The sequence below is a fragment of the Nonomuraea sp. NPDC005983 genome, from assembly GCF_040614375.1.
Classification (GTDB): domain Bacteria; phylum Actinomycetota; class Actinomycetes; order Streptosporangiales; family Streptosporangiaceae; genus Nonomuraea.
In genome coordinates this window covers 1-55736 of sequence record NZ_JBEXUP010000014.1, presented here as the reverse complement: position 1 = coordinate 55736, position 55736 = coordinate 1, and the positions used below count along the sequence as shown (strand labels likewise).

Annotated in this window: 61 protein-coding genes and 1 pseudogene (1 of these 62 running past the window's edge); 39 read left to right on the top strand and 23 right to left on the bottom strand. The window is 71.6% G+C overall.

From position 1 onward, the window contains the following. Together ABZ297_RS09655 and ABZ297_RS09650 are read right to left on the bottom strand one after the other, a co-directional pair. Positions 1-254 carry the 5' portion of a helix-turn-helix transcriptional regulator gene (locus ABZ297_RS09655; RefSeq protein WP_355342136.1) on the bottom strand. 46 nt of this gene lie to the left of the window's left edge, so 254 of the gene's 300 nt are visible here — the first part of the coding sequence; the start codon lies at positions 252-254; its stop codon lies off the left edge, out of view. Then, positions 251-607 carry a type II toxin-antitoxin system RelE/ParE family toxin gene (locus ABZ297_RS09650; RefSeq protein ID WP_355342133.1) on the bottom strand — a complete coding sequence of 119 codons (357 nt, stop codon included), beginning with the start codon at positions 605-607 and terminating at the stop codon, positions 251-253. The genes ABZ297_RS09655 and ABZ297_RS09650 overlap by 4 nt, the downstream gene beginning before the upstream one ends. A gap of 118 nt (positions 608-725) precedes the next feature. On the opposite strand from ABZ297_RS09650, the gene ABZ297_RS09645 reads away from it, so the two are divergent. Continuing rightward, entirely contained in the window at positions 726-1163 is a 438-nt protein-coding gene (locus tag ABZ297_RS09645; RefSeq protein WP_355342130.1) for a MarR family transcriptional regulator, read from the top strand. Here ABZ297_RS09645 and ABZ297_RS09640 read toward each other — a convergent pair. Next, a complete protein-coding gene (locus tag ABZ297_RS09640) occupies positions 1160-1792 on the bottom strand; it encodes a thymidine kinase (protein WP_355342127.1) in 633 nt (210 codons plus the stop codon). The genes ABZ297_RS09645 and ABZ297_RS09640 overlap by 4 nt on opposite strands. 76 nt (positions 1793-1868) lie before the next feature. On the opposite strand from ABZ297_RS09640, the gene ABZ297_RS09635 reads away from it, so the two are divergent. From ABZ297_RS09635 to ABZ297_RS09610, 6 genes are read left to right on the top strand one after another with little or no spacing between them, the layout of a single operon-like run. After that, on the top strand, positions 1869-2240 hold the full coding sequence (locus ABZ297_RS09635; protein WP_355342124.1) for a hypothetical protein: 372 nt from the start codon (positions 1869-1871) through the stop codon (positions 2238-2240). A 6-nt stretch (positions 2241-2246) separates the two neighbouring features. Next, positions 2247-4250 carry a hydantoinase/oxoprolinase family protein gene (locus ABZ297_RS09630; protein ID WP_355342121.1) on the top strand — a complete coding sequence of 668 codons (2004 nt, stop codon included), beginning with the start codon at positions 2247-2249 and terminating at the stop codon, positions 4248-4250. Further along, positions 4243-6051: a hydantoinase B/oxoprolinase family protein gene (locus ABZ297_RS09625; protein WP_355342118.1), complete on the top strand. Its 1809-nt coding sequence runs from the start codon at positions 4243-4245 to the stop codon at positions 6049-6051. Before ABZ297_RS09630 ends, ABZ297_RS09625 begins: the two co-directional genes overlap by 8 nt. Positions 6052-6108: 57 nt before the next feature. Next, positions 6109-7005, top strand: coding sequence for a Gfo/Idh/MocA family oxidoreductase (locus ABZ297_RS09620; RefSeq protein ID WP_355342115.1), 897 nt, complete (start codon positions 6109-6111; stop codon positions 7003-7005). A 57-nt stretch (positions 7006-7062) separates the two neighbouring features. Next, positions 7063-8070 (top strand): NAD-dependent epimerase/dehydratase family protein, encoded by a 1008-nt coding sequence (locus ABZ297_RS09615; protein ID WP_355342112.1) that lies wholly within the window; start codon positions 7063-7065, stop codon positions 8068-8070. 31 nt (positions 8071-8101) lie between these two features. Next, complete coding sequence (locus ABZ297_RS09610; protein ID WP_355342109.1) at positions 8102-9160, top strand: dihydrodipicolinate synthase family protein; 1059 nt, start codon at positions 8102-8104, stop codon at positions 9158-9160. 71 nt (positions 9161-9231) lie between these two features. On the opposite strand, the gene ABZ297_RS09605 is transcribed toward ABZ297_RS09610, so the two are convergent. Further along, the gene (locus tag ABZ297_RS09605) at positions 9232-10437 is read right to left on the bottom strand and encodes a hypothetical protein (RefSeq protein WP_355342106.1); all 1206 of its coding nucleotides are present in this window, start codon (positions 10435-10437) and stop codon (positions 9232-9234) included. Between the two features lie 58 nt (positions 10438-10495). Here ABZ297_RS09605 and ABZ297_RS09600 point away from each other — a divergent pair, with 58 nt between their 5' ends. From ABZ297_RS09600 to ABZ297_RS09580, 5 genes are all read left to right on the top strand, one after another. Next, complete coding sequence (locus ABZ297_RS09600; RefSeq protein ID WP_355342103.1) at positions 10496-11677, top strand: DegT/DnrJ/EryC1/StrS family aminotransferase; 1182 nt, start codon at positions 10496-10498, stop codon at positions 11675-11677. 86 nt (positions 11678-11763) lie between these two features. Then, positions 11764-13005, top strand: coding sequence for a sugar ABC transporter substrate-binding protein (locus tag ABZ297_RS09595; RefSeq protein WP_355342100.1), 1242 nt, complete (start codon positions 11764-11766; stop codon positions 13003-13005). 18 nt (positions 13006-13023) lie between these two features. Beyond that, entirely contained in the window at positions 13024-13890 is an 867-nt protein-coding gene (locus tag ABZ297_RS09590) for a sugar ABC transporter permease (protein ID WP_355342097.1), read from the top strand. A 278-nt stretch (positions 13891-14168) separates the two neighbouring features. Beyond that, positions 14169-15050 carry a carbohydrate ABC transporter permease gene (locus ABZ297_RS09585; RefSeq protein ID WP_355342094.1) on the top strand — a complete coding sequence of 294 codons (882 nt, stop codon included), beginning with the start codon at positions 14169-14171 and terminating at the stop codon, positions 15048-15050. Between the two features lie 10 nt (positions 15051-15060). After that, positions 15061-16059 (top strand): dihydrodipicolinate synthase family protein, encoded by a 999-nt coding sequence (locus tag ABZ297_RS09580; RefSeq protein ID WP_355342091.1) that lies wholly within the window; start codon positions 15061-15063, stop codon positions 16057-16059. A gap of 31 nt (positions 16060-16090) precedes the next feature. On the opposite strand, the gene ABZ297_RS09575 is transcribed toward ABZ297_RS09580, so the two are convergent. The 3 genes from ABZ297_RS09575 to ABZ297_RS09565 all read right to left on the bottom strand — a co-directional run bounded on the left by ABZ297_RS09575 (position 16091) and on the right by ABZ297_RS09565 (position 19590). Next, positions 16091-18037: a hypothetical protein gene (locus ABZ297_RS09575; protein WP_355342088.1), complete on the bottom strand. Its 1947-nt coding sequence runs from the start codon at positions 18035-18037 to the stop codon at positions 16091-16093. A 69-nt stretch (positions 18038-18106) separates the two neighbouring features. Continuing rightward, positions 18107-18823, bottom strand: a complete 717-nt coding sequence (locus tag ABZ297_RS09570; protein WP_355342085.1) for an amidohydrolase family protein — start codon at positions 18821-18823, stop codon at positions 18107-18109. Further along, the gene (locus tag ABZ297_RS09565) at positions 18820-19590 is read right to left on the bottom strand and encodes an amidohydrolase family protein (RefSeq protein ID WP_355342082.1); all 771 of its coding nucleotides are present in this window, start codon (positions 19588-19590) and stop codon (positions 18820-18822) included. The genes ABZ297_RS09570 and ABZ297_RS09565 overlap by 4 nt, the downstream gene beginning before the upstream one ends. Before the next feature lie 117 nt (positions 19591-19707). Here ABZ297_RS09565 and ABZ297_RS09560 point away from each other — a divergent pair, with 117 nt between their 5' ends. From ABZ297_RS09560 to ABZ297_RS09545, 4 genes are read left to right on the top strand one after another with little or no spacing between them, the layout of a single operon-like run. After that, positions 19708-20406 carry an amidohydrolase family protein gene (locus ABZ297_RS09560; protein WP_355342079.1) on the top strand — a complete coding sequence of 233 codons (699 nt, stop codon included), beginning with the start codon at positions 19708-19710 and terminating at the stop codon, positions 20404-20406. Beyond that, on the top strand, positions 20403-21125 hold the full coding sequence (locus ABZ297_RS09555) for an amidohydrolase family protein (RefSeq protein WP_355342076.1): 723 nt from the start codon (positions 20403-20405) through the stop codon (positions 21123-21125). Before ABZ297_RS09560 ends, ABZ297_RS09555 begins: the two co-directional genes overlap by 4 nt. After that, positions 21122-22285, top strand: a complete 1164-nt coding sequence (locus tag ABZ297_RS09550) for a DegT/DnrJ/EryC1/StrS family aminotransferase (protein WP_355342073.1) — start codon at positions 21122-21124, stop codon at positions 22283-22285. The genes ABZ297_RS09555 and ABZ297_RS09550 overlap by 4 nt, the downstream gene beginning before the upstream one ends. A 54-nt stretch (positions 22286-22339) precedes the next feature. Continuing rightward, positions 22340-22702, top strand: coding sequence for a histidine phosphatase family protein (locus ABZ297_RS09545; protein ID WP_355342070.1), 363 nt, complete (start codon positions 22340-22342; stop codon positions 22700-22702). Positions 22703-22746: 44 nt separating this feature from the next. Here the strand turns inward: ABZ297_RS09545 and ABZ297_RS09540 are convergent, their stop codons facing one another. After that, a complete protein-coding gene (locus ABZ297_RS09540; RefSeq protein WP_355342067.1) occupies positions 22747-23280 on the bottom strand; it encodes an AAA family ATPase in 534 nt (177 codons plus the stop codon). Between the two features lie 77 nt (positions 23281-23357). Here ABZ297_RS09540 and ABZ297_RS09535 point away from each other — a divergent pair, with 77 nt between their 5' ends. After that, on the top strand, positions 23358-24515 hold the full coding sequence (locus ABZ297_RS09535) for a CoA transferase (RefSeq protein WP_355342064.1): 1158 nt from the start codon (positions 23358-23360) through the stop codon (positions 24513-24515). A gap of 70 nt (positions 24516-24585) precedes the next feature. Continuing rightward, positions 24586-26076 (top strand): carboxyl transferase domain-containing protein, encoded by a 1491-nt coding sequence (locus ABZ297_RS09530; protein WP_355342061.1) that lies wholly within the window; start codon positions 24586-24588, stop codon positions 26074-26076. Positions 26077-26083: 7 nt separating this feature from the next. On the opposite strand, the gene ABZ297_RS09525 is transcribed toward ABZ297_RS09530, so the two are convergent. The 5 genes from ABZ297_RS09525 to ABZ297_RS09505 are packed head-to-tail and all read right to left on the bottom strand — an operon-like array spanning position 26084 to position 30375. Beyond that, positions 26084-26479 (bottom strand): hypothetical protein, encoded by a 396-nt coding sequence (locus ABZ297_RS09525; protein WP_355342058.1) that lies wholly within the window; start codon positions 26477-26479, stop codon positions 26084-26086. Next, positions 26479-26922 carry a hypothetical protein gene (locus ABZ297_RS09520; protein ID WP_355342055.1) on the bottom strand — a complete coding sequence of 148 codons (444 nt, stop codon included), beginning with the start codon at positions 26920-26922 and terminating at the stop codon, positions 26479-26481. Before ABZ297_RS09520 ends, ABZ297_RS09525 begins: the two co-directional genes overlap by 1 nt. 9 nt (positions 26923-26931) lie before the next feature. Next, positions 26932-27723: a carbon-nitrogen hydrolase family protein gene (locus ABZ297_RS09515; protein WP_355342052.1), complete on the bottom strand. Its 792-nt coding sequence runs from the start codon at positions 27721-27723 to the stop codon at positions 26932-26934. Next, complete coding sequence (locus ABZ297_RS09510) at positions 27683-28603, bottom strand: DUF418 domain-containing protein (protein WP_355342049.1); 921 nt, start codon at positions 28601-28603, stop codon at positions 27683-27685. Before ABZ297_RS09510 ends, ABZ297_RS09515 begins: the two co-directional genes overlap by 41 nt. Next, entirely contained in the window at positions 28600-30375 is a 1776-nt protein-coding gene (locus ABZ297_RS09505) for an alpha/beta fold hydrolase (protein WP_355342046.1), read from the bottom strand. Before ABZ297_RS09505 ends, ABZ297_RS09510 begins: the two co-directional genes overlap by 4 nt. A 26-nt stretch (positions 30376-30401) precedes the next feature. Here ABZ297_RS09505 and ABZ297_RS09500 point away from each other — a divergent pair, with 26 nt between their 5' ends. Continuing rightward, entirely contained in the window at positions 30402-31571 is a 1170-nt protein-coding gene (locus ABZ297_RS09500; RefSeq protein WP_355342043.1) for a pyridoxal phosphate-dependent aminotransferase, read from the top strand. On the opposite strand, the gene ABZ297_RS09495 is transcribed toward ABZ297_RS09500, so the two are convergent. Further along, positions 31549-32115, bottom strand: coding sequence for a helix-turn-helix domain-containing protein (locus ABZ297_RS09495; protein ID WP_355342040.1), 567 nt, complete (start codon positions 32113-32115; stop codon positions 31549-31551). The genes ABZ297_RS09500 and ABZ297_RS09495 overlap by 23 nt on opposite strands. A gap of 82 nt (positions 32116-32197) precedes the next feature. On the opposite strand from ABZ297_RS09495, the gene ABZ297_RS09490 reads away from it, so the two are divergent. After that, a complete protein-coding gene (locus tag ABZ297_RS09490; protein WP_355342037.1) occupies positions 32198-33235 on the top strand; it encodes an aldo/keto reductase in 1038 nt (345 codons plus the stop codon). Between the two features lie 56 nt (positions 33236-33291). Then, positions 33292-33420: a ribbon-helix-helix protein, CopG family gene (locus ABZ297_RS09485; RefSeq protein WP_355342034.1), complete on the top strand. Its 129-nt coding sequence runs from the start codon at positions 33292-33294 to the stop codon at positions 33418-33420. Between the two features lie 23 nt (positions 33421-33443). Here the strand turns inward: ABZ297_RS09485 and ABZ297_RS09480 are convergent, their stop codons facing one another. Next, positions 33444-34388, bottom strand: a complete 945-nt coding sequence (locus ABZ297_RS09480) for a LysR substrate-binding domain-containing protein (RefSeq protein WP_355342031.1) — start codon at positions 34386-34388, stop codon at positions 33444-33446. Between the two features lie 89 nt (positions 34389-34477). On the opposite strand from ABZ297_RS09480, the gene ABZ297_RS09475 reads away from it, so the two are divergent. Both ABZ297_RS09475 and ABZ297_RS09470 read left to right on the top strand, forming a co-directional pair. Continuing rightward, the gene (locus ABZ297_RS09475) at positions 34478-35029 is read left to right on the top strand and encodes a peroxiredoxin (protein WP_355342028.1); all 552 of its coding nucleotides are present in this window, start codon (positions 34478-34480) and stop codon (positions 35027-35029) included. Beyond that, positions 35026-35562, top strand: coding sequence for a carboxymuconolactone decarboxylase family protein (locus ABZ297_RS09470; protein WP_355342025.1), 537 nt, complete (start codon positions 35026-35028; stop codon positions 35560-35562). The genes ABZ297_RS09475 and ABZ297_RS09470 overlap by 4 nt, the downstream gene beginning before the upstream one ends. Positions 35563-35631: 69 nt before the next feature. On the opposite strand, the gene ABZ297_RS09465 is transcribed toward ABZ297_RS09470, so the two are convergent. Next, positions 35632-36729 carry an FUSC family protein gene (locus ABZ297_RS09465; RefSeq protein ID WP_355342022.1) on the bottom strand — a complete coding sequence of 366 codons (1098 nt, stop codon included), beginning with the start codon at positions 36727-36729 and terminating at the stop codon, positions 35632-35634. Between the two features lie 141 nt (positions 36730-36870). Further along, positions 36871-37536, bottom strand: coding sequence for an alpha/beta hydrolase (locus ABZ297_RS09460; RefSeq protein ID WP_355342019.1), 666 nt, complete (start codon positions 37534-37536; stop codon positions 36871-36873). 143 nt (positions 37537-37679) lie between these two features. Between ABZ297_RS09460 and ABZ297_RS09455 the strand changes: the two genes are divergently transcribed. Beyond that, complete coding sequence (locus ABZ297_RS09455; RefSeq protein ID WP_355342016.1) at positions 37680-38789, top strand: ring-opening amidohydrolase; 1110 nt, start codon at positions 37680-37682, stop codon at positions 38787-38789. A gap of 106 nt (positions 38790-38895) precedes the next feature. Here the strand turns inward: ABZ297_RS09455 and ABZ297_RS09450 are convergent, their stop codons facing one another. Continuing rightward, positions 38896-39588 (bottom strand): TetR/AcrR family transcriptional regulator, encoded by a 693-nt coding sequence (locus tag ABZ297_RS09450; RefSeq protein WP_355342013.1) that lies wholly within the window; start codon positions 39586-39588, stop codon positions 38896-38898. A gap of 122 nt (positions 39589-39710) precedes the next feature. On the opposite strand from ABZ297_RS09450, the gene ABZ297_RS09445 reads away from it, so the two are divergent. Next, positions 39711-40919 (top strand): cytochrome P450, encoded by a 1209-nt coding sequence (locus ABZ297_RS09445; protein ID WP_355342010.1) that lies wholly within the window; start codon positions 39711-39713, stop codon positions 40917-40919. Positions 40920-40984: 65 nt separating this feature from the next. Here the strand turns inward: ABZ297_RS09445 and ABZ297_RS09440 are convergent, their stop codons facing one another. From ABZ297_RS09440 to ABZ297_RS09430, 3 genes and pseudogenes are all read right to left on the bottom strand, one after another. Next, positions 40985-41935: an SDR family NAD(P)-dependent oxidoreductase gene (locus ABZ297_RS09440; RefSeq protein WP_355342246.1), complete on the bottom strand. Its 951-nt coding sequence runs from the start codon at positions 41933-41935 to the stop codon at positions 40985-40987. A gap of 26 nt (positions 41936-41961) precedes the next feature. Continuing rightward, complete coding sequence (locus tag ABZ297_RS09435; RefSeq protein ID WP_355342007.1) at positions 41962-42480, bottom strand: MFS transporter; 519 nt, start codon at positions 42478-42480, stop codon at positions 41962-41964. A gap of 100 nt (positions 42481-42580) precedes the next feature. Then, positions 42581-42829, bottom strand: a pseudogene (locus ABZ297_RS09430) (MFS transporter); the annotation flags it as partial. On the opposite strand from ABZ297_RS09430, the gene ABZ297_RS09425 reads away from it, so the two are divergent. The 9 genes from ABZ297_RS09425 to ABZ297_RS09385 all read left to right on the top strand — a co-directional run bounded on the left by ABZ297_RS09425 (position 42786) and on the right by ABZ297_RS09385 (position 49168). Further along, complete coding sequence (locus tag ABZ297_RS09425; RefSeq protein ID WP_355342004.1) at positions 42786-42953, top strand: hypothetical protein; 168 nt, start codon at positions 42786-42788, stop codon at positions 42951-42953. The pseudogene ABZ297_RS09430 and the gene ABZ297_RS09425 sit on opposite strands and share 44 nt — an antisense overlap. Before the next feature lie 65 nt (positions 42954-43018). Further along, positions 43019-43609: a TetR/AcrR family transcriptional regulator gene (locus ABZ297_RS09420; RefSeq protein WP_355342001.1), complete on the top strand. Its 591-nt coding sequence runs from the start codon at positions 43019-43021 to the stop codon at positions 43607-43609. Between the two features lie 284 nt (positions 43610-43893). Next, positions 43894-44421, top strand: coding sequence for an SseB family protein (locus ABZ297_RS09415; RefSeq protein ID WP_355341998.1), 528 nt, complete (start codon positions 43894-43896; stop codon positions 44419-44421). 100 nt (positions 44422-44521) lie between these two features. Next, the gene (locus ABZ297_RS09410; RefSeq protein ID WP_355341995.1) at positions 44522-45163 is read left to right on the top strand and encodes an A24 family peptidase; all 642 of its coding nucleotides are present in this window, start codon (positions 44522-44524) and stop codon (positions 45161-45163) included. A 43-nt stretch (positions 45164-45206) separates the two neighbouring features. Beyond that, complete coding sequence (gene aroC, locus ABZ297_RS09405; protein WP_355341992.1) at positions 45207-46388, top strand: chorismate synthase; 1182 nt, start codon at positions 45207-45209, stop codon at positions 46386-46388. Beyond that, on the top strand, positions 46385-46885 hold the full coding sequence (locus tag ABZ297_RS09400) for a shikimate kinase (RefSeq protein ID WP_355341989.1): 501 nt from the start codon (positions 46385-46387) through the stop codon (positions 46883-46885). Before aroC ends, ABZ297_RS09400 begins: the two co-directional genes overlap by 4 nt. After that, positions 46882-47958, top strand: coding sequence for a 3-dehydroquinate synthase (gene aroB / locus ABZ297_RS09395; RefSeq protein ID WP_355341986.1), 1077 nt, complete (start codon positions 46882-46884; stop codon positions 47956-47958). The genes ABZ297_RS09400 and aroB overlap by 4 nt, the downstream gene beginning before the upstream one ends. Next, positions 47955-48413 carry a type II 3-dehydroquinate dehydratase gene (aroQ, locus tag ABZ297_RS09390; protein WP_355341983.1) on the top strand — a complete coding sequence of 153 codons (459 nt, stop codon included), beginning with the start codon at positions 47955-47957 and terminating at the stop codon, positions 48411-48413. The genes aroB and aroQ overlap by 4 nt, the downstream gene beginning before the upstream one ends. Beyond that, entirely contained in the window at positions 48410-49168 is a 759-nt protein-coding gene (locus ABZ297_RS09385; protein ID WP_355341980.1) for an SGNH/GDSL hydrolase family protein, read from the top strand. Before aroQ ends, ABZ297_RS09385 begins: the two co-directional genes overlap by 4 nt. 3 nt (positions 49169-49171) lie before the next feature. Here the strand turns inward: ABZ297_RS09385 and ABZ297_RS09380 are convergent, their stop codons facing one another. Then, positions 49172-51142, bottom strand: a complete 1971-nt coding sequence (locus ABZ297_RS09380; RefSeq protein WP_355341977.1) for an ATP-dependent DNA helicase — start codon at positions 51140-51142, stop codon at positions 49172-49174. 238 nt (positions 51143-51380) lie between these two features. On the opposite strand from ABZ297_RS09380, the gene ABZ297_RS09375 reads away from it, so the two are divergent. Both ABZ297_RS09375 and ABZ297_RS09370 read left to right on the top strand, forming a co-directional pair. Beyond that, a complete protein-coding gene (locus tag ABZ297_RS09375; protein WP_355341974.1) occupies positions 51381-52727 on the top strand; it encodes a hypothetical protein in 1347 nt (448 codons plus the stop codon). Positions 52728-52907: 180 nt separating this feature from the next. After that, a complete protein-coding gene (locus ABZ297_RS09370) occupies positions 52908-54479 on the top strand; it encodes a Na+/H+ antiporter (protein WP_355341971.1) in 1572 nt (523 codons plus the stop codon). Here the strand turns inward: ABZ297_RS09370 and ABZ297_RS09365 are convergent. Then, complete coding sequence (locus ABZ297_RS09365) at positions 54476-54640, bottom strand: UBP-type zinc finger domain-containing protein (RefSeq protein ID WP_355341968.1); 165 nt, start codon at positions 54638-54640, stop codon at positions 54476-54478. The two genes, ABZ297_RS09370 and ABZ297_RS09365, sit on opposite strands and share 4 nt — an antisense overlap. 190 nt (positions 54641-54830) lie before the next feature. On the opposite strand from ABZ297_RS09365, the gene ABZ297_RS09360 reads away from it, so the two are divergent. From ABZ297_RS09360 to ABZ297_RS09350, 3 genes are all read left to right on the top strand, one after another. Then, the gene (locus tag ABZ297_RS09360; protein ID WP_355341965.1) at positions 54831-55211 is read left to right on the top strand and encodes a hypothetical protein; all 381 of its coding nucleotides are present in this window, start codon (positions 54831-54833) and stop codon (positions 55209-55211) included. A gap of 46 nt (positions 55212-55257) precedes the next feature. Beyond that, positions 55258-55587 (top strand): DUF202 domain-containing protein, encoded by a 330-nt coding sequence (locus ABZ297_RS09355; RefSeq protein ID WP_355341962.1) that lies wholly within the window; start codon positions 55258-55260, stop codon positions 55585-55587. Further along, positions 55529-55736 (top strand): DUF202 domain-containing protein (locus ABZ297_RS09350; protein WP_355341959.1); only part of this gene is annotated, 208 nt, incomplete at its 3' end. The genes ABZ297_RS09355 and ABZ297_RS09350, both read left to right, overlap by 59 nt.

Below are 55736 nucleotides of genomic sequence, written 5' to 3'. Positions count from 1 at the left end.
TCCAAGGCGCGAGCCAGACGCTCCAGAACGGGCAAGGTGGGGATGGTCCCGCCCCCTTCGAAGCGTGCCACCGCCGACTGCGTCATACCGGCTTTGGCCGCCAGATCGTTCTGGCTCCAGCCGTGTCCCTCACGCATGGCCCGGACCGTCTTACCCAGCTCGTAGGCGAGACGTGCGGCCTCGTATGCCTCGGCCGCCCCCGGCTCGCCCATGCGACGCTGTCTGAGCTCTCGCCAGCTCTCCTGCTCGCTCATACCGCTCCTTCTTCCCCGTCGACGGTGTGCGCCAGTTGAACACAGCGACGCATGGCCCGGCGAGCTCGCTCCACTTCACGATCATCACGTGGCCGCGTCTTGTGGAACACGGTCAACAGGACGATCCTGCGGTGAGATGCGATCCAGTAGGTGATGCGCACAGCGGACTCGTCAAGGTGGAGCCGCAGTTCGCGGAGCTTCCCGTCAAGCTGCTTGGTGTAAGGCTCCCCCAGTAGAGGGCCCTCCGCCGCCAGCAGATCGACGTAGAACGCCACCCTCGCGAACGCCGCCACAGGCAGATCTTCGAGCCACTTCCGGACCTCCGGTTCAAGCTCTACGGTACCCCAGCTCATAGCGTTGATGCTATAAGCGGAGGGCGGCGTCACGCTGTGCTTTCTCGTGAACGCCCAGGGTGGCGGCTCTGCTGATTGTCAGTATTGCTGACGATTAGGCTGGTGCGAGAATCGTGCTGTGTCGAGACGCCTTGGATACCTGCTCAAGCACGCCCAGCTGCGCCTGGCCGAGCTGACCGGTCCGGCGCTGGCGCCGTACGGCATCGACGGTCGCGAGCTGGCCGTGCTCGCCGTCCTCGAAACCGGGCCCGGCGCCGCGCTCGAAGCCGGGCCCGGCGCCGGCGGGCCGCTGTCGCAGCAGGAGGCCGCCCAGCGGCTGCGCATCGACAGGACCACCATGGTCGCCATGATCGACACGCTCGAGGCCAAGGGGCTGGTGTCACGCAGGCCGCACCCCGGCGACCGGCGCAAGAACGCCGTCGAGCTGACCCCGCGCGGGCGCGACACGCTGCGTGACGGCGGTGTGGCCGTCGACGGCGCCGAGCGCGCGTTCCTGTCCGGGCTGACGGACGACGACGCGTCGCTGCTCAGGGACGTCCTGAGCAGGCTCGTCTAGGTGCCCTCGCCGAGCAGGCCCGCGCGGTGGTGGCGGCGGCAGAGCACCTGGTAGCGGACGGGAGAGGCGTCGGTGTCGCCGATCATCACCTGCTCGCCGGTGCGGACCAGCTCGCCGCCGACGATCCTGGCGTTGAGCAGGCCCGGACGCCCGCACCAGCACAGCACCTCGACCTGCAGCCGGCACACCTCGTCCGCCAGCTCGAACAGCCGCTGCGCCGCCGGGAACATCACCGACCTGAAGTCCGAGGCCAGCCCGAACGCGTAGACGTCGATCCCGTGCTCGTCGACCAGGTCGGCGAGCTGCTCGATCTGCGGCACCGTGTAGAAGCACGCCTCGTCACAGATCAGGTAGTCGATCCGGTGCTGCGTGGTGACGAGGTCCACGAGGTCGAGGCCGTCGTGGACCTCGATGGCCTCCAGCCCGAGCCCTATCCTGCTGGTGAGCTTCGGCTGGCCCGACCGGTCGTGCTTGGTGAGCACCAGCCCGCGCCTGCCCTGGCGGCCGTGGTTGTAGTTCATCTGCAACGCGAGCGTGGACTTCCCGCAGTCCATGGGGCCGAAGTAGAACTTCAGCACGGCGTTGCGGACGCCGGAGGGCACGGCAGAGAGGGCAGACAGTTCGGTCACGGGGTGCCACCCTAGCGGTTTGGCTTGTTCCATGACCTCGTGGGAGATTTCTCTCCTGCAAGTCTCAGGAGGAACGGTGGTCACAGACAAGCCCCCCGCGCTCGACGCGCTGATGAAGCCCGACGATCTCACGGCGGCGCAGGCCGACGCCGCGAGATGGCGGTACGGCTTCTTCGTCGTCGTGACCGGGATCGTCGCGATTCTCGTCGCGTTCGCCGCCGCCGTCTTCGCCACCAGGGAGTTCGCGCCGATGTTCGCGGGCGTCGCCGGAGTGGTCGGCACCATCATCGGCGCCTATTTCGGCGTGCAGGCGGGCCAGTCGGGTAAGGCCAGAGTTGAGGCCGAGCTGTCGAAGGCCCAGGAGCTGGTGGTCCGGCTCGCGGCGTATGTCGGCACTGAGAACGCGCCCCGGGTCATCGACGAAGTCCTCGGCCGCCGCAGGAGCTGAGGAGCCATGAGCAGCGTCCGTATCGGAGTCGACACCGGGGGCACGTTCACCGACGTGGTGGCCGTGAACGAGGAGACCGGTGAGATCGTCACCACCAAAACGCCCTCGACGCCCGCGAACCCGGCCGACGGGTTCCTGACGGGCATCGGCAGGCTGGGCCCGCTCGACGTCAGCTCCGTCGTGCACGGCACCACCGTGGCCACCAACCAGCTCCTCGAAGACCGCATCGGGAACCTCGGCTTCATCACCACCGAGGGGTTCGAGTTCATCCTGGAGATCGCCAGGCAGAGCGTCCCCGACGGCTACGGCAACTCCTACTTCTGGGTGAAACCGCCCAGGATCGTGCCGGTCCACCTGGTCCGGACCGTCGGAGGGCGGCTCGACCACCTGGGCGAGGAGGTGCGCCCGTTCTCCGAGGAGCAGGCCGTGGAGACGGCCCGCTGGTTCCGGGCCAGGGGGATCACCGCGATCGGCGTCTGCTTCCTGCATGCGTACGCCAATCCGGAGCACGAGCGGCGGATGCGCGACGTGCTGGCGCGCGAGCACCCGGAGGCGGTCGTCTCGCTCTCCAGCGACGTGCTGCGCGAGTACCGCGAGTACGAGCGGTCGGTCACCACGCTGGTCGACGCCGCGGTCAAGCCCGCCATGCGCGGCTACATCGCGAACCTGTCGAGCCGCCTGGGCATGCCGTTCTCGGTGATGAAGTCCAACGGCGGCGTGCTGTCGGCCCGCGAGGTGGTGAACCAGCCGATCACCACCGTGCTGTCGGGTCCCGCCGCGGGCGCGCTGGGGGCCGCGTTGATCGCCTCCACGGCCGGGCACCCGTCCGTGATCACCCTGGACGGCGGGGGCACCTCCACCGACGTGGCCGTGGTGATCGACGGGGAGCCGTCCGTCACGACCGAGGGGTCCGTCGGCCGCTACCCGTGCAAGATCCCGATGATCGACATCGTCACGGTGGGCGCGGGCGGCGGCTCGATCGCCTGGATCTCGCCCGAGGGCACGCTCAAGGTCGGCCCCAGGTCGGCGGGCGCCGACCCGGGCCCGCTCTGCTACGGCCGGGGCGGCACCGAGGTGACGGTCACCGACGCGCACGTCTTCCTCGGCCGGATCCCGCCGCACCTGCTGGGCGGCGAGATCCCGCTCGACGCCGACGCCGCCCGCGCCGGCATCCAGGCCCTGGCCGGCAAGCTCGGCCTCACCCCCGAACGCACCGCGACGGGCATCCTGGAGATCAGCGCGTTCAACCAGAGCAACGCGATCCGCCAGCTCACCGTCAAGCGCGGCCTCGACGTGCGGGACTTCCCGCTGGTCACCTTCGGCGGCTCGGGCCCGCTGCTGGCCTGCCGGCTGATCGACATCCTCGGCCTGCCCGCCGTCGTCGTCCCGCCCGACCCGGGCAACGTGTCGGCCTTCGGCCTGCTCACCGTGGACGTCAAGAACGACTACGTGCGCACCCACGTCACCCGCGACCTGCGGCCCGACACCGCCGCCGCGATCCTCGGCGAGCTGGAGGGCGACGCGGCGGCGGCGCTCACCCACGAGGGCTTCGACGACCCGGTCTACGCGCGCAGCGCCGACCTGCGCTACTACGGCCAGGCGTACGAGGTGCGCGTCCCCGCGCCCGCCGGAGCCGTGGACGAGGCCTGGCGCGAGGAGGTGGTCTCCCGCTTCCACGACGCGCACGAGAAGCTGTACGGCTACGCCTACCGCGACGACCCGCGGCACACCGTCGAATGGGTCAACCTGCGCGTCTCCGGCATCGGGCCGATCAGCCGCCCGGCGATCAGGCGGCTGGCCCCCCGGGAGGGCGAGCCGGTCACGACGTCCAGGACGGTGCACTTCGACGAGCCGCACGACACGACGGTCATCCAGCGTGTGACGCTCGGCCCCGGTGCGGTCGTCGAGGGCCCCGCGGTGATCGAGGAGTACGGCTCGACGATCCCCATCCACCCGGGTTTCACCGCGAAGGTGGACGAGTACGGCAACGTGGAGGTGCGACATGGCTGACCCGATCCTCGTCGAGATCGTCGAAGGCACGCTCGCCTCCGTCGAGAGGGAGGTCGAGACCGCGATCGCGCGCACGGCCAGGTCCCCGATGATCCGCGACGCGCACGACTTCCGGGCCGGGATCCACGACGCGAGCCTGCGCAAGCTCACCGGACGCTCCTACAGCGCGCTCGTCCAGCCGGTGGTCCGCGACTTCCCGATCGACACCATGAAGCCCGGCGACGTCTACTTCCACAACGACGTCTACCTGTCGGAGGGCGGCATCGGCCACCTGCCCGACCTGTGCGTCACGGTCCCGGTCTTCCACGAGGGCGAGGTGGTGGCGTTCGTCCAGGCGTTCGGGCACCACGACGACATCGGCGGCTCCGTCCCAGGGTCGATGCCGTCGCACGCCAGGTCGGTCTTCGAGGAGGGGCTGATGGTCCCGCCGATCAGGCTGTGGGAGGAGGGCGTCCCCAACGAGGCCGCGCTGCGCATCATGACCCGCAACTCCCGCATGCCCGACTCGCTGGCCGGCGACCTGGACGCGGAGTGCTCCGCCTGCCTCATGGGCGCCCGCCGCCTGACCGAGCTGTTCGACCGGTACGGCAGGCAGGCCGTCCAGGAGTGCTTCGACGCGATCATCGACAAGACCACGGAGACGTTCCGCAGGGAGCTGCTCTCCAAGATCCCCGAGGGCACGTACGTCTGGGAGGACTACGCCGAGCACGACGGCGTCGACGCGCCGCGCCTGCACGCCCAGCGCATCACGCTCACCGTGGACCACGCCGCCGACTCGCCGCTGACGATCGACTTCACCGGCACCTCGCCGCAGGCGAAGGGGCCGATCAACCACGCGGGCGACTACGCCGACGGCGTCTTCCTGAAGAAGTGGCTGGCGCCCGTCCTGCGCAACCTCGCCGACACGCCCGAGCGGATGGCCGAGCTGGACGTCAACGAGGGCGTCGTCCCCCTCATCAAGATGATCTTCCCGGAGAAGGGCACCCTGCTCACTCCGGTCTTCCCCGCGCCCACCAACGCCCGCACGTTCGTCATCCTGCGCCTGCTCGGCGTGCTGGCGGGCGTCCTGGCCAAGGCGACGGGCGGGCGGATGCCCGCAGACCAGGAGACGATCCGCTACACCGGCGTCTACGGCGACGGCGGCGACGGTCTGCCGTACCTCATGCGCGAGGTGCTGGGCGGCGGCTCGGGCGGCAGGTGGTACGCCGACGGCGAGGACACCATCCACGTGGTGCCCGACTCGCGCAACATCCCGGTGGAGTTCGCCGAGGCCCGCTGGCCGTTCCGGGTCGAGCGCCTGGCCCTGGCCTGCGACTCGGGCGGCCCCGGCATGTTCAGGGGCGGGCTCGGCTACGACAAGCACATCAGGATGCTGCGCGACGCGTCGTACATGTCCATCGCCGACCGTTCCATCCTGTCGTGCTGGGGGGTGAACGGCGGCCTGGCGGGCCGCCCGTTCCGGGTGGAGATCGCGGGCAAGGAGATGGACGGCCTGGTGGACGACCACCCGGTCCAGGCGGGAGAGCTCATCCGTATCCGCACCACGGGAGGCGGTGGCTGGGGCTCCCCCTACGACCGCGACCCGCGCGCGGTGGCGGCGGACGTCCGCGACGGCAAGGTCTCCATCGCGGGCGCGCTGGGCGACTACGGCGTGGTCCTCGACGGCGACCGCATCGACGAGGCGGGCACCGCCGAACTCCGGGCCCGCCTGCGCACCACCACCGGCCGGTTCTTCGACCGCGGCCCCGGCTACTCGCGGCTGTCCGGCGGCAGGTCCCACGCGGAGGTCGACGAGCTGTAAGGATGGCCGGCTTTCGCCGAGAATAGTCTCCATTTCCCTACGGAATGGAGCAAAGGCGTGCGTATCGCCCTCGCCGGTCTCGCGACCAGCCATCCTTTCACCGACGCCAGGACCCTCGCCCGGCACGCCGAGCTCGTCGTGTGGGAGCCCGACCCGGAGCGGTTGCGGCGCTTCACCGAGGAGCAGCCCGCCGCCACGGTGAAGGGCAGCCTGGACGAGCTCCTGGCCGCCGAGCCCGACGGGGTGGTTTTGACCGTGCCCAACCCGCGGGTGCCGCGGGCGCTGGAGGCGGTGCTGGAGACCGGGGTGGCGTGCTTCGTGAACAAGCCCGCCGCCGCCACCCGGGCCCAGCTCGACGCGCTCGACCGGCTGGACGTCCATGACAGGGTGCTGAGCAGCTCGGTGCTCAGGTTCGCCCCCGCGTTCACGGCCGCCACCGTGGCGCCCGTCGAGCCCGCCGAGGTACTGGCCGTGCGGGCGACCGTCCGGCACGACGTGGGCCTGTGGGCCACCGGCTACAACCCGTGGCAGGACACCCCGGACGAGGGTGGCGGGACGATGGTCACGATGGGCATCCACGGCGTGGAACTGCTCGTCGCGCTCCTCGGCCCCGACGTGCGGCTGGCGGGCGCCGCCGGAGCCGTCCGCCACTACACCGGCCTGCGCTCGGAGGACACCGGCGTGATGGCGCTGCGCTGGGGGAGCGGCATCACCGGAACGGTGGAGATCCTCGGCGTCTCCGACGGCGAGTCCTACACCGTCACCCTGCACAGGCGCGACGGCACCGAGTCGATCGTGATCGAGAGCGGCGAGGACCCGGTCAAGGGCCTCGGCTACGAGGGGACGATCGAGGCGTTCCTGGCGATGGTGGCCGGCGCGCCGAGCCCGGTGCCGTGGAAGGAGACGCGGGCCGTCCTGGACGTCCTGGTCTCCGCCCGGGAGGCCGCCCGTTGACATTCGGACTCTCTCCCAGTTACGGTCTGGACCGTAAATAACGGGAAGGGAGTCCGCGTGCGGACGACAGCGGAACTCGAAGAGCGTCTGGCGCGCCCCAGCGCCGGGCTCGTCGACGATCTGGCCGAACTCGACGGCGACATCATGATCCTGGGCGCGGGCGGCAAACTGGGCCCCAGCCTGGTGCGGCTGGCGCTCAACACCACCGGGCGCGACAGGCGCGTCATCGCCGTGTCCCGCTTCTCCGAGCCCGGCCTGGCCCAGGCGCTCCAGGAGGACGGCGCCACCGTCGTCCCGGCCGACGTGGCCGACGAGCAGCAGCTCCGCGACCTGCCCGACGCCCCGAACGTCGTCTTCCTGGTCGGGGCCAAGTTCGGCACCCAGGGCCGCGAGCACGCCACCTGGTTCACCAACGCCTACCTGCCCGGACGGGTCGCCGACCGCTTCCGCGACAGCCGGATCGCCGCCCTGTCGACCGGCAACGTCTACCCGCTCGTGCCCGTCACCAGCGGCGGCTGCACCGAGAGCACGCCCGTGGGCCCCGTCGGCGAGTACGCGATGAGCTGCCTCGGCAGGGAGCGGGTGCTGTCGCACTTCTCCGAGACCTACGGCACCCGCCTGTCGCTGATCCGCCTCAACTACGCGGTCGAGCTGCGGTACGGCGTGCTCGTGGACCTCGCCCAGAAAGTCCTGGCGGGCGAGCCCATCGACCTCGCCACGGGCCAGGTCAACGTGGTGTGGCAGGGGTACGCCAACGAGGTCGTCCTCAGGTCGCTGCTCCTCGCCGGCACGCCCCCGTACGTGCTCAACCTCACCGGCCCCGAGCTGGTCTCCGTCCGCCAGGCCGCCCAGGACCTCGGCGCGGCCCTCGGCAAGGAGCCGGTGTTCACCGGCGAGGAGGCGCCTACCGCGCTGCTGTCCAACGCCGGCCTCTGCCACCGGCTGTTCGGCTACCCCGAGATCACGCCGGCCGAGCTGATCGAGCACACCGCGCGCTGGGTCGCCGGCGGCGGGCCGCTGCTCGGCAAGCCCACCAAGTTCGAACGCCGCGATGGCCGTTTCTGACTTCCCAGCCACCGACCAAGGGGGACCTCACGTGCTCAGCACGGCTCAGCAGGCGCACACGTCCGTACGCGACCTGTTCAGGCGCGGCCTGGTGATTCCGGCGCACCCGCTGGCGCTGACCGAGGGCAGGAAGCTCGACGAGCGCCGGCAGCGGGCGCTCACCCGCTACTACCTGGAGGCGGGCGCGGGCGGGCTGGCGGTGGGCGTCCACACCACCCAGTTCGCCATCCACGGCACGGACCTCCTGTCGCCCGTCCTCGAACTGGCCGCCCGCACGGCCGGCGAGTACGAGCGCGAGGTGGTGCTGGTCGCGGGCGCCACCGGCCCCACCCGCCAGGCCGTGGCGGAGGCCGAGCTGGCCAGGTCGCTCGGCTACCACATGGTGCTGCTCAGCCCCTACCGCGAGCTGGACGAGGACGCGCTCGTCGAGCGGGCCCGCGCCGTGGGGGAGGTGCTGCCGGTCATCGGCTTCTACCTGCAGCCCGCCGTCGGCGGCCGGCCGCTGTCACGGGAGTTCTGGACGCGCCTGGCCGCGATCGACTCGGTGGCCGGCATCAAGGTCGCGCCCTTCGACCGCTACCGGACCCTCGACGTCCTGCACGGCGTCGTCCGCGCCGGACGTGCCGGGGACGTCGCCCTCTACACCGGCAACGACGACCACATTCTGGCGGACCTCATCACCCCGCACCGCGTCGTCGTGGACGGCCGCGAGGTCCAGGTCGAGTTCGTCGGCGGGCTGCTCGGCCAGTGGGCGGTCTGGGTCCGGCGGGCGGTGGAGCTCCTGGAGGAGGCCAAGCTGGCCCGCGCGGGCGGCGACGACGCGTCGATCAGGCGCCTGCTCACCCTCGACGGCCACCTGACGGACGCCAACGCCGCCATCTTCGACTCGGCGAACGCCTTCCACGGCTGCATCCCCGGCATCCACGAGGTGCTCCGCCGCCAGGGGCTCCTGGCGGGACGCTGGTGCCTGGACCCCGCCGAGGACCTCTCGCCGGGGCAGCTCGCCGAGATCGACCGCGTCTGCGCGGCCTACCCGTGGCTCCGCGACGACGACTTCGTCACCGCCGGTCTCGACCGTTGGCTCTCCTGATCCCTCGCGGCGCCTCCGGGCCGTCCGCCCCCGCCTCGCGCGGGGCGGCGCACGGAGGCGGGCGCGGGGTGTCAGAGGGTGAGGCGGTAGAGGGTCAGCGGCCGGCCGCTGGAGCCGCTGGTGAGGTTGCCCGTGCGCTCGGCGAGCCCCGCCAGCTCCAGGCGGTGCAGCATGCGGCGGGCCGTGCGCTGCTGGACCGCCAGGCGGTCGGCGATCTCGCGGGTCGTGAGCGGCTCGTCGCCGGCCGCCGCCCGAGCCTCCAGGAGCTTCTCCAGCGTGAGCACCGAGAGCCCGACGCGCCGGGCGATCACCGCGAGGTTCTGCTCGCCCGCGGGCGTGGTGGTCACCGACTCCAGGACGATGTCCGTGTCGGCCCGCAGCGACAGCACCGCGGCGACGTCCCCGATGCGGCGGGCGCGGGCGAGCGCACGGCGGGCCAGGCTCTCCGCCTCCGCCGCGCTGCGCCCCAGGCCGAAGCCGACCCGCACGACCTGGTTCTGCGCCGCCAGCCGCGCCAGCATGGGCAGCCCGGTGAAGCCGCCCGTGGCGTCGTGCAGCGGCCCGCGGGTGGTGACCAGCAGGTGGGTGCCGCCGCGGAAGGCCGCCAGCGTGCCGCCGAGCGCGGTGGCCTCGCGCAGCAGCCCCTCCTCGTTCTCCACCTCGACCAGGCCGAGCGCGATCTGCGCGTCCTCCTGGGCCTGCCCCTCGGTGGTCAGCAGCAGCTGCCGCAGCGCCACCCGGACCGAGTGGACCGACGGGGCGAGCCGCAGCACCTGCATCTCGTCGCGCAGGGCCTCGTGCACCGAGCTCAGGCAGGTGATCACGGCGTGCGCGGGGCCGCGCCGATGGAAGGCGACGGCCTTCTTGGACGTCATCTCCGGACGGTAGGAGAGCGTGCGCAGCTCCTCCGTCGGCAGCCCGGCCTCGGTGAACGTGGCGTGCACGTCGGCGGCCGAGAGCGTGTCGATCGACAGGCGGGTCACATCGCGGCCCTCGTGCTGGAGGCGTACCAGGGCGCTGAGCAGTGTCGCGCCCGAGTAGTCGACGAACGCCGCCGGGCGCGACAGCACGTCCGCGTCGCGCGACAGCATGTACGGCACGATGCCGGTGAACAGCCACCCCTCGACGGCGGAGGCGTGCGCGTCGACGATCGCGGGGGCCTGCGACTCGTGGTCGTAGTCGAGGCGGAGCGTGCTGACGCCCGGCTGCTCCTCGCACGTGGCCGCGACGTCGTCGACCAGGTCATGCGGGCCGACGACCCCGATGACGATTCCCATCGCGCCTCCCTCTCGCTCATTACGGTCAAGACCGCAATTATAACCTGTGAGGTGTCCAGTGAAGTTCCCGTCGATGGCGGAAGCCGACGGCCGTACCCTCGGCGACGAGGAGGTGGCCGCCGCCGAGCGGGTGATCCGCTCGGGCATGCTCAACTCCGTCTGGGGGACGGAGGTGCGGGCGCTCGAACGCGAGACGGCCGCCCTGTACGGCCTGCGTCACGCGATCGCCTGCAGCTCGGGCACCGCAGCCCTCCATCTGTCGGTGGTGGCGGCTGCGCCGGACCCCGGGGACGAGATCATCACGACGCCGATCACGGACTTCGGCACCGTGGCCCCCATCTTGGCGCAGAACGCCGTCCCTGTCTTCGCGGACGTGGACCCCTCCGACGGCAATCTCGACCCGGACGCCGTCGCCGCCCTCATCGGGCCGCGTACCAGGGCCATCATGGCGGTCCACCTGTTCGGGGCGCCGGCCCGCGTGGACGAGCTGCGCGCCCTGGCCGACGCGCACGGCCTGGTGCTGATCGAGGACTGCGCGCAGGCCTGGCTCACCGAGCTGCCCCCGGCGCTCCCCACAGCGCTCCCCACAGCGGCGGGGCGGCTGGCGGGGGCCGTCGGGCACGTGGGGTGTCTCAGCCTGCAGCAGTGGAAGCACATCACCTGCGGCGACGGCGGGATCGTGGTCACCGACGACGATGAGGCGGCCCGCAGGATGCGGCTGTTCTCCGACAAGGGGTGGGACCGGGCCGCCGGGCGGTCGCACGCCAGCTTCGGCCTCAACTACCGGATGACGGAGCTGCAGGGCGCCGTCGCGCGGGCGCAACTGGCCAAGCTGCCCGCCGTCGTCGCGGCCCGCCGCCGCACCGCGGAGCGGCTGCTCGACGCCCTGAAAGGCGTCCCGGGCCTGCGCCTGCCCCGGCGGGAGGGGCACGCCTGGTGGCTGTTCCCCGTCGTCCTGCCGGACGGCGGCGCGCCGGAGCTGGCCGCCCGCCTGGCCGAGTCGGGGATTCCGGCGCGGGCCGGATATCTGAACGAGCCGTTGAACCGCGCCCCGGTCTGGGACGTCCCCATCTACGGGACGTCCCGCTACCCCCTGGACGGCTACCGCCCCAACCCCTGCCCGGAGGCGGAACGCCTGGTCGCGGAGGCACTCCTGGTCATCGACTGGAACGAGAACTACACGGACGACCACGTCGCCCACATAGCCCAGGAGATCACGAAATTTCGGGACCTGTCGTAGTCACGGTTCGGAGTCGGGGATTGACCCGGCAAGAAGCTGTCACTAGGTTTCGGTCAGGACCGGTATTATTTGAAAGGATGCCGCCGATGAGAAAGCACGCGGCAGTCGGCGTGGCCGTCGCCCTGAGCATCGCAGCCGCTGGGTGCGGATCGAGCGGCTCGGACAAGGCCACTGTCACCCTGTGGATGTACCCCGTCATCTCGGACCAGGCGAAGAGCCTGGCGTTCTGGGGCAAGATCGAGAAGGACTTCGAGGCCAAGAATCCCACGATCGACCTCAAGATCGACCAGCAGCCCTGGGAGGGCCGTCAGGAGAAGGTGACGACCGCGCTGGTCTCGAAGAAGGGGTTCGACGTCGTCGTCCTCGGCCCCGACCAGATCCCCCAGTACGCCCAGCAGGGCACCATCGAGCCGGTGGACGAGGTGGTCGCCCCGGCCAAGGCCTCCTACCTGCCGAACTCGCTGGCCGCGCTGACCGTCGGCGGCAAGGTCTACGGAGTCCCGATCTACCAGACGATCACCGCCCCCATCTACAACAAGAAGCTGTTCGCCGAGGCGGGCGTCACCAAGGTGCCCGAGACCCTGGCCGAGCTGAAGGAGGCGGCGCCCAAGCTCGCCGCCAAGAAGGTGGCCGTGCTCGACTACCCGGGCGATCCCGAGGTCAGCCTCAACCAGAGCTTCTACCCGATCCTGTGGGCCAACGGCGGCAGCGTCTTCGCCCCCGACGGTAAGAGCGCCGCCTTCAACGGCCCCGAGGGCGTCGAGAGCCTGCAGTTCCTGCTCGACCTCAAGGCGCTGGGCGGCCTGCCCGCCAACGTCGCCAGCAAGCGCAACGACATCGAGGGCGGTGCGCTCGCCGCCGGCAAGACCGCGATGTACCACGCCGCCACCGCCCTCCAGGTCACCCAGCTCGGCACCGCGATCGGCGCCGAGAACGTCGGCATCGGCCTGCCGCTGGAAGGCAAGAAACGGGTCGCGTTCGGCATCCCGGGCGCGCTCGTGCTCGCCAAGCACACCGAGAACAAGGACGCGGCCAAGAAGGTCGCCACCTTCCTCGCCTCCCCCGAGGTCACCGCGCAGCTGGCGAAGGAGTCGGGCTTCTACCCCGCGCGCACCGACGTGAGCGTGCCCGACCAGTCGGAGGCGGCCAAGGAGTTCGCCAAGTCCCTCCAGTACGCCTTCCCCGGCGACGCCCACCCCAAGGCCCGGCAGGTCATGAGCGTCATCGGCCCGCACATCCAGGCCGCCCTGCTCGGCAAGGAGGACGCGAAGACGGCGCTCGACGCGGCGGCCAAGGAGGCCAACACGCTGCTGTCCAGCGGCGGCTGAGCGACGAAAGGATCGCTGGTGCGTCAACGCTTGCGGGACCCGGTCACCGGCCTGCTGTTCGTACTGCCCGTGCTCGTCCTGTTCCTGGTCTTCCGGATCTTCCCCTCGCTCGGCGCGGCAGGCATGAGCCTGACGAACTGGAACATCGGCGGCGACTGGGACTTCGTCGGTGCGGACAACTACGCCAGACTGCTGGACGACGTCAACTTCTGGATCAGCCTGCGCGTCACACTCGTCTACGTGGCGATCTACGTGCCGCTCACCGTGCTGGTCTCGCTCGGGACGGCGCTGCTGCTCAACCAGGTCGTCTTCCTGCGCGGCCTGTTCCGGGGCATGCTGTTCCTCCCGTACGTCACGAGCTTCGTGCTCGCCGGCATCATCTGGCGGTGGATCTACGACTTCGACGGCCTGATCAACGGTCTGCTGGCCAAGGCGGACCTCGGGCCGGTGGCCTTCCTCGAGCAGGCCTCGCTGGCGCTGCCCGCCATCGCGGTGGTGTCGGTGTGGAAGGGGTTCGGCTACTCGATGCTGATCCTGCTGGCCGGGTTGAAGTCGATCCCGGCCTCGTACCTGGAAGCCGCCCGCGTCGACGGCGCGTCCGCCTGGCAGCGGTTCCGGCGGATCACGCTGCCGCTGCTCAGGCCGACGCTCTTCTTCGTCCTGGTGATCGAGACGATCAGCGCGTTCCAGACCTTCGACACCGTCTACGTGATGACGGGCGGCGGCCCGGCCAGGGGCACCTACCTGCTCATCTACGGCATCTACCACAACGGCTTCAGGTCCTTCGACTTCGGCTACGCCGCAACCTGGGGCATGGTCCTGTTCGCCATCGTGCTGGTCATCTCGCTGATCCAGCGCCGCTTCCTGGACCGGGGGAACACTTGACCTCCTCCCCTTCCTGAAGGAGGGGGAGTCCCACGGTCACCCGTGAGCCTTCCTGCTTCACCGCCGACCGCCCGCCAGAGAGAGGAACTCACCTTGAGGTCTTACACCGGCTCCACAGGCGTTTCACCTCTCCGCCAGCCCGGCGGCGAGGACACCAAAAACCGTTCCTTCGGCAGCTTGGTTATCGCCACCGTCACACACAGTACCGAATGCTGCGGCACTGCACAGCGTTTCCTCCCCAGCCTGAAGACGGGGGTTTCCACGCTCGAGGAGTCTCGATGACCATCACGCGAGCCGGCAGCGTCCGGGCGGGAACGGCGACGGCGAAGGCGGCCCGCCCTCGGGCGCCCAAGCGCCGGCGGTGGCGCCGGTGGCCGCTCGTGGCGCTGCTCGCCGTGCTGTCGGTGCTCACGGTCAGCCCGTTCGTGGCCATGGTGGTGGTGGCGCTCACCCCGGCGGGCAAGCCCACGGTGCCGGCCCAGTGGCCGGAGTCGCTCACCCTCGACAACCTCGTCCAGGTGCTGTCGGCCTCCGGCTTCGTGGGGTGGACGATCAACTCGCTGGTGTACGCGCTGGTCTCGGTGGTGATCATCCTGATCACCTCGTCGATGGCCGGTTACGCCTTCGCCAAGAAGCGCTTCCCCGGACGCGACGCGATGTTCTGGACGTTCCTCGCCACCATGATGGTGCCGTTCCAGGCGACGCTCATCCCGATGTTCGTGCTGGTCAACAGCCTCGACGGAGTCGACACGTTCTGGGGGCTGATCGTGCCGACGCTGGCCAACTCCCAGGCGGTCTTCCTGATGCGCCAGTTCATCCTGGGCCTGCCGGACGAGCTGTTCGACGCGGCCAAGGTCGACGGCGCGTCCGAGCTGCGCGTCTACTGGACGATCGTGATCCCGCTGACCAAGCCCATCCTGGCCACGCTCGGCGTGTTCGTGTTCCTGTGGCACTGGAACGACTTCCTGTGGCCGCTGGTCGTCGGGCAGAGCGACGCGACCCGCACCCTGACGGTCGGGCTGACCACGCTGCGAACCGAGGAGACGCAGCTCGCCGTCCTGATGAGCTCGGCGGCGGTCTCGGTCATCCCGTGCCTGCTGGTGTTCTTCCTGTTGCAGCGCTACCTGGTCAACAGCATCGCGATGACCGGCCTCAAATAGGCTGCCGCATGTGGACATCTCGGCACAGACCCTGCGTGACCGGCTGAGCGGCGCCCTCATCGCCGCCGCGGCCACCCCCATGACGGAATCGGGCGAGGTGGACGCGGACGTCGTCGCCCGCTACTTCGCGAGCCTGGTCGACGACGGCGCCGACGCCCTGGCCGTCCTCGCCCACACTGGCCGCGGCCCGTTCCTGACTCCCGATACCCGGGCCATGGTGGTGGAACGCGCGCTCGCCCTCGGCGTCCCCGTGATCGTGGGCGTCGCCGGCGGCGCGGGCGAGGCCGGGCGGCAGGCGCAAGCCGCCGCCGAGCTGGGTGCGCACGGGGTGCTGGTGTTCCCGCCGGAGGGCGGTAGTGAGGACGGCGGCGAGGACGGCGTCAGGGCGGCTGTGCACGAGGAGGTGTGGCAGGCGGCCCGCCTGCCCATGATCGCCTTCGACCTCTACACGCGCCCCTGCCCGCCGGACGTGATGCGGGAGGTCCTCCGGCACCCCGGCGTGGCGGCGCTCAAGACGGCCCTCCTGTCGGACGCGATGGGCTGCCAGCGGGTGATCGCCCTCACCAGGGAGGCGGGCAGGCTGGCCATCACCGGCGAGGACCGCATGTTCGGCCCCTCGCTGCTGTGGGGGGCGCAGGCGGCGCTCGTGGGCATCGCGGCGGCGACGGTCGAGGCGACCGCGGCGGTCATGACCGCCTACCGGGGCGCGGACCTGCGCGCCTTCGAGGAGGCGTCCGCCCGTCTCGACAGGCTCGCCCAGGCCACGTTCACCGCCCCCATGGAGGGCTACGTCCAGCGCATGCTGTGGCTGGCGGCGGCGGAGGGCCGGATCCCGGAGACGCACGCGCACGACCCCTACGGCCCCGCCCTGCCCGCCGGCGAGCGGGCAGGCGTGGTCGAACACCGCGTCGAACGCCGTATCCAACCCCGTGTCGAACCCCGTGTCGAACACCGGGGGCACCGGCCGCCAGGAGGCGCGCGGCGCGACGACCGGCACCGGCCGGCGTAGCAGGGCGTCAGGAGGCGTGCGGGGGACGCATTCAGCGGTGGCCGCTGATCGCGATGCGCACCAGGTTGCGCCCGCGCACCCCGTACAGGGCCCTGCCGGACGGGTCCAGCGCGAGCTTCGGCTCGCCGCCGAACCACTGCCCCGCCAGGCCCTCGACGATCGTCTTCGCGGTGAAGGCGGCGAGGTCCAGCTTGTAGACCTGGTCGCCGTCGCTGCAGTAGGCGACGCGGCCGGTCACGAACAGCTCGCCGCCCTTCGCGCCGACCTTGAGCGTCCTGGTGACCTTCCTGGTGCGCGGGTCGAACTCGAAGACGTCCCCTGTGCTCGCCATCCCGTACACGAAGTCGGAGCCCAGCGCCAGGCTGGTGATCGAGCGCGCGCCGGGGACGGGCTCGACCTGCCAGAGCAGCTTCCTGCCGACCAGGTCGAAGGCCGCCAGGCGGGCGGTCGTGGTGACCGGCGGCAGGCCGAGCCCCTCCTGGATGAGGGTGCCGAGGTAGGCGGTGCCGTGCCGGGCCACCACCGAGTAGACGGTCTGCCGCTCGACGACCGGCCGGTAGGTCTCGTACCTGCCGGTTCGCGGGGAGTAGAGCGACAGCGCGCCGTTCATGTGGCCGGGTTCCGGCTGGGTCGGCATCACGACCAGGCCGGTCTTGGCGTCGTAGGCGAGGTCGCGGGGGCGGTCCTGCTGGTTCCCCGTGCGAGCGAGCAGCCGCGCCTCGGCCTCGCCCGCGTGATGCGCGTACAGGGCCGCCTGCGTGTAGACGCCGAGGTAGGTGGTGTCGCCGACGGTGAGCAGGGTCTTCGGCTCGCCCGCGATGCCGAGCCTGGTGACCTTGCCGGTGGCCAGGTCGTGTACGTCGGCGCCGCCTTTGCCGCCGACGTACACGCGCCGCCCGTCGCTGTGGACGGACATCGGCTCCTCCGGCGCGGCCTTGAACCCGCGCTGGACGAGATTGCGGTACTCCAGCGCCCCGGTCGCTGGGTCGTAGACGAAGACGGCGCTGTCCTGGATGCCGTAGACGCGCCCCTCGTGCGCCAGCAGCCGGTGGGTGAGCGCCTCGAAGTACGGGACGCCGAGCACCTCGAGCTTCCCGGTGGCCAGCTCGCAGCGGTAGAAGGTGCCCGAGGGGCGTCCGGCGAAGTAGACGTACCCGTCGTGGATGAGGACCGCGACGACGTACTTCTCGCCCGGGGCGCTCGCCTTGACGACCAGGTGGTTCGACGGGTTCGCCTTCTCCAGGATGACCAGCTCGGCCAGGGAGTTCATGCCTCCGGCGAGATGGGTGTCGGACATCGCCATGCTCGACACCCAGTCGCGGTTCGCCAGTTCGGCGGGCAGCAGGTCGCGCTTCTCGCCGGTGGCCCTGTCGATCGCGACGAGGTGGGCGTGGGAGCCGATGCCCGCGTAGACGTACCTGTCGTCGGCCTGGATGCTGCGGACGTACGCCTCGCCGGGCGCGGGCTGGCCCAGGTCCCGGCTCTGGCCGGTGGCCGGGTCGTACTCCCACACGCGCCCCGGTTCTGACGTCCCCATGTAGACCTTGCCGTCGGGGGAGGAGGCCATCGTCCAGATGTAGTGGTCGGGGTACTCGGCGACCTTCGTGACCGTTCCCGCGACGGTGTCGAGCCTGTACAGGTCGGACCTGGCGTGGGTGCCCACGTAGACGTCGGTGCCGACCTTGCACATGGCCCAGATGCCGACGCCGGTGGGGATGTCGAAGTGCGCGGTGACCGTGTCCTTGGCGAGGTCGTAGGCGCCGACGACGTTCGGCGACAGCCCGCGCGACCCCGCGTACAGGACGCCGCCGACGAACTCGCCGTTGCCGAGCGGGCTGGCGACGCTCGCGGGCCCCAGGTCCGTGAGGTCGCCCTCGCGCGGCTCCGTCGCGGCTCGCGCCGGCAGGGCGGGGAGGGGGGCGAGGGTGGGGAGGGAGGCGGCGGCGGCCACCTGGAGGAAACGTCGGCGGGGGATCATGGGCAACTCCCTGGTGAGGTTCGCCGCACGCTATAACGGGCTGGGCCGTAATGTCTAGGTCCGTAATGTCTAGATCCGGAACAGCTCGGCGGCGTTCCGCCAGGCGACCCGCTCGGCGGCCTCCCCGGTGAGCCCCGCCGCCGCGACCGCGCCGAAGGCCGACGACGGGTCGATCAGCGTGGCGTCGGTGCCGAACAGCAGCCGCCGCCCGTCCACGGCCGCCACCACCTCGGCGATGCGCCCGGCGGGCGCGTGGGACCAGCACGGTTCGAGGTAGAGGCGGTCGCAGGCGTTCGCCGCCTCGATCGCGTGCCTGAACCCGTCGGCGCCCATGTGCCCGGCGATCACCCTCAGGCCGGGGGTGTCCAGGCACAGCCGGGCCAGGTCGAGGACCGAGGTCCCCCAGGTGTGCACCAGCGCGGGAAGGCCCGTCGAGGCGACGAGGGCCAGGGCGTCGCGCGTCTGCGGCGAGGTGACCGGCGAGGCCGTGTAGTCCGTGTGGATCTTGACGCCGACGAAACGGCCCGAGGGGAGCAGCTCGTCCAGGTCTCTGGCGGCCTGGTCCAGCCTGCGCGGGTTGACCGTGACGTAGCCGAGCAGCCGGTCCTGGCCGTCGAGCCGTTCGGCGAGGGCGCGGTTGCCCGCTCCCGCGTCGTAGATGACGGCCTCGGTGGCCGAGACGATGGCCCGGTCGATGCCGTAGCGGTCCATGGTGGCGAGGTTGGCCTCGGCGACGTCCATGGTGAAGAACCACGGGCCCCAGTGGGCGTGCACGTCGATGATCATGACAGGAGCCTCCTGGCGTTGCCGCCGGCCACCGCCGCCACCTCGTCGGCCTTCAGGCCGCTGGTGGCGAGCCGCAGCAGGGGGACGAGCGGTTCGCAGTGCGGGGCGCGCGAGCCGTAGAGCAGGCGGCCCGCGCCGATCTCGGCGGCCGCGGTCTCCAGCGCGTCGGGGGAGTTGAGCAGGCGGGTCGAGGTGTGGAAGCCCGGCTCGTCGGCGGCCGCCACGAGGAAGTCGCCCAGGTGGTAGAAGTGCGTGTCGAGGAAGACGACCGTGGCCTCCAGGCCGGCGAGCGGCTGCCAGAACCTGCGGACGTCCCCCCCGGTGAGGATCGTCAGGCCGTGCTGCGCGGCCCGGCGGGCGACATGTCTGACCGAGGGGAATCCGGCCTCGACGCCCTGCTCGTCCGGGAAGAGCCTGATCGCTCTGACGCCCGACGCGGCGAGCCGCTCGACCTCGCGCGCCGCCCCGAGGGCGTCCCGCAGGTCCACGGCCCCGACGGGGACGAACGGCGACGCGGCGCCGGACGTCAGGGCGAGGGTCTCGTCGTTGCCCGAGCGGGTGTCGAACAGGGCGGCGCGCAGGCTGGCCACCGCGCCCGCCCGGATGCGGTGCGCCGCCAGCGTGCCGAGGACCGCGTCGGGGGTGCCGGGCGGGCCGTCGCGGTCGGGGTAGGCGCCGACCAGGACGTCGACGTCCAGCGCCACCTCCAGCTCGCCGATCAGGTTCCACGCGTCGAAGGGGGTAGCGGCCCCATCCCTAATCGCCATGCGGGACATCATGCCATTGAAGACCGGCGCTGAGAGAGTTACGGTCTAGCCCTAAACCGAGAAGCGAGCCCACTTCACCCTTGACCTCCCGCTCCGGAGCGCAATAAATTACGGTCTGTGCCGAAACTTGTCATCGACGCCCACCGCCTGGTCGGCCCGGTGCCGTTCGACGACCTGCCGGAGGACCCGCGACCCGAGATGGCCCGCCTCGGCATCGACCAGGCCTGCGTCACCCACACGCTGAGCCTCCACTCCGACCCGGCGGCGGGCAACCGGGCCCTACTCGAACTGGACGACCCCCGGCTGGTGCCGGTGCCCGTCGTGGTGCCGGGAGTGCCGGGGACGTCCGAGCCGTCGGAGCCGGGCGAGGTGCTCGAGTGGGGAGTACGCATGGTGCGGCTCTGCCCGGAACGTCACCGCTTCGACCTGACCGGCCCCGTCGCGCTGCGCTGGCTGTCGGAGCTCGGCCTGCCGATCGCCGTCGACCTGGACGAGACCTCGCCCGCCCAGCTCCGCGCCCTCTCCGACCGGCTCCCCGGCCAGCGCGTCCTGCTGCTCAACCCGGGCTACCGCAGGCTGCGCGAGCTGGCCGAGCTGCTGTCGGAAGCCCCGGACGTCTGGGTGGAGATCGGCACCGTGAACACCCAGCGCGGCGTCGAGTGGCTGGCCGAGCGGTTCGGCGCCGGGCGGTTGGTGTTCGGCACCGGCGCCCCCGTCATGGACGACTGCGGCCCGCGTTTCCTGCTCGACCACCTCGACCTCGCACCGGACGAGGTCGACCTGATCGCCTCGGGGTCCCTGGGGAGGCTGTGGTGACCGTCCTCGACGCGCACGGCCACGTCGGCCCGTGGCCCGACTTCCTCATTCCAGACCCCACCGCGGAAGGCCTGCTGGCCACCATGGACGCGCTCGGCGTGACCGCGATGGGCATCAGCCACCTGCTCGCCGTCGGCCCCGACGCGGTCAGGGGCAACGAGCTGGCCATGGACGTCGCCCGCCGCTTCCCCGGCAGGTTCGGCGTCTGGCAGGTCTACAACCCGCACCACCGCACCCCGCTCGTCCAGGACGGCGTGTGGGGCGTCAAGCTGCACCCGGACGTCCACCAGTGCCCCCTGGACGACCCCCTGTACGAGCCCGTCTGGCGGCTCGGCCTGCCCGTCCTCGCCCATGGGCAGACCGGTTCGCCGTGGAGCGACCCTGAGCGGTTCGCCGCCGTCGCCGCCCGCCACCCGGACGTGCCGCTGCTGATGGGGCACACCGGCCTGTGGCAGCACGGCTTCGCCCGCGCCGCCCGCCTGGTCGCCCGCCACCCGAACGTGTTCCTGGAGGTGTGCGGCTCGAAGATGACGGGCCGCTGGATAGCCCGGCTCGCCGCGCTGGCCGGCGCCGAACGCGTCGTGTTCGGCTCGGACGCCTGCTTCCTCGACCTGCGGACCGGCCTCGGCCGTGTCGCGCTCGCCCCGCTCGACCCAGCGGAGCGCGCCGCCATCCTGGGCGGCAACCTGGCCCGCATCCTGAAAGGCCCCGTCCCGTGACACTCGCCCTCCACGGCGGCACCCCGGTCCGCACCGCCCCCTGGCCGTCCTGGCCGCCGCCGCTCGACCGCGGACAGCGCAAGCTGGTCACCGAGGTGCTGGAGAGCGGGCTGTGGGGCGCCACCCAGGGCGGCGCGGTGGTCGCGCAGCTGGTGGCGGAGTTCGCCCGCAGGGCCGGGGTCCCGCACGGGGTGGCGGTCGGGAACGCGACGCTGGGGCTGTTCGCGGCGCTGCGCGGGCTGGGCGTGGGGGAGGGCGACGAGGTGATCGTCCCGGCCTACACGTTCGTCGCCTCCGCCACCGCCGTCCTGCTCACGGGCGCCACCCCCGTCATCGTGGACGTGGACCCCGCCGACCTGCACCTGTCGCCGGAGGCGGTCGCCGCCGCGCTGACCGGCAGGACCGCCGCCGTCATGCCCGTCCACCTCGCGGGCAGCCCGGCCGACATGGACCCGCTCGTCGCGCTCGCCGCCCGCCACGGCCTGCTCGTGGTGGAGGACGCCGCGCAGGCGCACGGCGCCGCCTACCGCGGCCGTCCGGTGGGCGGGCTGGGCGAGGCGGGGGTGTTCAGCTTCCAGGCGAGCAAGGCGATGACGGCGGGGGAGGGCGGCCTGATCGTCTGCCGGGACGAGACGGCGTACGCGGAGATCTGGTCGGTGTGCAACGTCGGGCGCAGGCCGGGCGGCGAGTGGTACGGCCACCCGTCCGTCGGCTGGAACCTGCGGCTCACCGAGCTCCAGGCCGCGCTCGTGCTGCCCTGGCTGGACCGGCTCGACGACGAGATCGACCGCAGGAACGCCTTCTGCGCCGCGCTGGAACGCGAGTTGTCGGGGCTGCCGGTGAGCGTGGTGCCACGCCCGCCCGGCACCACCCGCGACTCGCGGCACCTGCTCATGCTGCGCGTCGAGACCGTCGGGTCACCCGTGGACCGGGAGTTCCTGCTGGCCGCCATGGAGGCGGAAGGCGTCCCGCTCGACGCCGGGTACCCGCCGCTCGGCACGCTGGCCGCCCTGACGGGGGAGGGCGCCAGGGCCGAGCCGTGCCCGGCGGCGGAGGAGGCGTCCAGAACGGTGGTCTGGGTGCGCCAGCCGATGCTCATGGCCGACCCCGGCGCGGCCACGCAGGTGGCCGAGGCCCTCGCTAAGGTGCTGTCTCATTGATCTACTTTGTAAAGGCGCCTGGCTGACGGCCCCGCGAAAGGTCGCGAGTGGGGCGTGCTCAGCCCCTACAACGAGGCGGCGATCGCGCAGCGCCATCCGGAGGAGCTGGCGCGGTTGCGGGCCGAGGGCGAGTACGGCTACCGGCCGCCGGGCGGCGAGTCGTTCGGCGACGTGGCCGGCCGCCTGCGCGCCTTCCTGGAGGCGCTGCGCGGGCAGTCGGACGGCCGCCGCGTCCTGATCGTCGCGCACGACGCGGTGGTGCTGATCCTCCGGCACGTCATCGCGGAGACCCCCGACGCGGACCTGCCGGCGATCGACGCGTACGCCCCCATCGGCAACGCCTCCGTCTCCACCTGGCACGCGGTGGACGGCCGCCTGGAACTGCTGTCCTTCAACGACACCACCCACCTGCGCTGACCCCCGCCACGCCCGCCTCCACGTGCGAGGCGCGTGCGCGGGTGTCAGCAGCCGAGCTCGCGGACGTCGGCGCGGGCGCGTGTGCCGTCCGCGGCGAACCAGGCCTGCTCCGCCTCCATCCAGACCCGCCACCGGGGTTCGAGCTCGGGGCCGTCGCGGTCGAGCACCCGTCGCAGCCGCACCTCTTCGGGCGCCTCCAGCCAGATCGTGAAGGCCAGCAGGTGGGCGATGGACCTGCGGGCCGTGCCGACGCCCTCGATGATCAGGACGGGAGCGGGCGGGACGGTGACCAGCTCGGCGTACTCGGCGCGGTGCCAGTCGTAGCGGCGGAACGCGCCGGGCCTGCCCTGCTGGAGGGGGCGGAGCACCTGCTCGTCGAGGGCGTGGAACCAGGCGTCGGGGCCTTCGTCCCAGGGGATGGGGAAGTCGTCGCTGTGGATCACCTGGCAGCCCAGCTCGGCCGCCAGCTTGGTGGCCAGCGTGGTCTTGCCGGACCCGGCGGGGCCGTCCACGGCGACCAGGCGCACCGGGCCGCACGACGGTTGGAGAGCCTGGATGCGGCGGACAGGCGATTGCACGCACCCCAGGGTAGGTGACGGGGGCAGGGAGGCTGAGAGAATGTTCTTTCGCCTCGAACGCAAGCTGGAGGTTGACTTTGCTCGGACCCCTCGGCGACGTCGTCGTGCTCGACCTGTCCCGGGCCCTGGCGGGCCCGCACGCCGCGCAGATGCTCGGTGACCTGGGCGCGCGTGTGATCAAAGTGGAGCATCCGGACGGAGGCGACGAGTCTCGCGGCTGGGGGCCGCCCTTCGTCGGTCCGGATCACGATATTTCCACCTATTTCCTGGCGGCCAACCGGAACAAGCAGTCCATCGCCGTCGATCTCAAGTCGGCCGAGGGCAAGCGGCTCATCGAGCGCCTGGTACGGCAGAGCGACGTGCTCGTCGAGAACTTCCGCACCGGCGTGCTCGACAGGCTCGGCTTCTCCGTCGAGCGCCTGCACGAGCTGAACCCGCGCCTGGTCATCCTGTCGATCACCGGGTTCGGCCACGACGGGCCCGAGGGCGGGCGGCCCGGCTACGACCAGATCGCCCAGGGCGAGGCGGGCCTGATGTCGCTGACCGGCCCGTCACGCGACGAACCGTATCGCGTCGGCGCCTCGATCGCCGACCTGCTCGCGGGCATCCACGGCGCGTACGGGGTGGTCTCGGCGCTGTACGAGCGTGAGCGCACCGGCAAGGGGCGGGTGGTGCGCACCTCGCTGCTCGCGGCCGTCACCGGCGTGCACTCCTACCACGGCACCGCCTGGACCGTCGGCGGCCAGGTGCCGGGCGCCAACGGCAACCACCACACCTCGATCGCCCCCTACGGGGCGTTCCACTGCGCCGACGGGATGATACAGATCGCCGTCGCGAACGAGGGCCAGTGGAAGAAGGTGGCAGCTCTGCTGGATATCGACCCTGATGTGGCGAAATATGCCACCAACAGGGAGAGGTTCGCACACCGGGATGAGCTGATCGCCGACATGGAGAAGGCCCTGGCCGCTCACGACCGCGCCCACTGGCTGGCCCGGCTGGGCGAGGCGGGGGTCCCAGCGGGGGCGATCCGCTCGATCGACGAGGTCTACTCCTGGGAGCAGACCCGCTCGCAGGGCCTGGTGGTCGAGGTCGACCATCCGGTGCTCGGCCGCATCGAGCTGCCCGGCCCGCCGCTGCGCTTCGACGGGCTGGAGCAGGCGGAGCACACACCGCCGCCCGCGCTCGGCCAGGACGGTGACACGGTGCTGGCCTGGCTCGAAGAGCGGGAGCGGTGATCAAGATTTGGTGGCACCGGTCGGCGCGCTCGTGCGTCAACATTGCATCGTTGGTTGACACTAGGGAGCCATGGTGAGCCGTCCGGACGCGCGCACACTGATCGAAACGGTCCTCGACAGGGGGTCGTGGAAGTCGTGGGACGCGCCGCCCGCCGATCCGGCCGAGCCGGGTTCCCCCTACGCCGACGAGCTGGCCGCGGCCCGGGTGAAGTCGGGTTACGACGAGTCGATGATCACGGGCGAGGGCACGCTCGACGGGCGCAGGGTCGCGATCGTGGCCTGCGAGTTCTCGTTCATGGCCGGGTCGATCGGGGTGGCGGCGGCGGAGCGGTTCGTGGCGGCGGCCGAGCGGGCCACCCGCGAGGGGCTGCCGCTGCTGGCCGCGCCCGCCTCCGGCGGCACCAGGATGCAGGAGGGCGCGCTGGCGTTCGTCCAGATGGTGAAGATCACCGCGGCGGTGCAGGCGCACCGCGCGGCGGGCCTGCCGTACGTGGTGTACCTGCGGCACCCGACGACGGGCGGGGTGTTCGCGTCGTGGGGGTCGCTCGGCCATGTCACGGCGGTCGAGCCGGGCGCGCTCGTCGGGTTTCTCGGGCCGAGGGTGTTCGAGTCGCTGCACGGCTATCCGTTTCCCGAGGGCGTGCAGGTGGCGGAGAACCTGTTCCAGCACGGGCTGGTCGACGCGGTGGTGTCGGCCGACGACGCCCGGCAGATCGCGATCAAGGCCCTCGCCGTGCTCTGCGCCGACACCTCGGGTCTCGCCGCCGGGGCGGCGCCCGAGGAGGACCTGCGGCCCGTCGAGGCGTGGGAGGCCATCACCCGCTCCCGCCGCGACGACCGGCCGGGGGTCCGCACCCTGCTCAAGCTGGCCGCCGCCGACGTGACCCCGCTCAACGGCAGCGGCGAGGGCGAGAACGAGCCCGGCCTGCTGCTCGCGCTGGCCAGGTTCGGCGCCGCCCCCGCCGTCGTGCTCGGCCAGGACCGGCGCAGACAGCGGTCCAGCTCGCCGCTGGGCCCCAGCGGGCTGCGCGTGGCCAGGCGCGGCATGCGGCTGGCCGCCGAGCTGGGGCTGCCGCTGGTCACCGTGATCGACACCGCGGGCGCCGACCTGTCGAAGGCGGCCGAGGAGGGCGGGCTGGCCGCCGAGATCGCCCGCTGCCTGGCCGAACTGGTCGTGCTCGACGCGCCGACGGTCTGCCTGCTGCTCGGCGAGGGGGCGGGCGGCGCGGCCCTGGCCCTGCTGCCCGCCGACCGCGTGCTGTGCGCGCAGCACGCCTGGCTGTCGCCGCTCCCGCCGGAAGGGGCCTCGGCCATCCTGTACCGCAGCGTGGACTTCGCGCCCGAGATCGCCCAGGCGCAGCGCATCCGCGCCACCGACCTGCGCCGCGACGGCATCGTCGACCGGGTCATCCCCGAGCGGCCCGACGCCGCCTACGAGCCGGAGGCGTTCTGCGAGCGGGTGGGGCGGGCGCTGGAGTACGAGATCGCCGGGCTGCTGTCGGAGAGCCCGGCGACCCGCCTCGAGGCCCGCCTGGCCCGCTACCGCAGGCTGGGCACCTAGGAGGTGACTACGGGACGGGAATCCGCTCCACCCTGATCGAGAAGACCTCCTCGCGCGGTACCACGACCTCGTAGGCGCCGTGGTCGACCAGCCAGTAGCCGAGCGCCTCCGCCTTCATCCCGCTGTGGCCGGTGTAGGCGATATGCAGGCCGTCCTCGTCCTCGTCCAGGACGATGCACGGCTCGCCGCCGAACGCGGCCACGGTGCGGACCAGCACCAGCCACTCCACCTCGGCGCGGGCGACCACGCGCCGCCAGTAGCCGGACGCGGGCTGGAACCCGTCGAGTTCCTCCTCGCTGAACAGCGCCACCTGGTCGCTGTCGGGGCCGAGCGCGGCGGGCAGGGTGCGATCGCCGTAACGGGCCACGAAGCCGGAGGCCACCGGCGTGATCTCATCGTTCATCAGGCGGGCCGCCAGGTGAGGCCGTCGTAGCGGGCGAACGGCCGCTCTCGCTCGTCGGTGACGTGCACGATCTCGGCGCCCGCCGGGATCGGCATCGGCTGGGTGTGGAACTGCGGCACGACGTGCTCGCGTGAGGTGGTGAAGCCGTTGCCGGCGAACGGCGGCACGTCGCTCCAGTCACCGCCCATGTGCGGCCCGTACGGCACGGCGTAGGTGTCGATGTCGCGGGCGTACCATCGCATGACGTACAGCTCGGGCACCTCCGCGAACAGCTCGGAGCCGTCGAACGACAGGTCGAGGCCGAGGTAGAGCTGGCGGGGCGTGGTCAGGCGCGCGCAGTCCTGGACCCGGTAGACGTAGCCGGAGATCACGTTGCGTTTGCCCGACAGGTACGGCACGAGCAGACGCGGCGGGACCACCTTCTGCATTTGCGTTCTGCTCACTGTTCCACTTTACGATCGCTTGACCCCGAGCACCCGGTGTTCCAGGCATGGCAGGCTGGCCCGCGCCGCGGCGGTCGCCTCCTGGTCCACCTCCACCACCTGGACTCCCGGCGAGGTGCCGAGGTCGGCGCGGACCACTCCCAGCGGGTCGACCAGCATGCTGCGGCCGACGCCGAACCCGTCGGTGGACTCCGCCGGGTTGGGCGCCTGGCCGACGGCGGCGGTCCACACGGTGTTCTCCAGCGCCCTCGCCCGCACCAGGGTGATCCAGTGGTCCTCCTTGAGCGGCCCGGAGGCCCAGGCGGCGATGACGGCGAACAGGTCCGCGCCCTGGTCGACCAGCGCCCTGGCCAGTTCGGGGAAGCGGACGTCATAGCAGGTGACCAGGCCGACCCTGAGCCCGGCCAGGTCCACGACCGTGGGTTCTGAGCCGGGCGCGACCAGCTCCGACTCCTTGGCGCCGAACGAGTCGAACAGGTGGATCTTCCGGTAGGCGGCTTTGACCGCACCGGTCGCGTCGAGCGCGACGGCGGTGTTGTGGACGCGGTTCCCGCCCGGCTCGAAGACCCCGGCGATCACGGCGGTGCCGTGGCGGCGGGCGGCCTCGGCCAGCCCGGTGACGAACGGGCCGTCGAGCGGCTCGGCCAGTTCGGTGACGTTCCTGCCGTAGCGGGTCAGCGTGGCCTCGGGGAAGATCGCCAGGTCGGCGTCCTCCGCCCTGGCGAGCGCTTCACGGGCCCTCTTGAGGTTGGCCGTGGGGTCAGGTGACACCGGGATCTGGCAGAGGGCGATTCTGGTCACGGCCCGACTCTAACCGGTTCGGCACCGGTCGAAACCAGGTCAGGCGCCGCCAAATCCATTCGAGTGGACCGTACCGGAATCTCGCCAGCCACCACCTGCTGAAGAGGATCTGCGCGGCCACGGTGGTCGTCGCCACGACGACGACGGACCAGCGGGTGGGGTCGCTCTTCAGCCACGGGGTGGTCAGGAAGATGATCAGGGTGCCGGAGACGTAGTTGGTGAGCGCCATCCGTCCGAGTGGTTCGAGCAGGGCCGAGAGCCAGGGGCGTAGCACCAGCAGCAGGCCGGTGGCGTAGGCGGCGGCCCCGGCCAGCGCGGCGACGCCGTAGACCTGCCAGTCGCCGGTGGCGGCGTGTGCGGCGGTCAGCAGCACGGAGGCGAGCGCGCTCACCGCGAACACCGGCAGCAGCAGCCATCGGGGCGGGCGCAGCTCCATCAGCGCCATGCCGACCAGGAACAGCCCCGGGATCAGCAGCGGGCCGCCGCCGACGAGCACCGCCCAGCCGACGGCGGCCAGGCCGAGCAGCAGCACCGGCACCCCGCCGGCCAGGAACGAGACGGGCAGCAGCACGGCCGTGCCGTAGAAGGCGTAGTCGGTGAGCACCTCACCCCCGTAGAACGTGTGCTGGATCAGCCCGAAGCAGAACAGCCAGGCGAGCCGCCCGAGCAGCACCCAGCGGCCGGCCCGGCGCCAGAAGAGCACGAAGCTGATGCCGAACAGCACCGAGAAGATCGGGAAGAAGCGGCCCTGGAAGAGGGCGTCGATCACCCAGTCGACGCCGGTGGCCGGCTGGTGCGGGATGTGCTGCCAGGTGTTGACCACCATGATGCCGCCCACCGCGAAGCCGCGGAGGGCGTCGAGTTCGCGAATGCGTGTCACAGGAACCAGGCGAACCACCATACGAGGAATCCGGCGGCGACGACGGTCGCCACGCACTGCGGGCCGCGACGTCGGAGCGCGAGCGCTGCCAGCGTCAGCGCGGCCGACCCGGCCGCCACCCACGTGTACGCCGCCACCAGGGCGGGCACGCCGGCGCCGAGCGCGGTCTCGTTCTGGCTGACCAGGCCGTAGACCGACTGGGCGACCAGGCCGCTGAACGCCGTCCCGGCCAGCCCGGCGAACGCCGTGACGGCCCTGCCCTTGAGCGCGCCCGCGACCAGCTGCACCAGCGAGACCAGGGCGAACAGCGCGAACGGCGCCGCCAGCCAGGGGGAGCGCGAGATCTGGTACGGGGCGCCGGTGATGTGCAGGTCGGCGGGGTCCAGCCGGGGGTGGACGGTGGCCTTGTCGGGCGCGCAGTCGGCGGCGGGACGGGCGGCGCCGGACTGGGTGGGGCCGGACTGGGTGGGGCTGGATGGGCTGGAGTCGGATTGGGTGGGGGCGGCGACGAAGGCCGCGATGTGCCGGCGTCCGCACGGGTTGGCGAGGAACACCGCGTGTCCCGTTCCGGCGAACTCGACGAAGCGGGCGTTGGGCAGGGCCTCGGCCGCGGGTTTGCTGGTCCTGGCGGGGGTCGTGGGGTCGAACTGGCCGCCGACGACGAGGACCGGCGCCTGAGTCGTGGCGTTGACGGCCGCCGATTTGGGGAGCTTCCAGGCGTCACACACCGCTTTATCGGTTTGGACGGTGAAAAGTCGGGACTTGGTGGTGAAGGTGTTGAACGGGACCTCGTCCTGGCACTGCACCGCCTCGTACAGGCCGAACTCGTGCGAGGCCAGCCCGTCGCCCACCGCGTCGGCCAGCGGGCGAAGCACCTCGTCGCGCCCGCTCGCCAGCGCGCCGACCAGCGGCGGTGCGACCGCGATCACGTCCGCCCCGTGCAGCGCCTCCGCCATGATCGTCGCCACGTCGTCGCCGGTCAGCCGCGCGGTGAACGCCGAGCTGAGCAGCGGATCCCTGGTCGGGACGCGGGCCGGGGAGGCGTTCAGCCTGGCGACCGCCGCGTCGAAGCGGTCCTTCAGCCCGAGCCTCGCCAGGGTGTCGCCCAGGTTGCGCTCGGCGTCGTCGTACCAGTTCACGCTCTCCGGCAGGAACGAGTCGAGCACCACCGAGCGCACCGCGACGGGGTCGGACGCGGCCACGTCCAGCATGACCCGCGTCGAGTAGCTGACGCCGAACAGGTTCCAGGACGGGTAGCCGAGCGCCTGGCGCAGCGCGACGACGTCCGCGGCGATCTCCCTGGTGGTGTAGCCGCGCAGGTCGACGCCCTGCAGTTCGAGCCGGCGGCGGCACTCCCCGGCGGCCGCGGCGGTGCCGTCGCCGGAGCCGCGCAACCGGTCCAGCATCGCCTCGGCCAGTTCCGGGCAGCCCAGCCTGGGTTTGGAGTACCTGCTGCCGCGCTGCTCGACCGCCACCACGTCGCGGTCGGGGAACATCTGGCTGAGGAACGTCGTGAGCTGGATCGACGACGAGGCAGGGCCGCCGCTCATGTAGACGACCGGGTCGGGCTTGCGGTCCTCGGCGGTGGACACGTGGACGGCGTAGCCGACCCGGATCTTCCTGTCGGGTGAGTCTCTGCGCTCGGGCACCACGAGGAAGCCGCACGTGGTGCTCTCCGGCATGGCGACCGGGCAGGGCTGCTTCTCGACGTCGCCCGGGGCGGTGGGGGGAGTGAGGCTCAGCGCGAGGGCTAGCAGGACCCGAGAGATCACGAGGACGAGACTAATAGTGTGGGTGCGTGAGCGAACCACTTGTTTCTCGGATGCGCGCTTTCGGCACGACGATTTTCGCGGAGATGAGCGCGCTCGCCGTGCAGACCGGGGCGATCAACCTCGGGCAGGGCTTCCCCGACACCGATGGGCCCGCCGCGATGCTCGACCGCGCCGTTCAGGCGATCACGTCCGGGGCCAACCAGTACCCGCCGGGCCCCGGCCTGCTGGAGCTGCGGCAGGCGGTCGCCGAGCACCGCTCCGCGCACTACGGGCTCGACTACGAGGCGAACGGCGAGGTGCTGGTGACGGTCGGCGCGACCGAGGCGATCGCGGCCGCCGTGCTGGCGTTGTGCGAGCCGGGTGACGAGGTGATCGCCTTCGAGCCGTACTACGACTCGTACGCCGCCTCCATCGCGCTGGCCCAGGCGCGGCTGGTGGCGGTGACGCTGCGGCCCGTCGAGGGCCGGTTCACCTTCGACCCCGACGAGTTGCGCGCCGCCGTCACCCCCCGTACGCGGGCGATCCTGGTCAACTCCCCGCACAACCCCACCGGCACCGTCTTCACCCGCGACGAACTGGCCGTCATCGCCGCGCTCTGCCAGGAGTACGGGCTCACCGCGATCACCGACGAGGTGTACGAGCACCTGACGTTCGACGGCGTCGAGCACGTCCCGCTGGCCACGCTGCCCGGCATGCGCGAGCGCACCGTGATGATCTCTTCGGCGGGCAAGACGTTCTCCGTCACCGGCTGGAAGACCGGCTGGGTGTGCGCGCCCGCGCCGCTGGTGACCGCGGTGCAGACGGTCAAGCAGTTCCTCACCTTCACCGCCAGTGCCCCCTGGCAGCTCGCGGTCGCCTACGGCCTGCGCCACGAGCTCGACTGGGTCTCCGCGCTGCGCGCCGGCCTGCAGGACAAGCGCGACCGGCTGATGGAGGGCCTGGTCGCGGCCGGGTTCGAGGTGTTCGGGCCCGCCGGCACGTACTTCGTCCAGACCGACATCCGCCCGCTCGGCTTCACCGACGGGCTCGAACTCACCCGCCGCCTGCCGGAGCTGGCGGGTGTGGTGGCCATCCCGACGCAGGTCTTCTACGACCACGCCGAGCGTGGCAGCCACTTCGTCCGGTTCGCGTTCTGCAAGAAGGACGAGGTCATCGACGAGGCGGTGACCAGGCTCAAGCGCCTGTCGTCGGGCTGAGCGGCGGCTTCCCGCCCGAAAGGCCGTCGAAGACGACCGTCAGCGTCCTGGTGCGCAGGTCGTCGTCCCAGTTGTTGTGCTGCGCGGCCAGGCAGGCCGCGCTGAGCAGGGCGATCAGCTCCGTCATGCCCACATCCGGGCGCACCGCGCCGGCCTGCTGGGCGCGGACCAGCAGGGTCTCGATCGCGCCCTTGAGGTCCGGCATGCCCGCCTTCGCGTCGATGCCGGCGCCGGCCAGGGCGTCGACGAAGACCTTCTTGGCCGTCGCGTCCACCACGATCCTGTCGAAGAACTCGAACAGTGCCTCGCCGGGGTCGGGCGCGGTCGCCAGCTGCTCGGCGCGTTCGGCCAGCCGCAGCACGCGGTCGATCACGATCGCCTGGTAGAGGGCCTCCTTGGTGGGGAACTGGCGGTAGATCGTCCCGACGCCGACCCCGGCCAGCTCCGCGATGGCGCGCATGGACGCCGACAGGCCGTCGCGGGCCAGCACCACCTCGGCCGCCTCCAGTACCCGGGCGCGGTTGCGCTGCGCGTCTGCGCGCATGCGGCTCCCTCCACGTTGACAACCGGAACAGATGTTCCGTATGTTCCAACCGGAACACCCATTCCGATACTAGGGGTCTTTCGTGGACTACGTGACCATGGGCAACTCCGGGCTGCGCGTCTCCAGAGCCTGCCTGGGCACCTTGAACTTCGGCACCCGCACCGGCCTGGCCGCCAGCGACGAGAGCGAGGCCGGGCGGATCATCGACGCCTTCCTCGACTCCGGCGGCACCTTCGTCGACACTGCCGACCTCTACCACGGCGGCGAGACCGAGGAGATCGTCGGCAGGGCGCTGCGCGGCAGGCGCGAGGCGGTCGTGCTGGCCACCAAGGGGGCCATGCCGGTGGGCTCCGAGGGGCGCGGCCTGTCGCGCCGCCACCTGACCAGGGCGCTGGAGGCCAGCCTGCGCCGCCTCGGCACCGACTACATCGACCTGTACCAGTGCCACCAGTGGGACCCCGGCACGCCGATCGAGGAGACGATGGCCACGCTCGACGGCTTCGTCCGCGCGGGCAAGGTCCGCTATCTCGGCTGCTCCAACTTCAGCGCGACGCAGATCGTCGAGTCGCAGTGGGCGGCGGCCCGCGCCGGCGGCACCCCGTTCGTCAGCCTCCAGCCGCAGTACTCGCTGCTCATGCGGGTGATCGAGGAGGAGATCCTGCCCGCCTGTGAGCGGCACGGGCTCGGCGCGGTCGTGTACGGCACGCTCGGCGGCGGCGTCCTTTCCGGCCGCTACCGGCGTGACGCCGCCCCCGACCCCGACAGCAGGATGGGCAGGCTCATGTCGATGTCCATGCCGGGCGGCCGTAGGTGGGCGGAGTCGCTGCTCACCGAGCGGAACCTGGACATCGCCGACCAGGTGGCCGAGGTGGCCGCCCAGGTGGGCGCCTCGCCCGCCGAGGTGGCGCTGTCGTGGGTGTCGGGACGTCCCGGCGTCACCTCGGTGCTCGTCGGCCCGCGCTCGGTGGACCAGCTGCGCGCCAACCTGGCGGCCTTCGACCTCGCCCTCCCCGAGGAGGCGACCGCCCGCCTGGAGGAAATCTCCCGCCCCGCCCAGGGGCCCAGGGATGGCAGCTTCTTCCACCTCACTCCGGCACGGTCCGTCGCGATGCGTGGTTGACTCTAAACTGTGTGTGACCGGAGGTCGGTGCCGATCTCTGCTGGGAGGCGTTGCCCGTGACGATTCGCCTGAGCGCGGAGCTGATGGAGGGCGTCCGTGAGCGCGCCGAGATCGAGGGGTGCAGCATGCAGGAGATCGTGCTGGCCGCCGTCGACGAGTACCTCGCCCGGCGCGGCCTCCGGTGAGCCGGCCGCCGTGCCTCGCGCGGTCAGGACACGACCTTGACCGGCAGCCTGCGCTGGCGTATCGCGCTCCTGATCGCCTTGGCGAGTTGCGCGTGCTCCGGCGCACGGGCCGAGGAGGCGCGGTAGGCCAGGCCGATCGTGCGGCCCGGCGCCGGGGAGGCGAAGCGCCGCAGCGCCAGCCGGGCGCGCTTGCCCGTCTCCACGGGCACCGCCGACTCCGGCACCAGTGTCACCCCGAGGCCGCCCGCGACGAGCTGCACCAGCGTCGGCAGGCTGGTCGCGTACGTGGCGGCGGTGGCGCGGGCGCCCACCTCGCGGCACACGTCGATGGCCTGCTCGCGCAGGCAGTGGCCCTGGTTGAGCAGCACGATGTCGAGGCCCTTGAGCGCGTCGCGGCCGATCGGGGCGTCATCGCCCGCCAGCGGGTGGTCGTGGGGGAGGGCCAGCAGGAAGTCCTCGTCGTACAGCGGCTCCTCGACCAGCCCGGACGTGTCCGTGGGCAGCGCGAGCAGCGCCATGTCGAGCCGTCCCTCGCGCACCTCCTCCAGGATCCGGTCGGTCTTCGCCTCGTGCACGGTCAGTTTGAGGTGCGGGAAGCGGCGGGCGAACATCGGCAGCAGCGCGGGCAGCACGTACGGCGCGACGGTCGGGATCACGCCCAGGTGGGCCGGGCCGCTGAACGGGTCGCGGTTCTGCGCCACCTCGCCCATCAGGGCCTCCACCGCCGCGAGCACCCGGCCGGCGTGCTCGGCCACCCGCTCGCCCGCCGGGGTGAGCAGGACCTTGCGGGTGGTCCGCTCCAGCAGCTGGCTGTCGAGAACCTCCTCCAGCGCCGCGATGTTCCCCGACAGGGTCGGCTGGCTCATCCGGAGCGTGGTGGCCGCCTCCCTGAAATGGAGGTGCTCCGCCACGGCCAGGAAGGAGCGCAGCTGAGCCAGCGAGGGCATCGGCTCACTGATAGGGATCACCTCTCGGATTATTGAGACTGCTCGATTTCTCGAATCAATGCTACGTGCGAAAGGCTTAGGCCCCCGACCAACCATGAAGGAGAAAGCACTTGCTCACCGTCGGTGACCACTTCCCCGAGTACGAACTGACCGCCTGCGTCGACCTCGACCCCGAGAAGGCGTTCGCGGAGATCAACCACAAGACCTACGAGGGCAAGTGGCGCGTGGTGTTCTTCTGGCCGAAGGACTTCACGTTCGTCTGCCCGACCGAGATCGCCGAGTTCGGCCGTCTCAACGACGAGTTCGCCGACCGCGACGCCCAGGTGCTCGGCGTCTCCGTCGACTCCGAGTTCGTCCACCACGCGTGGCGCAAGAACCACGACGACCTGCGTGACCTGCCGTTCCCGATGCTGAGCGACATCAAGCGCGAGCTGTCGGAGGCGTGCGGTGTGCTCGGCAAGGACGGCGTCGCCCAGCGCGCCACCTTCATCGTGGACCAGAACAACGAGATCCAGTTCACCATGGTCACCGCGGGTTCCGTCGGCCGCAACGTCAAGGAGGTCCTGCGGGTCCTCGACGCCCTGCAGTCCGACGAGCTGTGCCCGTGCAACTGGAACAAGGGCGAGTCCACCCTCGACGCGCAGAAGCTGCTGGCGCAGTGAGCATCGGCAACCTCAAGGACGCCCTGCCCGGCTACGCCAAGGACACCCGCCTCAACCTCGGCTCCGTCACGACCACCTCGTCGCTGACCGACCAGCAGTTGTGGGGTGCGCTGCTGGCGTGCGCGCTGACCACCCGGTCGGCGCGGGTCATCGCGGAGATCTCCGCGGACGCCACCGCGAACCTGTCGGCCGAGGCGTTCACCGCCGCCAAGGCGGCCGCCTCGATCATGGCGATGAACAACGTCTACTACCGGGCGACGCACCTCATCGGCGACGACGCCTACGCGACGCTCCCGGCCAAGCTCAGGATGACCGTCATCGGCAACCCGGGCGTCGACAAGACGGACTTCGAGCTGTGGTGCCTGGCGGTCTCCGCGATCAACGGCTGCGGGCGTTGCCTGGAGTCGCACGAGCAGGTCCTGCGTGGCGCGGGCTTGTCGCGCGAGCAGATCCAGGAGGCGCTGCGGGTGGCGGCGGTGGTCAACGCCACCGCCGCGACCCTCGAGGCCGAGGCCGCCCTGGTCGCGGTCTGACCTCCCGCCGGAGGCGGGCGCAACCTACGCCCGCCTCCAACCGTCTGACGCCACCCGCGTCCGCGCAGGTCAGCCGGGTGCGTTCTCGTCGCTCGGCGCGTCCAGCGGGGTGAGGGTGGCCGCCGCGGCGTCGTAGTCCAGGCCGGTCGCCTGGAGCAGGTCCACGACGATCGAGCGGAGCTGCGCGGTGATCACGTGGGCGGAGAACCCGAGCCGCTCGGGCCGCTCCCTCGCGGCCACGGCCAGCAGCGCCTGACGGGCCAGCGCGGGCTCCCGTCCCGCCGCGAGTTCGAGCTGGAGCAGCAGCGCCGCCTCCGAGACTTCGCGCAGCGCCTCCGCCAGCGCGGTCGGCGGCGGGTTCGCCTCGCCCAGCGCCGCCAGCGTGCGCCGGCTCAGCACCCGGGCGTTGCGCAGCGCCAGGTCCACGGGCACCGCGGCCGTCTCGTACCTGGCGAGCCTGGTCCGCCGGTGCCAGTGCAACGGCGAGATCATGATGATCTCCTTGCTGGTCTCCAGCGCCCGCTCGAACTCCTCGACGGCCCCCTGCGTGCTGCGCGCCTCCTCCAACGCTTCGGCGGCCACCTCGACGTCGCGCCTGTCGATCGCCTCCGCGGCCTGCTCCAGCACGGTGGACAGCGCGTCGAGGACGCCGGAGAGGTGCTTGGCCGCGATGGAGAGCGGGCTGGCGGGGAGCAGCGCGACCGCGGCGATGCCGATGACGCCGCCGGTGAGCGCGTCCGCCATCCGGTCCAGGCCTCCGCCGCCGCTGGCAGGGAGGAGCGCCGCGACCAGCACGGCCGACGAGCCCGCCTGCGCCACGAAGAGCGCGCCGCTGTCGAGCAGCACCGCGGTGGCCATCGCCAGCGCGACCACCAGCGCGATCTGCCAGGCCCCCGACCCGATCCAGGAGACGAGCAGGTCGCCCACGCCGACTCCCAGGCTGACGCCCACCACCAGCTCGGCCGCCCTGCGCAGGCGCTGCCCGAGCCCGACCCCGACGCAGATCAGCACGGCTATCGGGGCGAAGAAGGGGCGGGCGTGGCCGAGCAGCTGGATCGCGACGGTCCAGGCCAGGGCCGCGCCGACCGCGCACTGAGCGATGGACGGCGCCATGAGCCCGAACGTGCCCAGCCGGTCCCGTACATGATCGCTGAGCTTCGTTCGCACCGTTCTACCCTGGCGGATCTTTGTGACATTAGGGTCACATTGCCCTGATTCGGTTCGGCGGGATCCTGCCTCGGCCGTCTACCCGAACCTGGCCGTGCCGCGGGTGCCCCGCGCCCGGTCGGGGGGTTCGAGGCGTGGTCGTCAGGTGCCGAGGAAGTCGTCGACGGCCCGCTTGAACGCCTCGCGCGCCGAGACGTGGATCAGGTGGCCCACGTCGATCGTGACGAGCTGCGCGCCCGGGATCAGTTCCGCCATCTCGTCCGCCCTGAACGGGCTCAGCGGCCCGCCTGACAGCACCAGCGTCGGCGCCGTGATCGTCGCCAGCCCCGCCAGCCACGCGGGGTCGGGCTGGAGAAACTGCCGTTCCGTGTCGTGCACCATCCGCCAGTCGAAGGCGGTCGAGCCGTCCTCCTCGATCGGCGGGCGGCCCTCCAGCGGCCGCGGCGGGACGGGGTCCTCCAGGACGAGCCGCTCGACCAGGCCCGGATGGTTCATGGCCACCAGGTACGCGACCATCGCGCCCAGCGAGTGCCCGACCAGGACCGCCCGCTCGACGCCGAGCCGGCCGAGCAGGGCGGCCACGTCCTCGGCCATGCCGGGAACGGGGTACTCGCCGGGCCGCTCGCTCGCGCCGTGGCCGCGCAGGTCGGGCGCCAGGACGTGGTAACGGGCGGCGAAGTGCTGGGTGATGCCGTTCCAGTCGTTGTGGTCGGCGGTCCGTCCGTGCAAGAGGACCAGCGTGGGAGCGCCAGGATCACCCTCCTCGCGATAAGCGATCTTTATCCCGTTGACTCCTGCTTCGCGCATCACAGAGGCGACCCTACCTTCAGCGACACGCCCGACGTTGGCAGACATTGCCCGTGAAACGCGGTCGCAGCCGTGAATACCGTGCATGTGGACGGCGGCCTGGCAGCATTTCGAGAGGCAGCACACAGGGAAAGGGACGCGACATGCCGGATCCGGTGGAAGTGCGGAAGATCCCCATCGAGAGCGTGACCGACGCCTCCGGCCTGGAGCGGCTCATCGACGACGGCGTGATCGAGGCGCGCCGGGTGCTCGCGGTGATCGGCAAGACCGAGGGCAACGGCGGCGTCAACGACTACACCCGCATCCTGGCCGACCGGGCGTTCCGCGAGGTGCTGGCCTCCAGGGGGCATCCCGCGCCGGGCACCGTCCCGCTGGTCTGGTCCGGCGGTACCGACGGGGTGCTCAGCCCGCACGCCACCGTCTTCGCCACCGTCGAGCCGTCGCTGGCGCCCGCCACCGACGAGCCGCGCGTGTCGGTCGGGGTCGCGATGAGCGACGTCATCCTGCCCGAGGACATCGGCCGCCCGGCCATGGTGGAGAAGGTGGCGGCCGGGGTGCGCGAGGCCATGAAGGCCGCCGGGATCGACGACCCGCGCGACGTCCACTACGTCCAGACCAAGACGCCGCTGCTCACGCTGGCCACCATCACCGACGCCAGGAGCAGGGGGAAGGACACCGCGATCGAGGAGACAGGCCCGTCGATGGACCTGTCGAACTCCACCACCGCGCTCGGCGTCGCCGTCGCGCTCGGCGAGATCGCCATGCCGCGCGCCGAGCAGATCCACAAGGACCTGTCCCTGTACTCGTCGGTGGCCTCCTGCTCGTCGGGGGTGGAGCTGGACCGCGCGCAGATCGTGCTGGCGGGCAACGTCCGCGGCATCGGCGGGCGCTACCGCATCGGGCACAGCGTCATGCGGGACGCGCTGGACGCCGACGGCATCTGGGAGGCCATCCGCGACTCCGGCCTGCCGCTGCCCGACCGGCCGCACCCGTCGGACCTCGGCGACCGCCTGGTGAACGTCTTCATGAAGTGCGAGGCCGACCCGTCGGGCCGGGTCAGGGGCAGGCGCACCATCATGCTGGACGACTCCGATGTGCACTGGCACCGCCAGATCAAGGCGACCGTGGGCGGCGTGGCCGCGGCGGTCACGGGCGACCCGGCGGTCTTCGTCTCGGTGGCGGCCGTCCACCAGGGCCCCTCGGGCGGCGGCCCGGTCGCGGCCATCGCCGACCTCGCCGAGCGGAACGGCTAGCTAGACCACACCACCCCAACGAACAAAGGCCAGGTCAACGGCTCGCCCATCGCGCGCAACCCGTGGGCTTCCTTGGCGGCCTCTTGCAGCACGGCCGCCGCTTTGATCAGGGCCAGTCCGGCGTCGGGGTCGCAGGCACCCCCAGCAGCGGCAGCCACACCTCGTCCACGATCTCGACGATCGACTCGTTCGGTACCGCGCGCATCGTCATGAGCATGTCGTGGCGCAGCAGGTCCAACGGCAGGTTCACCATGCGGGTCGAGCGCGGCACTTCGGGCAGCTCGCCGCGCTCGACCGCGCGGGTGACGATCGTTTCGAAGGCGGTCGGCTGGTCCGGCGTAAGGAGGGTGTCGCGTAGGTCGCTGAGGCTGGTACCGGTGTCGCGGAAGTAGCCCACCAGCTGCACGCTCATCAATGTGATCATGCCTGCGCGGTCAGCGTCGGCGTTGCGCAGGAAGCCGATCGCGTCGTCGCGGAGGCTGCCGGTGTCGGGCACCGCGATCGGCTGCCAGAACTTGGTGAGAGTGGCCAGCAGCAGGTCGTCGCGCTGGGGCCAGCGCCGGTAGAGAACGGGACGACTCGTGCCGGCGCGGGCGGCGATCGCTTCGTAGGTGAAGCCGTGATATCCGTGCTCGACCAGTACGTCCCACGCGGCGTTGAGGATCGCGTCCTGGAGTTTGGGGCCGCGTCGACGGGATGCGCTGCTGTCGCGGGTCGTGCCGTCGTCGGTACGACGTTCCGCCGCCTGCGCCCCGATCCCTTCGCGCTCACCCGCGATCCGCTCGTGCTTACGGTCCACTTGCGTATCTTATCGCAGTGACTTACGGTGTCCACCGTTAGATACGGTCGCGTACTCTAAGGCCCCTTCGAGAGCAGGACGTGCTGATGGCCGACAACAGCTTGACCGAGAAGTCTCCAAGCGTGAGCACCACGGCGATGCGGCGGATCCTGCCGGTGGACATGGTGGAACGGAGGCGCAACCCGTTCGATCCGCCGCCGGGGCTGCGGGGGGAGGGCGCGGTCCGGCCGCTGGATCTGCTCAATGGCGCGCGGGCGTGGCTGGTGACGGGGTTCGAGGAGGCCCGTACGGTGTTGTCGGACGCGCGTTTCAGCGCCGACAAGGTGCGCCATCGGGACGCGACGTCGCGGCAGCCGCCGAAGGTGGAGGTGGCGGAGCGGGAGGACGGGATCTTCGTCTTCATGGACCCGCCGGAGCACACCCGGTTGCGGCGGTTGCTGATGGGTCAGTTCACGGTGCGGCGGATGCGGGAGCTGGAGTCGCGGGTGAGGGAGATCGCGGTCGAGCACATCGAGGCGATGAAGGCGGCGGGCACGAAGGCCGATCTGGTGCCGGCGTTCGCGTTGCCGCTGCCGTCGCTGGTCATCTGCGAGTTGCTGGGCGTGGACTACGCCGACCGTGCGGAGTTCCAGGAACGTACGGCGGTTGGGCTGAGCGCGAACTCGACCCCGGAGGAGCTTGCCGTGGCGCGCGCCGGGCTGTCTGCGTTCATGCGGCGGCTGGTGGCCGGCAAGCGCTCGAACCCCGCCGATGACCTGCTGTCCGGGCTCATTCACGACGCCGAGTCGCCCCTGACGGACGCGCAGCTGGTCGATGTCGCACTCCTCCTGCTCAACGCGGGCCATGAGACCACCGCGAACATGCTGGGTCTGGGCACGTTCGCGCTGCTGGAGCATCCCGACCAGCTCGTGGCGCTGCGTGCCGATCCGGGCCTGATCGACAACGCGGTGGAGGAGCTGCTGCGGTTCCTGTCGATCATCCAGCTCGGGGTGAGCCGGGTCAGCATGGAGCCGGTGACGCTGGGCGGTGTGGACATCCCGACCGGCGCGACCGTCGTGATCGCCACGCCCCAGGTCAACCGGGACCCGCGACATTGGCCCGATCCCGACGCGCTCGACCTGCACCGCCCGCGTACTCCGCACCTGGCCTTCGGGCACGGGGTTCACCAGTGCCTGGGTCAGCAGCTGGCCCGGATCGAGATGCGGATAGGGCTGGGCGAACTGATCTCCCGTCTGCCGGACTTGCGCCTGGCGGTGCCGGCCGCGCAGGTGCCGGTACGCAACGAGATGCTCATCTTCGGCGTGCAATCGCTGCCGGTCACCTGGTCCTGAGACGGCCGGGGATGGGCATCCACGAGCGACAGCCGGAGCCGGGGGCGATGGCCGCGACCCATCGCTCACCTGAGATTCGAGCTTGGATCGAGGCCGGTCAGGCTGGCGGTGGCGGTCCACAGGCGTGCGGCGAGTGCGGTGTCGGCCAGGTGGCCTTGGATGGGTTCGAGGGTGGGCAGGCCGCGGATTCCGAATATCCGAGGCCCCCAAAGCTGGCCGCCGCGTACGGACGGGTCGAGGACCGCCCGGACGGCGGGCCAGGCGGCGGCCTCCTTGCTTTGCAGGAGGAGGCCGGCCGGCAGGCCGCGCAGTCGTTCGCCGGTGGTTCGGAGGTGGACCGGCGGGCGTGAGGGGGTGAGGGAGTCGAGTGCGCCGCCGGGGTGGGTGATCACGCTCAGCGTCGTGCTGGCGGCGGCGCGCAGGCGGCGGTCGAGTTCGAAGCCGATGAGCATCTGCGCGAGTTTGGATCGTGCGTAGGTGCGTTTCGGCCGGTAGTCGCGCGTGCTCTGGAGATCGTCAAGGTCCAGGTTCTCGGACTTTGCCGTGAAGCTGCCGGTGGTGACGACGCGGCTCGCGGGTGTGGCTGTCAGCAGGGGTGTGAGCCACGAGATCAGCGCGAAGTGCCCCAGATGGTTGGTGGCGAACATCAGCTCGTGGCCGTCGTTGGTCTCGCGCCGTGGCGGCTGGTCGAGCAGCACTCCGGCGTTGCAGACGATCGCGTCCAGTCTGTCCAGTCTCAGGGCGTCCGCGGAAGCTTTGAGCGAGGAGAGGTCGGCGAGATCGAGGCGGATGTGACGGACGTGTGCGCCGGGGATGCGGGCGCGGATCGCGACCTGCGCGGCTTCGGCCTTGGCGGTGTCACGGCCGGCGAGGATGACGGTGGCGCCGGTGCCGGCGAGTTGTTCGGCGACGAAGTAGCCGATGCCCGCGTTGCCGCCGGTGACGAGGAAGTTCTTTCCCTCGGCGCGCGGTAGGCGTCGTACGTCCCAGGGGGGTGGGTTGTGGAGGGAGGACATGTCCCGCTCCTTACGTCGATGACTGGTCAGTGCTGGAGTTCTTCTGGTGCTCGTCTGGGCATCAGGGTCACGGCCGGGACGGTGATGGCGGTGAGGGCTACGACGACGATGAGGCTGGTCGTCATGGCGGGGCCGAAGCCGGAGCCGGCCGACTGGAAGAAGACCGAGGTGACGGCGGCCGAGCCGATACCGGCCGCCAGTTGCTGGATGGCCGACAGGGAGCCGCTGGCGCTGCCGGCCTCGTCGGGATCGATGTCGCCGATCGCGACGTCGAAGATCGTTGCGTAGCAGGCGCCCATCCCCAGGCCGGTGAGGAAGACGGCTGGCGCGAGGGCCCATAGGCTCAGGTCCGTGCCGGAGGCTGTGACCAGGACGAGCAGCCAGCCGCAGCCGATCAGGATGACGGCCAGGCCGAGGAAGATCAGGGTGCGGCCCAGCTTCTTGATCAGCGCCATGCATGCTCCCGAGGCCACGATGATGCCGACGGTCATCGGCAGCAGACCCAGGGCGGCGTCCCGGGCCGAGGCGTGCAGCCCTTGCTGCATGAACAGGGAGAGGACGTAGACCAGCCCGGTGGTGGCGCGTCTTTGTCATGATCGCCATGCCTTGCGGGATCAAGAGCGCGCCGAACGCACCCTGTGCGCCGCGGGCGAGGATCAGCAGAGCGGGGTCGGGCGACAGTCCCGCCACGGCCGAGGCGATCGTGAAGCCGCTCATGCCGATGAGGAACAGTCTGCGCTGGCCGTACTTGTCGCCCAGTCGCCCGCCGACCACGAGCAGGACGCCCATCGCGAGCATGTAGGCCGACCCGAGCCACTTGATCAGGCCCTCGTCGCCGTGCAACTCGGCGGTGATCGTGGGCGCGGCGATGTTGGTGACCGTGGCGTCGATCATGTCGAGGGCGTCGGCGAGCAGCACCAACCCCAAGATCGCCCACATGCGCCGAGCGGACGCGATCGTCGGCGGGCCGACGGTTGCCGGGGTTGCCATGACGCATCTCCATTCACCAGAAATCTGAACTGACTCAGAAACTATAACCACTATAGATTCAGATGGGTTCCGGATTCCGGATACGATGGGGACATGCCAACGACGATGGGGCGCCGCGAGCGCAAGAAGGCCCAGACCCGCCAGGCGTTGTCGGAGGCCGCGTTGCGGCTGTTCAGCGAGCACGGGTACGACGGCGTCACCGTCGCCCAGATCGCCGACGAGGCGGACGTCTCCATCGCCACCCTGTTCGCGCACGTGCCGGACGGCAAGGAAGCGCTGATCTTCGACGACGGCGCCGAACGACGCCTCTGGCTGGTCGCCGCGGTCCGCGACCGGCCCCCCGGCCAGTCAGTGCTGGAAGCCCTGCGCCGCTGCATGGCAGCCCGGGGACCCTTCACCAACGATCTCCCGCCCGAACTGCGGAGCAAGCGCGACCTGATCGTCAGCACGCCCGCCCTGCGGGAATACTCACGCAAGCTGTGGATAGCCAGCGAGGGATCCCTGGCCGAGGCGATCGCCGCCGAGAGCGGCCGCGACTCCTCCGACATGACCGTCCGCGCTCTCGCCCGCTATGTCCTGGAGATCCCCGAGCTCGCGGGCACGGAACCCGACCCCCTGGCCGCGCTGAACGCCATCTTCGACCTCCTCGGATCCGGCTGGCCCGAGTCACCCAAACAAGCCTGACCAAGCCCCCACCTGGCCGACTCGCCCGCCGCGCTGAAGCCAGTGATGCCGTGGGCAGTGCCATGGGCACACCGCAGCAGAGCGACGGCGTATGCCGCGTTCATCCGGCACGCTCGCCAGGACTGGCCTGGTCGGGTGCTCCTCGGCGTCACCCGCGGCCGCCTCGGCTACTGCGGTCCCCGCGACTGACTCCCGAAGGCGCGCGCCGAGCGGCGTCTGCCCGCGCACACGCAATCGGGGTTGGCTGGTCTAGCCGCCCTGGGGCGTGGGTAGTCTCGGGCGTTGTGCCGACCATTCCACAGCCACTCGATCCGCACGACGACGGCAGCGCCGCGCCCGCCGTCGCCGCCGCTCTCGCCTCCTACCAGGACGGCACGGCAGACGCCACCGACGTGCTGACCGCGCTCAGCGGCGCCCGGCTGCTGGTGCCCGTGGTCGCGCTGCTGACCGAGTCGGAGGTGGGGGAGCACGGGCTGCGCCAGGAGAAGGAGAGCGAGATGGCGCTGCCCAAGCTCGTCGGCAAGGACGGCAGGCAGGCGGTGCTCGCCTTCACCGGCACCGAGGCGCTGGTCAGGTGGCGTCCTGACGCCCGGCCGATCCAGGCGAGCACGCTCCAGGTCTGCCAGGCCGCGGTGAACGAGCAGGCCGCCGCCGTCGTCGTGGACGTCGCGGGGCCGGTGCCGTTCGTGATCGAGGGGGACGTCCTGGCGGCGCTGGCGGCCGTCGAATCCGGCACGCTCGACCGGCTCGCCGGCGTGACCGTGGCCCGCGTCGAACCCGCCCGCAAACGCCGCTGGTTCTCGCGACGCTGACGGCGAGCACGTCGGGACGGCGCGGTCGGCGGGCGAGGCCGGCGCGACGCTGACGGCGAAACGCGCCCCCGTTCCCCGACGGCCGGACTAGGGTCGGCACGTGGTGGTTGCACTGGTGGCGCTGCTCGGCCTGGTCGCCGGACGTTACGTCAGGGCCCTGGCCGGAGCCTTCGGCCAGGAGGATCCTCCAGACACCCGCGCGGAGGCCCGCCAGGCCCTGAAGACGGTCCTGCGCACGCCGCCGTTTCCCGCCTGGCCGCCCGTGATCGAGCTGCTCACGGCCGCGGTCGCCGCCCTGGTGACGTGGCGGGTGGGGCTGCCGTACCTGTACTTCGCCGTCGCGGGAACAGCGCTCGCGATCATCGACTGGCGCACCACGAGGCTGCCCGACGCGATCACCCTGCCGTCCTACCCGATCCTGGCGCTCACCCTGATCCCGACGGGCGAGCTGCCCAGGGCCCTGCTCGGCGGGCTGGCGCTGGCCGTGCTCTACGGGGTGCTCTGGTTCGTCAGGCCCGCCGCGATGGGGTTCGGCGATGTCAAGCTCGCCGGGCTGATCGGCCTGGCGACGGCCGCGGCGGGCTGGCAGGCGTGGGTGCTGGCCGCCCTCGGCGGGCAGCTCCTGGGCGCGCTCTACGCCGTCGGCCTGCTGGTGACCGGGCGCGGCACGCGGGAGACGCAGTTTCCTTTCGGGCCTTTCATGCTGATTGGCGCGCTGGCCGGGCTCTGTCTCGGCTGGTGAACGGCGGCCATCCCACTAGGCCGCACGTGGAAGACTTGTACGCATGTTGCGCTGGTTGACCGCCGGAGAGTCCCACGGCCCCGAACTCGTCGCCATTCTGGAGGGCCTGCCCGCCGGAGTCGAGGTGACCACGGCCGCCATCGACGAGGCGCTGCGCCGCCGCCGTCTCGGTTACGGCCGCGGCGCCCGGATGAAGTTCGAGCAGGACGAGGTGACGGTCGTCGGCGGCGTCCGCCACGGCCGCACCATGGGCAGCCCGGTGGCGATCCGCATCGGCAACACCGAATGGCCCAAGTGGGAGAAGGTCATGGCGGCCGACCCGGTCGACCCGGCCGAGCTGGAGGGGCTGGCGCGGAACGCGCCGCGGTCGCGCCCCCGTCCAGGGCACGCCGACCTCGCCGGCATGCAGAAGTACGGATTCGACGACGCCCGCCAGGTGCTCGACCGGGCGAGCGCCCGCGAGACGGCGGCCCGCGTCGCGCTCGGCGAGGTCGCCAGGCGCTTCCTCAAGCAGGCGCTCGGCGTCGACATCGTCAGCCACGTGGTGTCCATCGGCGGGGCGCAGACTCCCACGGAGAACCTGCCGGGCCCCGACGACCTGCCCCGCATCGACGCCGACCCGGTCAGGTGCGCCGACCCCGAGGGCAGCGCCGCCATGGTCGCCGAGATCGACAAGGCGCACAAGGACGGCGACACACTCGGCGGCGTCGTCGAGGTGCTCGCCTACGGCCTGCCGCCCGGCCTCGGCAGCTACACGCACTGGGACCGCCGCCTCGACTCCCGGCTCGCCGCGGCGCTCATGGGCATCCAGGCGATCAAGGGCGTCGCGGTCGGCGACGGCTTCGAGACCGCCCGCCGGCCCGGCTCGCGGGCGCACGACGAGATCGAGTACGTCACCGACGAGGGCGTCAGGCGCATCACCAACCGCGCGGGCGGCGTCGAGGGCGGTATGACCAACGGCGAGATCCTCCGGGTCAGCGCCGCCATGAAGCCGATCTCGACCGTGCCCAGGGCCCTGGCCACGATCGACGTCAAGACCGGCGAGGCGGCCACGGCCCACCACGAGCGCTCCGACGTCTGCGCGGTCCCGGCCGCGGGCGTCGTGGCGGAGGCGATGGTCGCGCTGACGTTGGCCGACGCCGCGCTCGAGAAGTTCGGCGGCGACTCCGTCGAGGAAGTCGTCCGCAACCTGTCCGGCTACGTCTCTTCCATGGTGATCAAATGATCAAGGCCGTGCTCATCGGCCCGCCCGGGTCCGGCAAGACCACGCTCGGCCACCTGCTGGCCGAGCGGCTCGGCGTCGCCTTCCGCGACACCGACGCCGACGTTGAGGCCGTCGCGGGCAAGCCCGTCAGCGACATCTTCGTCGAGGACGGCGAGGCCCGCTTCCGCGAGCTGGAACAGCAGGCCGTGCGGCAGGCGCTGGCCGAGCACGACGGTGTCCTGTCGCTCGGCGGCGGGGCCGTGCTCAATCCTGAGACGCAGGCGCTGCTCGACGGCCAGCCCGTCGTCTACCTGCAGGTCGGCCTGGCCGACGCGGTGCAGCGGGTGGGCCTCGCCGCGGCCAGGCCGCTGCTCGTGCTCAACCCGCGCAGCCAACTGAAGAAGCTGATGGAGGAGCGCCGTCCGATCTACGAGCGGCTGGCCGTGCTGACCGTCGTCACCGACAAGCGCGAGCCGGCGGAGCTCGCCGAGGAGATCATCGAGGGGCTGGGGTCATGACCGTGACGAGGATCACCGTGGGCGGCGCCAGCCCGTACGACGTGGTGGTCGGCGCCGGCGTGCTCGGCGAGCTGGCCGGGTTGCTGAAGCCCGGTGTGCGCACGGTCGCGGTCGTCCACCCGGCGAGCCTGCCCGAGATCGCCCGTCCGGTCTGCGAGGCGCTGTCCAGCGCCGGGTACGACGTGGTGGCGCTGCCCGTGCCCGACGGCGAGCAGGCCAAGAGCGTCGAGGTGGCGGCCCAGCTCTGGTCCGCGTTCGGCCGCTACGGCGTCACCCGTTCCGACGCCGTCGTCGGCGTGGGCGGCGGTGCCACCACCGACCTGGCGGGGTTCGTCGCGGGCACCTGGCTGCGCGGCGTGCAGGTCGCGCTCGTCCCGACGACGCTGCTGGCCATGGTCGACGCCGCGGTCGGCGGCAAGAACGGCATCGACACGCCCGAGGGCAAGAACCTCGTCGGCACGTTCCTGCCGCCCGCCGGGGTCCTCTGCGACCTCGCCACGCTGCCCAGCGTGCCGAAGTCCGACTACGTGGCCGGGCTCGCCGAGATCATCAAGGGCGGTTTCATCGCCGACCCGACCATCCTCACCCTCATCGAGGACGACCCCGAGGCCGCCACCAGGCCGGAGGGCGCGCACACCCGCGAGCTGATCGAGCGCAAGATCCGGATCAAGGCCGACGTCGTGGGCGCCGACCTGCGCGAGACCGGGCTGCGCGAGATCCTCAACTACGGGCACACGCTCGGGCACGCCATCGAGCGGGCCGAGCAGTACCGCATGCGCCACGGCGAGGCGATCGCCATCGGCATGGTCTACGCCGCCGAACTGTCGCGGCTCGACGGCCGCGTCGGGCCCGACCTCGTCGAGCGCACCAGGTCCATCCTCACGTCAGTGGGGCTGCCCACCGCGTACCGCGCCGACGCCTGGCCGCAGCTGCGTGAGCACATGCGGCTCGACAAGAAGAACCGCGGCGCCAAGCAGCGGTTCGTGGTCCTCGACGGTCTGGCCAAGCCGGCCCGCCTGGAAGACCCGTCGGAGGAGCTGCTCGAGGCCGCCTACAAGGAGATCTCCCGATGATCCTGGTGCTCAACGGGCCCAACCTGAAGCGGCTCGGCACCCGCGAGCCCAGCATCTACGGCGCCGAGACCTTCGCCGACCTCACCGCGCTGTGCCAGGCCACCGGCCGCGAGTTGGGCGAGCACGTCGAGGTGCGGCAGACCGACGACGAGGCCGAGATGATCGGCTGGCTGCACGAGGCCGCCGACGGGCGCATCCCTGTCGTGCTCAACCCGGCCGCGTTCACCCACTACTCCTACGCGCTGCGCGACGCCATCGCCCAGCGCACGGCGCCCCTGGTCGAGGTGCACATCTCCAACCCGGCCGCGCGCGAGGAGTTCCGCCACAACTCGGTCGTCGCCGGGGTGGCGACGGGCACCATCGCGGGCTTCGGGCTGCGCTCCTATGTTCTGGCGTTGCGGGCCATCGCAGAGATGAACACGGATCTGAAAACGGAGACGAACGGCGGGTCATGAAGCGTTACGGCTCCTTCGTCGCGCTGGGCGACAGCTTCACGGAAGGGCTGAACGACCCCGGTTCGAACGGCCGCTACCGGGGCTGGGCCGACCGGGTGGCCGAGCGGCTCGCCGCCGACGATCCCGCGTTCCGCTACGCGAACCTGGCCGTGCGCGGCAAGCTGCTCGCCCAGATCGTCGCCGAGCAGGTGCCCGCCGCCGTCGAGATGGCCCCCGACCTGGTGAGCCTCTGCGCCGGGGGCAACGACCTGCTGCGGCCGGGCTGCGACCCCGACGTGCTGGCGAAGTCGCTCGCGCGGGCCGTGCGCGGGCTGCGGGCCACCGGCGCCGACGTGCTGCTGTTCACCGGCGTCGACCCGCGCGACACGCCACTCATGCGACGCCTGCGCGGCCGGTTCGCGATCTTCTACCTGCACGTCCGCTCGATCGCCGACCTGTACGGGTGCCGGCTGGTCGACCAGTGGTCCATGCAGGGGCTGCGCGACTGGCGGGCGTGGAGCGAGGACCGCCTGCACATGAACGAGGACGGCCACCGCCTGGTCGCCGCCCGTGTCCTGGACGTGCTGGGTGTGCCGTTCGACGACTGGCACCAGGTCTGGCCCGACCGCACCGTCGACCCGCGGGCCAAGCGCCGCGAGGACGCGCAGTGGATCCGCGAGCACCTGGTGCCGTGGGTGGCCCGTCGCCTGCGTGGCACGTCCTCGGGCGACGGCCTGGCCCCCAAGCGTCCGGACCTGTCTCCCTGGGGTGTCTGAGCGTCAGTCTTCCGTGGTGAGGCGCTTGAGTGCCGCGCGGGGGATCGCCGGGTCGGTCGTGCGCCAGAACGGGGGCAGGGAGCCGAGCAGGAAGCCGCTGTAGCGGGCGGTGGCCAGGCGCGGGTCGAGGACGGCGATGACGCCCTTGTCATGCTGGGCGCGCAGGAGCCGGCCGGTGCCCTGGGCCAGGAGGAGGGCCGCGTGGGTGGCGGCCACCGTCATGAAGCCGTTGCCGCCCTTGGCCGCCACGTGGCGCTGCCTGGCGGAGGTCAGAGGGTCGTCGGGGCGGGGGAACGGGACACGGTCGATGATGACCAGCCGCAGCGACGGCCCTGGAACGTCCACGCCCTGCCAGAGCGACAGGGTGCCGAACAGGCAGGTCGATTCGTCCTCGGCGAACTGCTTGACCAGCAGCATCGTCGAGTCGTCGCCCTGGCAGAGCAGCGGCACGGTGAGCCGGTCGCGCAGGGCTTCGGTGGCGGCCTTGGCCGCTCTCATGGAGGAGAACAGGCCGAGAGTCCGGCCGCCCGCGGCCTCGATGAGCTCGACGATCTCGTCCAGGTACTGCTGCGGCAGGCCGTCGCGGCCGGGCTGCGGCAGGTGCTTGGCGACGTAGAGGATGCCGGCGCGGGGATGGTCGAACGGGGAGCCGACGTCGATGCCCTGCCAGCCCTTCTCGCCGAGGCCCCACTGCCTGGCCATGCCGTCGAAGGTGCCGCCCAGCGCGAGCGTGGCCGAGGTGAGCACCACGGTGCGCTCGCCGAAGAGCTTGTCGCGGAGCATGCCGCCGACGTTCAGCGGGGCGACGCGCAGCATGGGCGGGCGGCGGTCGGTGCCGGCCTCCAGCCACACCACCTCGGCCCTGTCGGCCTCGGAGGCGTGCCCGTACGCCTCCAGCATGCGCACCGCCGCGTCGTGCACCTCGTCGAGCGCCGTGAAGGCCGCCTTGCGCTGGCCGGCCCTGTCGGGGTCGTCCTTGTCGGCGCCGCGCGGGCCGAGCGCGGTGACGCAGCGTGCCGAGGTGTCGCGGATGAGGGCCAGGGTGAGGCCGAGCACCTGGGGCAGCTCGTCGATGCGGCCGTCGGGGGCGGCGGCGAGCAGCGCCTTCAGGTCTTCCCCTGCCTCCATGAGCTGGTCGGCGATGGGCTGCTCGATCAGGCGGCCCACCCTGCGTACGGCCAGCGCCACCGAGCCCTCCGACAGCTCGCCGGTGGCGACGGACGTGACCCGGTCGACCAGCTCGTGCGCCTCGTCGACGACCACCATGTCGTGCTCGGGCAGCACGGGGATGTCGCCCATCGCGTCGATCGCGAGCAGCGCGTGGTTGGTGACCACCACGTCGGACTCTCCGGCGCGGGCCCTGGCCAGCTCGGCGAAGCACTCGGCCCCGCTCGGGCAGCGGGCGGCTCCGAGGCACTCCTGGGCGCTCACCGAGAACTGCCGCCAGGCCTGCTCGCTGACCCCGGGCACCAGCTCGTCGCGGTCGCCCGTCTCGGTCTCCTCGGCCCACTCCTGGATGCGCTGCACCATCCGCCCGGTGGCGCTGACCTCGCGCGGGTCGAAGAGCTGGTCCTGCTCGTCCTCCTCGGGCCAGCCCGCGGTCGCCTTGTAGCGGCACAGGTAGTTGCGCCGGCCCTTGAGTATCGCGAACGACGGCTCGTGCGGCAGCTCCTTGGACAGCGCCTCGGCCAGCCTGGGCAGGTCGCGGTCGACGAGCTGGCGTTGCAGCGCGATGGTGGCGGTGGAGACCACGACCGTGGTGTCGCTGGCCATCGCGTGCCTGATCGACGGGACCAGGTAGGCGAGCGACTTGCCGGTGCCGGTGCCGGCCTGGACCGCCAGGTGCTCCTCTTCGTCGATGGCCCGCTGGACGGCCTTGACCATGGTGATCTGGCCCTGCCGTTCGCTCCCGCCGACGGCGTTCACCGCGACGCTGAGCAGGTCCTCGACTGGTGGGAGATGGGAGTCCGGCACAGCCGTCAACGGTACCGGCAATCGGGGGTCCGCCGCGCCGAGACGCCGTGTGATCGCCCGGACGCATCCCGGCGTTCCAGAACTCCTCCGGCGGCTGCCGTGGCACACTTGCGACCGGAACTCCGGCAGGTCAAGGAAGATCTTCCTGGGGTTTCGCGGTGAGGAAGCGAAAGCCGGTTCAGTTGAGTCTGCCGGGGTTGAGTGGACGATTAAGGCTGGTTAAAGCAGTATGGGCCTCATGTCGGAAGTTGTCCCGTTGCCGTCGTTCGGCGAAGTGTTCTTCGATGCCCGAGGTCAGGAGCGGTGTCTCCGGGTCACCTGGCACGAAGGCACCCTGGTCCTGAGCCTGTGGCGAGGGGAGATGTGCACCGCGAGCTTCCGCATGCCGATGGACGACGTCGGCCGGTTGCTCGACACCCTCGACGACGGCTACGCCGAGGCCACCGGCGAGCAGCCCGCCGTGCCCGCGCACGACCCCGGCACCGAGGTCATCCCGGGCACCGGCCAGTATCACCGGCCGCAGCACCAGCCGCTCCAGCCGGTCCACCAGCAGCCGCAGCACCAGCCCGACGAGCGGCCCACCGCCGCGCTCTCACCCAACGACGTCCTGGTGGCCAGGGGCACCCCGGCCCGCCAGGACAAGCTGGTGGCCTCGTACGGCGAGTCGACCGTGCCGCGCGACGGCCAGGCCCCGCAGTACGGCGACCCGGCGGCGCAGCGCGAGGCCCAGCCCCCGCAGTACGGAGACCTGGCGGCGGCACGTGAGGCCCAGGCCCAGGCGCCCCAGGCGTACGCCGAGCGGCCCCCGTTCACCGGCCCCCAGTACGTCGAGCCGGGCTCCGGCGACCCCTACTCGGGCCCGCAGTACACCGAGCCCGCCGCCCAGGAGCCGTTCACCGGCCCCCAGTACGTCGTCTCCCCGCAGTACGCCGAGCCGGTGACCGGCGCCGAGCCCGTCTACCAGCTGCCCGGTGACCGCCGTCAGCCGGCGCCGCCGCACACGACCGACCCGTTCGGCTTCCGCTCCCCGGAAGCCGACCCCTACCCGCCGGCCGACACCTATCCGCAGCCCAAGGCCGACTACTACGGCCAGCGGCCCGACCCGTACGGCGACCAGGGCTACCAGCACAGGCCCACCCACGGCGGCGGCGTGGCAGGAACCCCGGCGCACAGCGGCGGAGGCGGGCAGGGCGCGGCCGGGCTCGGCACCCCGATGCACGGCATCCCGGGCGCCGGCAGGCGCCAGGCGGCCGACCGCTACCCGGGCCAGGACCGTTACCCCGCCCAGGACCAACCCCACGACCGTTACCCCGGCCAGGACCAGCCCGCCGAGCGGTACCCGGGCCAGGACCACTACTCCGGCCAGGACCACTACTCCGGCCAGGACTCCTACCCCGCCCCCGCGCCCAACCCGGTGGACCCGCTGCTCGCCCTCGGCACCAACCAGCCGCAGCCGTACCAGCAGCAGCCGCCGTCCGAGCCGCACCTCTCCCGGCCGTACGTGCACGACCCGATGTTCACCACCGGCGAGCGGCTCCGCCCCGAGCAGCAGTACGACGACAGGAGCGACCGCCGGGAGTGGTGATCGCCCCGGGTTCGCCTCCAGCGAACCCGGGAAGCCGGACGCCCCGGCCCGCGTTGCCGCCGAGCAGCATCCCGGCCGGCGTTCCGGCTGCTGGACGGCCTCGCCCAGGGTCTCCCGTCGCTGCCAGGATGTCATCAGGAGCGGGCTGTCACGCGCCCGCGCTGAGGCGAAGGAGAGCCGGTGAACTCGATCCTGGGCCTGCAACTGCTGCTGGTGACGGCCGGAGCGATCGCGGTCGCGGCCGTGGCCAGGCGGAAGGGCTGGCCCGCGCCGCTGCTGCTGGTGGCCGCCGGGTTGGTGGCCTCGCCCCTGGTGCCGTTCGTGCAGCTCGACTCGAAGCTGGTGCTGTTCGTGTTCCTGCCGCCGCTGCTCTACTCGGCCGCGCTCGACAGCTCCTACCTGCGGCTGCGTGACGTCAAGCGGGCCGTGGCGCTGCTGTCGATCGGGCTGGTGCTGTTCACCGCGGCGGTCGTCGGTGGGGTCGTGCACCTGCTGCTGCCGGAGCTGCCGCTGGCCGCGGCGTTCGCGCTGGGCGCCATCATCGCGCCGCCCGACGCGGTGGCCGCGGTCGCGGTCGGCAGGCGGCTCGGGCTGCCGCGCAGGCCGCTGACGATCCTGATCGGCGAGAGCCTGTTCAACGACGCCACCGCGCTGACCGCGTACCGGGTGGCGATCGGCGCGGCGACGGGCGAGGCGATCGACCTGATGCACGGGATCGGCGAGTTCGTGTACTCGGCGGCCGGCGGCGTGGTGATCGGGCTGGTGCTGGCGGTCGCGCTGGCGTGGGTGTTCCAGCGCACCCGCGACTCGCTGGTGGAGAACACGCTGATGCTGCTGATCCCGTTCGGGGCGTACCTGGCGGCGGAGTCGGTGCACGCGTCAGGGGTGATCTCGGTGGTGATCGTCGGGCTCTACCTGGGGCACCGGATGCACTTGCGCGGGTTCGGCACGCGGCTGGTGTCCGACGCGGTGTGGAAGGTGACCGACTTCTTCCTGGAGACGATCGTCTTCGCGCTGATCGGGCTGCAGCTCGTGCCCGTCATGCGGGGGATCACCGGGTACGGCGCCTGGGAGGTCGCCGGTTACGCGCTGATCGTCTTCCTCGTGACGGTGCTGTCGAGGTTCGTGTGGATCTTCCCCGTCACGTACCTGCTGAGAATGCTCGACAGGAAGGGCCCGCCGCCCACGCCGCAGCAGGTGGCGGTGCTGAGCTGGGCGGGCATGCGCGGGGTGGTGTCGCTGGCGGCGGCGTTCGCGATCCCCGACGCCGTGCCGGGCAAGCCGATGCTGCTGTTCCTGACCTTCACCACGGTGATCGGCACCCTGCTCGTGCAGGGCACCACGTTCCCCACGCTGATCAGGCGGCTGCACGTGTCGAGCGAGCAGGAGCGTTACCAGGACAACCTGGCCGAGGCGTCCGCACAGCAGGCCGCGCTGGCGGCGGGGCTGGAGGTGCTCGACCGGCTCGTGGAGCTGGAGGGCGAGCCGGACGAGATCCAGAAGCAGGTCATCGACCAGCTCAGGGAGAAGTCCTGGCGCCGCTCGCTGACCGCCTGGGAGCGCCTGGGCGGCGGCACCGGGCATGGCGGCGCCGAGACGCCCAGCGCCCTCTACCGTCGCCTGCGCCGCGACATGCTGCAGGCCGAGCGCGAGGTGTTCGTCCGGCTGCGCGACGAGCGCCGGTTGGACGACGAGGTGCTCCGCGAGGTGATGGCCCAGCTCGACTTCGAGGAGGCCATCCTGGAGCGCTAGCCCATGAGGTTGTCCGGGTAGCACCACCGCCAGTCCTCGCCCGGCTCGAACGACTGGATCACCGGGTGGGCCGTGGCGTGGAAGTGCTTGGTGGCGTGTTTGTTGGGCGAGGAGTCGCAGCAGCCGATATGTCCGCATTCCAGGCAGCGGCGAAGGTGCACCCACCGGCTCCCGCTGGCGAGGCACTCCTCGCACCCCTCAGGCGTCCGTGCCAGAGGGTCGTCTGCTTGGAGAAGATGCTCACAAGTTGCCATGAACGAAATCCTAGAACCAGAACGTGCGCTCCGACCCGGCCGGACCCCTCGCGGCGCGCCCGCCCCACGGCGCGGACCGTTGGGTAGGGTCGCAGGCATGGGTCCTCTGACGCGCCGATTCGCCCCTCTCATCGCCTTTGCCGCTTTCACCCTCGCCGCCGGATGCGGAGAGGTCAACAACACGATCGACAAGGCCCAGGCCTGCCTGGAGGCTCCGAAGATCGTCACCCAGCTGGGTGCGGAGATCACCAAGCTCAAGGATGACCCCAAGGCCATGGACAAGGCCATCGACGACGCCGCCACCAAGCTGAACGACGTCGCCGACAAGGCCGCCAACACCACGCTCAAGCAGGCCTCCGAAGACCTCGCCCGGACGTTGGGCGAGATCGACGTCAACAACGCCATCGACTCGGCCCAGAAGGTCGGCACCGAGACCGCCGCCTACCTGGAGAAGGTGGCCAAGGCCTGCGCGAGCTGAATCCCGGCTTCTCTAGGGGAAAAGTGGACGAATTACCGTTTTTCCTATGGAGCCGGACCCTCGATTTACCCTCGCCAACGAGCGCACCTTCCTCACCTGGCTGAGCACGGCGCTGGCGCTCAGCGCGGGCGGGGTGGCCATCGCCGCGGTGCCTGAAGACGTGTTCGTCCCGTGGATCCGCACCGCGCTGGCCGTGGTGCTGGTCACGCTGTCCGCGCTGGCCGCGGGCATGGCCTACCCGCGCTGGCGCAACATCCAGCGAGCGCTGCGTGAGCAGGCGCCGCTCCCGCCGCCCGCGCTCGCCGCGGTGTTCGGCTATGGCGTCGCGGCGGTCGCGATCATCGCCCTGGTACTCATCATCATCCGTGCGGCCTGAGATGTCCGACGAGATCTGGGACCCGGGCCTGCAGAGCGAGCGCACCAGGCTCGCCTGGGTCCGCACCGCCGTGGCCCTGTCGACGGGCGGGCTCGGCGCCGCCGGGCTGTCGCTGCGCCACGGCCTGCCGACGACGGCGACCGGCGGCA

Coding starts and splice junctions, on each gene's coding strand:
- ABZ297_RS09650 (WP_355342133.1), bottom strand. CDS start 607: ATGAGCTGGGGTACCGTAGAGCTTGAACCGGAGGTCCGGAAGTGGCTC.
- ABZ297_RS09630 (WP_355342121.1), top strand. CDS start 2,247: ATGAGCAGCGTCCGTATCGGAGTCGACACCGGGGGCACGTTCACCGAC.
- ABZ297_RS09625 (WP_355342118.1), top strand. CDS start 4,243: ATGGCTGACCCGATCCTCGTCGAGATCGTCGAAGGCACGCTCGCCTCC.
- ABZ297_RS09605 (WP_355342106.1), bottom strand. CDS start 10,437: ATGGGAATCGTCATCGGGGTCGTCGGCCCGCATGACCTGGTCGACGAC.
- ABZ297_RS09595 (WP_355342100.1), top strand. CDS start 11,764: ATGAGAAAGCACGCGGCAGTCGGCGTGGCCGTCGCCCTGAGCATCGCA.
- ABZ297_RS09585 (WP_355342094.1), top strand. CDS start 14,169: ATGACCATCACGCGAGCCGGCAGCGTCCGGGCGGGAACGGCGACGGCG.
- ABZ297_RS09575 (WP_355342088.1), bottom strand. CDS start 18,037: ATGATCCCCCGCCGACGTTTCCTCCAGGTGGCCGCCGCCGCCTCCCTC.
- ABZ297_RS09570 (WP_355342085.1), bottom strand. CDS start 18,823: ATGATCATCGACGTGCACGCCCACTGGGGCCCGTGGTTCTTCACCATG.
- ABZ297_RS09565 (WP_355342082.1), bottom strand. CDS start 19,590: ATGGCGATTAGGGATGGGGCCGCTACCCCCTTCGACGCGTGGAACCTG.
- ABZ297_RS09530 (WP_355342061.1), top strand. CDS start 24,586: ATGGTGAGCCGTCCGGACGCGCGCACACTGATCGAAACGGTCCTCGAC.
- ABZ297_RS09525 (WP_355342058.1), bottom strand. CDS start 26,479: ATGAACGATGAGATCACGCCGGTGGCCTCCGGCTTCGTGGCCCGTTAC.
- ABZ297_RS09495 (WP_355342040.1), bottom strand. CDS start 32,115: ATGCGCGCAGACGCGCAGCGCAACCGCGCCCGGGTACTGGAGGCGGCC.
- ABZ297_RS09460 (WP_355342019.1), bottom strand. CDS start 37,536: ATGCGCGAAGCAGGAGTCAACGGGATAAAGATCGCTTATCGCGAGGAG.
- ABZ297_RS09455 (WP_355342016.1), top strand. CDS start 37,680: ATGCCGGATCCGGTGGAAGTGCGGAAGATCCCCATCGAGAGCGTGACC.
- ABZ297_RS09440 (WP_355342246.1), bottom strand. CDS start 41,935: ATGTCCTCCCTCCACAACCCACCCCCCTGGGACGTACGACGCCTACCG.
- ABZ297_RS09435 (WP_355342007.1), bottom strand. CDS start 42,480: ATGCAGCAAGGGCTGCACGCCTCGGCCCGGGACGCCGCCCTGGGTCTG.
- ABZ297_RS09420 (WP_355342001.1), top strand. CDS start 43,019: ATGCCAACGACGATGGGGCGCCGCGAGCGCAAGAAGGCCCAGACCCGC.
- aroC (WP_355341992.1), top strand. CDS start 45,207: ATGTTGCGCTGGTTGACCGCCGGAGAGTCCCACGGCCCCGAACTCGTC.
- ABZ297_RS09400 (WP_355341989.1), top strand. CDS start 46,385: ATGATCAAGGCCGTGCTCATCGGCCCGCCCGGGTCCGGCAAGACCACG.
- aroB (WP_355341986.1), top strand. CDS start 46,882: ATGACCGTGACGAGGATCACCGTGGGCGGCGCCAGCCCGTACGACGTG.
- aroQ (WP_355341983.1), top strand. CDS start 47,955: ATGATCCTGGTGCTCAACGGGCCCAACCTGAAGCGGCTCGGCACCCGC.
- ABZ297_RS09385 (WP_355341980.1), top strand. CDS start 48,410: ATGAAGCGTTACGGCTCCTTCGTCGCGCTGGGCGACAGCTTCACGGAA.
- ABZ297_RS09375 (WP_355341974.1), top strand. CDS start 51,381: ATGTCGGAAGTTGTCCCGTTGCCGTCGTTCGGCGAAGTGTTCTTCGAT.
- ABZ297_RS09360 (WP_355341965.1), top strand. CDS start 54,831: ATGGGTCCTCTGACGCGCCGATTCGCCCCTCTCATCGCCTTTGCCGCT.
- ABZ297_RS09355 (WP_355341962.1), top strand. CDS start 55,258: ATGGAGCCGGACCCTCGATTTACCCTCGCCAACGAGCGCACCTTCCTC.